The organism is Paraburkholderia lebeckiae, from assembly GCF_050436225.1.
GTDB lineage: Bacteria > Pseudomonadota > Gammaproteobacteria > Burkholderiales > Burkholderiaceae > Paraburkholderia > Paraburkholderia tuberum.
Window position 1 is genome coordinate 804817 of sequence record NZ_JBNDLU010000003.1, and the last position, 56863, is coordinate 861679.

The 56863-nt window shown below is 60.8% G+C and carries 52 protein-coding genes and 5 pseudogenes (2 of these 57 running past the window's edge); 28 read left to right on the forward strand and 29 right to left on the reverse strand.

The window, feature by feature from the left end; translation table 11 throughout:
• Window positions 1–271, forward strand: the end of a protein-coding gene (locus tag OKW45_RS38410) for a hypothetical protein (RefSeq protein WP_162634018.1). 629 nt of this gene lie to the left of the window's left edge; only the last 271 of its 900 coding nucleotides appear in the window; its start codon lies beyond the left edge, outside the window; the stop codon is at window positions 269–271.
• Window positions 272–1152: 881 nt separating this feature from the next.
• Here OKW45_RS38410 and OKW45_RS38415 read toward each other — a convergent pair.
• The 4 genes from OKW45_RS38415 to OKW45_RS38430 form a co-directional block, all read right to left on the reverse strand.
• Entirely contained in the window at window positions 1153–1935 is a 783-nt protein-coding gene (locus OKW45_RS38415; protein ID WP_429473886.1) for a hypothetical protein, read from the reverse strand.
• Between the two features lie 392 nt (window positions 1936–2327).
• Window positions 2328–2777 carry an arsenic resistance N-acetyltransferase ArsN2 gene (gene arsN2 / locus OKW45_RS38420; RefSeq protein ID WP_429473887.1) on the reverse strand — a complete coding sequence of 150 codons (450 nt, stop codon included), beginning with the start codon at window positions 2775–2777 and terminating at the stop codon, window positions 2328–2330.
• Window positions 2778–2916: 139 nt separating this feature from the next.
• A complete protein-coding gene (locus tag OKW45_RS38425; RefSeq protein WP_429473888.1) occupies window positions 2917–3093 on the reverse strand; it encodes a hypothetical protein in 177 nt (58 codons plus the stop codon).
• Between the two features lie 10 nt (window positions 3094–3103).
• Window positions 3104–4387: an O-antigen ligase family protein gene (locus OKW45_RS38430; RefSeq protein WP_018423838.1), complete on the reverse strand. Its 1284-nt coding sequence runs from the start codon at window positions 4385–4387 to the stop codon at window positions 3104–3106.
• A 291-nt stretch (window positions 4388–4678) separates the two neighbouring features.
• Between OKW45_RS38430 and OKW45_RS38435 the strand changes: the two genes are divergently transcribed.
• The 3 genes from OKW45_RS38435 to OKW45_RS38445 all read left to right on the forward strand — a co-directional run bounded on the left by OKW45_RS38435 (window position 4679) and on the right by OKW45_RS38445 (window position 9280).
• Window positions 4679–6718, forward strand: a complete 2040-nt coding sequence (locus OKW45_RS38435) for an acyltransferase family protein (protein WP_429473889.1) — start codon at window positions 4679–4681, stop codon at window positions 6716–6718.
• A gap of 190 nt (window positions 6719–6908) precedes the next feature.
• On the forward strand, window positions 6909–7760 hold the full coding sequence (locus OKW45_RS38440; protein ID WP_084754371.1) for a glycosyltransferase family 2 protein: 852 nt from the start codon (window positions 6909–6911) through the stop codon (window positions 7758–7760).
• A gap of 1049 nt (window positions 7761–8809) precedes the next feature.
• A complete protein-coding gene (locus tag OKW45_RS38445; protein WP_018422176.1) occupies window positions 8810–9280 on the forward strand; it encodes a YbhB/YbcL family Raf kinase inhibitor-like protein in 471 nt (156 codons plus the stop codon).
• 189 nt (window positions 9281–9469) lie between these two features.
• Here OKW45_RS38445 and OKW45_RS38450 read toward each other — a convergent pair whose 3' ends face one another.
• A complete protein-coding gene (locus OKW45_RS38450; RefSeq protein ID WP_429473890.1) occupies window positions 9470–10018 on the reverse strand; it encodes a hypothetical protein in 549 nt (182 codons plus the stop codon).
• Between the two features lie 62 nt (window positions 10019–10080).
• Here OKW45_RS38450 and OKW45_RS38455 point away from each other — a divergent pair.
• The 7 genes and pseudogenes from OKW45_RS38455 to OKW45_RS38485 form a co-directional block, all read left to right on the forward strand.
• Window positions 10081–10326: pseudogene (locus OKW45_RS38455) on the forward strand (hypothetical protein); the annotation flags it as partial.
• Window positions 10327–10431: 105 nt separating this feature from the next.
• Window positions 10432–10971 (forward strand): annotated as a pseudogene (locus OKW45_RS38460) (class I SAM-dependent methyltransferase); the annotation flags it as partial.
• 451 nt (window positions 10972–11422) lie between these two features.
• Window positions 11423–12319 (forward strand): LysR substrate-binding domain-containing protein, encoded by an 897-nt coding sequence (locus OKW45_RS38465; protein ID WP_429473891.1) that lies wholly within the window; start codon window positions 11423–11425, stop codon window positions 12317–12319.
• A gap of 185 nt (window positions 12320–12504) precedes the next feature.
• Window positions 12505–13254 carry an SDR family NAD(P)-dependent oxidoreductase gene (locus tag OKW45_RS38470; protein WP_018422172.1) on the forward strand — a complete coding sequence of 250 codons (750 nt, stop codon included), beginning with the start codon at window positions 12505–12507 and terminating at the stop codon, window positions 13252–13254.
• Window positions 13255–13332: 78 nt separating this feature from the next.
• Window positions 13333–14661 carry an MFS transporter gene (locus OKW45_RS38475; RefSeq protein ID WP_018422171.1) on the forward strand — a complete coding sequence of 443 codons (1329 nt, stop codon included), beginning with the start codon at window positions 13333–13335 and terminating at the stop codon, window positions 14659–14661.
• Window positions 14662–14705: 44 nt separating this feature from the next.
• Window positions 14706–15548, forward strand: a complete 843-nt coding sequence (locus OKW45_RS38480; protein WP_018422170.1) for a transketolase — start codon at window positions 14706–14708, stop codon at window positions 15546–15548.
• The gene (locus OKW45_RS38485; RefSeq protein WP_429473892.1) at window positions 15545–16543 is read left to right on the forward strand and encodes a transketolase family protein; all 999 of its coding nucleotides are present in this window, start codon (window positions 15545–15547) and stop codon (window positions 16541–16543) included. Before OKW45_RS38480 ends, OKW45_RS38485 begins: the two co-directional genes overlap by 4 nt.
• A 272-nt stretch (window positions 16544–16815) precedes the next feature.
• Here the strand turns inward: OKW45_RS38485 and OKW45_RS38490 are convergent, their stop codons facing one another.
• From OKW45_RS38490 to OKW45_RS38515, 6 genes are all read right to left on the reverse strand, one after another.
• The gene (locus OKW45_RS38490; RefSeq protein ID WP_018422168.1) at window positions 16816–17019 is read right to left on the reverse strand and encodes a hypothetical protein; all 204 of its coding nucleotides are present in this window, start codon (window positions 17017–17019) and stop codon (window positions 16816–16818) included.
• A gap of 217 nt (window positions 17020–17236) precedes the next feature.
• Window positions 17237–17494, reverse strand: a complete 258-nt coding sequence (locus tag OKW45_RS38495) for a hypothetical protein (RefSeq protein WP_429473893.1) — start codon at window positions 17492–17494, stop codon at window positions 17237–17239.
• 118 nt (window positions 17495–17612) lie between these two features.
• Window positions 17613–18548, reverse strand: coding sequence for a PQQ-dependent sugar dehydrogenase (locus tag OKW45_RS38500; RefSeq protein WP_429473894.1), 936 nt, complete (start codon window positions 18546–18548; stop codon window positions 17613–17615).
• Window positions 18541–19002, reverse strand: coding sequence for a DUF2231 domain-containing protein (locus OKW45_RS38505; RefSeq protein ID WP_429473895.1), 462 nt, complete (start codon window positions 19000–19002; stop codon window positions 18541–18543). Before OKW45_RS38505 ends, OKW45_RS38500 begins: the two co-directional genes overlap by 8 nt.
• Window positions 19003–19816: 814 nt before the next feature.
• Window positions 19817–21142: an MFS transporter gene (locus OKW45_RS38510; protein WP_018422164.1), complete on the reverse strand. Its 1326-nt coding sequence runs from the start codon at window positions 21140–21142 to the stop codon at window positions 19817–19819.
• 124 nt (window positions 21143–21266) lie between these two features.
• Window positions 21267–22226 (reverse strand): MBL fold metallo-hydrolase, encoded by a 960-nt coding sequence (locus OKW45_RS38515; protein WP_018422163.1) that lies wholly within the window; start codon window positions 22224–22226, stop codon window positions 21267–21269.
• Between the two features lie 204 nt (window positions 22227–22430).
• On the opposite strand from OKW45_RS38515, the pseudogene OKW45_RS38520 reads away from it, so the two are divergent.
• Window positions 22431–23178 (forward strand): annotated as a pseudogene (locus OKW45_RS38520) (IclR family transcriptional regulator); the annotation flags it as partial.
• A gap of 61 nt (window positions 23179–23239) precedes the next feature.
• Complete coding sequence (locus tag OKW45_RS38525) at window positions 23240–24094, forward strand: IclR family transcriptional regulator (protein WP_429473896.1); 855 nt, start codon at window positions 23240–23242, stop codon at window positions 24092–24094.
• Window positions 24095–24104: 10 nt separating this feature from the next.
• On the opposite strand, the gene OKW45_RS38530 is transcribed toward OKW45_RS38525, so the two are convergent.
• Window positions 24105–24296 carry a DUF2783 domain-containing protein gene (locus OKW45_RS38530; protein ID WP_018422160.1) on the reverse strand — a complete coding sequence of 64 codons (192 nt, stop codon included), beginning with the start codon at window positions 24294–24296 and terminating at the stop codon, window positions 24105–24107.
• Complete coding sequence (locus OKW45_RS38535; RefSeq protein WP_429473897.1) at window positions 24293–25987, reverse strand: FAD-dependent oxidoreductase; 1695 nt, start codon at window positions 25985–25987, stop codon at window positions 24293–24295. The genes OKW45_RS38530 and OKW45_RS38535 overlap by 4 nt, the downstream gene beginning before the upstream one ends.
• Before the next feature lie 350 nt (window positions 25988–26337).
• On the opposite strand from OKW45_RS38535, the gene OKW45_RS38540 reads away from it, so the two are divergent.
• Complete coding sequence (locus OKW45_RS38540; protein ID WP_429473898.1) at window positions 26338–27492, forward strand: Vgb family protein; 1155 nt, start codon at window positions 26338–26340, stop codon at window positions 27490–27492.
• 72 nt (window positions 27493–27564) lie between these two features.
• On the opposite strand, the gene OKW45_RS38545 is transcribed toward OKW45_RS38540, so the two are convergent.
• Together OKW45_RS38545 and OKW45_RS38550 are read right to left on the reverse strand one after the other, a co-directional pair.
• On the reverse strand, window positions 27565–27984 hold the full coding sequence (locus OKW45_RS38545) for a DUF1810 domain-containing protein (RefSeq protein WP_018422157.1): 420 nt from the start codon (window positions 27982–27984) through the stop codon (window positions 27565–27567).
• Between the two features lie 385 nt (window positions 27985–28369).
• Entirely contained in the window at window positions 28370–28615 is a 246-nt protein-coding gene (locus OKW45_RS38550; RefSeq protein WP_018422156.1) for an NnrS family protein, read from the reverse strand.
• A 204-nt stretch (window positions 28616–28819) separates the two neighbouring features.
• Here OKW45_RS38550 and OKW45_RS38555 point away from each other — a divergent pair, with 204 nt between their 5' ends.
• The gene (locus OKW45_RS38555; protein WP_429473899.1) at window positions 28820–29290 is read left to right on the forward strand and encodes a ribonuclease; all 471 of its coding nucleotides are present in this window, start codon (window positions 28820–28822) and stop codon (window positions 29288–29290) included.
• 580 nt (window positions 29291–29870) lie between these two features.
• Window positions 29871–31220 (forward strand): NAD(P)/FAD-dependent oxidoreductase, encoded by a 1350-nt coding sequence (locus tag OKW45_RS38560; protein ID WP_429473900.1) that lies wholly within the window; start codon window positions 29871–29873, stop codon window positions 31218–31220.
• A 272-nt stretch (window positions 31221–31492) separates the two neighbouring features.
• Here the strand turns inward: OKW45_RS38560 and OKW45_RS38565 are convergent, their stop codons facing one another.
• Window positions 31493–31900, reverse strand: coding sequence for a cupin domain-containing protein (locus OKW45_RS38565; RefSeq protein WP_429474048.1), 408 nt, complete (start codon window positions 31898–31900; stop codon window positions 31493–31495).
• Window positions 31897–32487: a LysE family translocator gene (locus OKW45_RS38570; protein WP_429473901.1), complete on the reverse strand. Its 591-nt coding sequence runs from the start codon at window positions 32485–32487 to the stop codon at window positions 31897–31899. Before OKW45_RS38570 ends, OKW45_RS38565 begins: the two co-directional genes overlap by 4 nt.
• A gap of 100 nt (window positions 32488–32587) precedes the next feature.
• Between OKW45_RS38570 and OKW45_RS38575 the strand changes: the two genes are divergently transcribed.
• Window positions 32588–33478, forward strand: coding sequence for a LysR substrate-binding domain-containing protein (locus OKW45_RS38575; RefSeq protein ID WP_018422151.1), 891 nt, complete (start codon window positions 32588–32590; stop codon window positions 33476–33478).
• Window positions 33479–33567: 89 nt separating this feature from the next.
• On the opposite strand, the gene OKW45_RS38580 is transcribed toward OKW45_RS38575, so the two are convergent.
• Window positions 33568–34458, reverse strand: a complete 891-nt coding sequence (locus OKW45_RS38580) for a LysR family transcriptional regulator (RefSeq protein WP_018422150.1) — start codon at window positions 34456–34458, stop codon at window positions 33568–33570.
• 121 nt (window positions 34459–34579) lie between these two features.
• Between OKW45_RS38580 and OKW45_RS38585 the strand changes: the two genes are divergently transcribed.
• The gene (locus OKW45_RS38585) at window positions 34580–35320 is read left to right on the forward strand and encodes an SDR family NAD(P)-dependent oxidoreductase (RefSeq protein WP_026226103.1); all 741 of its coding nucleotides are present in this window, start codon (window positions 34580–34582) and stop codon (window positions 35318–35320) included.
• 37 nt (window positions 35321–35357) lie between these two features.
• Here the strand turns inward: OKW45_RS38585 and OKW45_RS38590 are convergent, their stop codons facing one another.
• Complete coding sequence (locus tag OKW45_RS38590; protein WP_018422148.1) at window positions 35358–36107, reverse strand: SDR family oxidoreductase; 750 nt, start codon at window positions 36105–36107, stop codon at window positions 35358–35360.
• 99 nt (window positions 36108–36206) lie between these two features.
• On the opposite strand from OKW45_RS38590, the gene OKW45_RS38595 reads away from it, so the two are divergent.
• Window positions 36207–37121, forward strand: coding sequence for an AraC family transcriptional regulator (locus tag OKW45_RS38595; protein WP_018422147.1), 915 nt, complete (start codon window positions 36207–36209; stop codon window positions 37119–37121).
• Between the two features lie 8 nt (window positions 37122–37129).
• A pseudogene (locus tag OKW45_RS38600) lies at window positions 37130–37387 on the forward strand (glycine cleavage T C-terminal barrel domain-containing protein); the annotation flags it as partial.
• A gap of 38 nt (window positions 37388–37425) precedes the next feature.
• Here OKW45_RS38600 and OKW45_RS38605 read toward each other — a convergent pair.
• The 6 genes from OKW45_RS38605 to OKW45_RS38630 all read right to left on the reverse strand — a co-directional run bounded on the left by OKW45_RS38605 (window position 37426) and on the right by OKW45_RS38630 (window position 46276).
• A complete protein-coding gene (locus OKW45_RS38605; protein ID WP_429473902.1) occupies window positions 37426–37836 on the reverse strand; it encodes a BON domain-containing protein in 411 nt (136 codons plus the stop codon).
• A complete protein-coding gene (locus OKW45_RS38610) occupies window positions 37833–39353 on the reverse strand; it encodes a pyridoxal phosphate-dependent decarboxylase family protein (RefSeq protein ID WP_429473903.1) in 1521 nt (506 codons plus the stop codon). The genes OKW45_RS38605 and OKW45_RS38610 overlap by 4 nt, the downstream gene beginning before the upstream one ends.
• Window positions 39354–39428: 75 nt before the next feature.
• Entirely contained in the window at window positions 39429–40874 is a 1446-nt protein-coding gene (locus tag OKW45_RS38615) for an adenylate/guanylate cyclase domain-containing protein (RefSeq protein WP_429473904.1), read from the reverse strand.
• A 118-nt stretch (window positions 40875–40992) separates the two neighbouring features.
• On the reverse strand, window positions 40993–44298 hold the full coding sequence (locus tag OKW45_RS38620; RefSeq protein WP_429473905.1) for an adenylate/guanylate cyclase domain-containing protein: 3306 nt from the start codon (window positions 44296–44298) through the stop codon (window positions 40993–40995).
• Between the two features lie 305 nt (window positions 44299–44603).
• Window positions 44604–45551, reverse strand: a complete 948-nt coding sequence (locus OKW45_RS38625) for a pseudouridine-5'-phosphate glycosidase (RefSeq protein WP_429474049.1) — start codon at window positions 45549–45551, stop codon at window positions 44604–44606.
• Window positions 45552–45613: 62 nt separating this feature from the next.
• Window positions 45614–46276, reverse strand: a complete 663-nt coding sequence (locus OKW45_RS38630; RefSeq protein WP_018422141.1) for a dihydrofolate reductase family protein — start codon at window positions 46274–46276, stop codon at window positions 45614–45616.
• A 264-nt stretch (window positions 46277–46540) separates the two neighbouring features.
• On the opposite strand from OKW45_RS38630, the gene OKW45_RS38635 reads away from it, so the two are divergent.
• On the forward strand, window positions 46541–47050 hold the full coding sequence (locus OKW45_RS38635) for a DUF1269 domain-containing protein (protein WP_429473906.1): 510 nt from the start codon (window positions 46541–46543) through the stop codon (window positions 47048–47050).
• A 146-nt stretch (window positions 47051–47196) separates the two neighbouring features.
• Window positions 47197–48324, forward strand: coding sequence for an aminotransferase class V-fold PLP-dependent enzyme (locus OKW45_RS38640; RefSeq protein WP_429473907.1), 1128 nt, complete (start codon window positions 47197–47199; stop codon window positions 48322–48324).
• Window positions 48325–48403: 79 nt separating this feature from the next.
• On the opposite strand, the gene OKW45_RS38645 is transcribed toward OKW45_RS38640, so the two are convergent.
• Window positions 48404–48799, reverse strand: a complete 396-nt coding sequence (locus OKW45_RS38645; protein WP_429473908.1) for a VOC family protein — start codon at window positions 48797–48799, stop codon at window positions 48404–48406.
• Window positions 48800–49247: 448 nt separating this feature from the next.
• Here OKW45_RS38645 and OKW45_RS38650 point away from each other — a divergent pair, with 448 nt between their 5' ends.
• A complete protein-coding gene (locus tag OKW45_RS38650) occupies window positions 49248–49586 on the forward strand; it encodes a P-II family nitrogen regulator (protein ID WP_026226100.1) in 339 nt (112 codons plus the stop codon).
• A gap of 27 nt (window positions 49587–49613) precedes the next feature.
• Window positions 49614–51038, forward strand: coding sequence for an ammonium transporter (locus OKW45_RS38655; protein WP_018422137.1), 1425 nt, complete (start codon window positions 49614–49616; stop codon window positions 51036–51038).
• Window positions 51039–51162: 124 nt separating this feature from the next.
• Here OKW45_RS38655 and OKW45_RS38660 read toward each other — a convergent pair whose 3' ends face one another.
• Window positions 51163–51336, reverse strand: coding sequence for a hypothetical protein (locus OKW45_RS38660; RefSeq protein WP_429473909.1), 174 nt, complete (start codon window positions 51334–51336; stop codon window positions 51163–51165).
• On the opposite strand from OKW45_RS38660, the gene OKW45_RS38665 reads away from it, so the two are divergent.
• Together OKW45_RS38665 and OKW45_RS38670 are read left to right on the forward strand one after the other, a co-directional pair.
• The gene (locus tag OKW45_RS38665) at window positions 51313–51603 is read left to right on the forward strand and encodes a hypothetical protein (RefSeq protein ID WP_429473910.1); all 291 of its coding nucleotides are present in this window, start codon (window positions 51313–51315) and stop codon (window positions 51601–51603) included. The genes OKW45_RS38660 and OKW45_RS38665 overlap by 24 nt on opposite strands.
• Before the next feature lie 134 nt (window positions 51604–51737).
• A complete protein-coding gene (locus tag OKW45_RS38670) occupies window positions 51738–52904 on the forward strand; it encodes a porin (protein ID WP_018422134.1) in 1167 nt (388 codons plus the stop codon).
• A gap of 217 nt (window positions 52905–53121) precedes the next feature.
• On the opposite strand, the gene OKW45_RS38675 is transcribed toward OKW45_RS38670, so the two are convergent.
• Both OKW45_RS38675 and OKW45_RS38680 read right to left on the reverse strand, forming a co-directional pair.
• Entirely contained in the window at window positions 53122–54909 is a 1788-nt protein-coding gene (locus tag OKW45_RS38675; protein ID WP_429473911.1) for a hypothetical protein, read from the reverse strand.
• Window positions 54910–55211: 302 nt separating this feature from the next.
• Window positions 55212–55385, reverse strand: a pseudogene (locus OKW45_RS38680) (helix-turn-helix domain-containing protein); the annotation flags it as partial.
• A gap of 207 nt (window positions 55386–55592) precedes the next feature.
• Here OKW45_RS38680 and OKW45_RS38685 point away from each other — a divergent pair.
• Both OKW45_RS38685 and OKW45_RS38690 read left to right on the forward strand, forming a co-directional pair.
• Complete coding sequence (locus tag OKW45_RS38685; RefSeq protein WP_429473912.1) at window positions 55593–56612, forward strand: LacI family DNA-binding transcriptional regulator; 1020 nt, start codon at window positions 55593–55595, stop codon at window positions 56610–56612.
• A 114-nt stretch (window positions 56613–56726) separates the two neighbouring features.
• Window positions 56727–56863: the start of an ABC transporter substrate-binding protein gene (locus OKW45_RS38690; protein WP_429473913.1), read on the forward strand. 1195 nt of this gene lie beyond the right edge of the window; 137 of the gene's 1332 nt are visible here — the first part of the coding sequence; it begins with the start codon at window positions 56727–56729; the stop codon falls past the right edge of the window.

Consider the following 56863-nt stretch of genomic DNA (forward strand, 5'->3'; position numbering starts at 1 on the left):
GCATTATTTTTACATTGATGGCAAGAAGGTACTCGCGCAAGAAGAAGTAGCAGATTTAAGTTTTCCGAAGAAAGGTGCACTGACCATTAATGAAAGTGCGTTGAAACTCTACCCGGTGTTGTCGAAGGGCGCGCCTGCATCAGGACCACAAACAAGTTTAGCCGCGGAGACAGGGCTGTCCGGCCCTGTCAGAAGGCATTTATATACGGCCGACGGGAGGGTAGATAGCTCCGGAAACATAAGCTCACTCGTCCACGTCTTCAGACTTTAGCTCATGGACCCAAACCACATGCCGCGCACGGACACGACTGCTGAGTCAGTTTTGGCCGAGGCCCACGTTGACCAGACGCCAGCCATTGAAAAGGCCAAACAAAAGGGCGGCGACAAACAGTCCCTGCGGCGCCTGGCGCATTGACTCAACTACGCACGGTGCGGGTCCAATACGCTGCGACTTGCTGCGTAAGGCGAGGTCGAAAGCGCATTCGCCGATTGGTCCATTGCGGGTGCTCTCACAACTTGCTTTCACGGTCACCACCGTCTAACGCAGAACGATTCGGAAACGGAGAATCGTGCACAATACCGCGCGTGACGAACGTTCTCATGTACCGAGAATTCGCCGGGCTAGACGGGTTGCTCGAATGACCGGTTCTGTTGGCAGGTTGCCACGGCGCTCGCTTCGGGTGGAAGGGCAGTTGTGGGTCGACTTGCGACGATCATCCGCTGCGGGCCGGCAAGCGGTTCTCAATTCAGCTATCGGTCCGGGTTCTGCCACAAGCGGTCGCTCATCGATGCGGTCATCTTGCCATTCGAACGTCGCTAGCGACATCGGGAACAGCCTTTGAGATCGACCGGCATGTGCACCGGGGAATCAGATGTTTGTCCGAGCCTTCGGTGAAAGCGTCCGATAGTCATTCTTTGAGCATGGCGGCCCCGGCTCCGAGACTGTTCGCGCCTTGGCGCGGCAGGCACACGGTTAACACGGCTTAAGTTGGATCCGAATCGCGTCGATAGCGCCGTGATGTGCCTGCCCTGCTGCAACGAAATTCAGCGCACAACAGAGCGATGATGCGCGCGACACGTTGAGACGGTTGCCGGCGAAATGGCACAATAAATTACTGGCGCCTAAGCGCGCGGAGCAGGCAAGCGGGGCGCTCAGTAATGAATTGTCAGCGGCTCGGGATAGTGTTGCGTGAGCGAATAGGAGCTTTCGGGAGACCAGGCTTCCAACGTCTCCTGACCGGGCGAGCATCGGCCGCTTATCAAGAAAGACATAAACGTCGTCTGGACTGAGTAAGTGTCGCCCGCAATATATACGGTCGCATCGACTCCTTGTCTGACGATTTGGGATGGCCGTACTTGCGAGGTCGCGGCAGCGGTCGGAGTGATCAGCGGGCTGCCACTGCAGTCTAATGTCGGATATGCAGAGAAGTCGCCCGCCCATTGAAATTGCGACGCCGAATGCTGACTACCGTTATTGATGCTTACCCGTTGAATCGGAGCAAAAATCACCGCGCCGTTCACGAGAAGAACAGTGCCAAGCGGCTCATAGCTAATCAGCGGCCCCACCACCTTGCCTTGGCTGTCAAAGACCTTCAGGGTGGGTTGCCCACCCCGTTCGCCGCTTTCCCTACCGCCTGACCCGCTTCCGTCGAAGCCGTAAGACAAAGTCGCCATACTTAGGGCGAGGAGAGCAGCCACCAGCACTTTGCGCACTTGAACCTCTATTGTCAGTGATGCGGCTAGGGTCGGGACTGAGCCGTTGCGGACCATCACGAACTGAAACATACTCCGTCTAAAGAATAGCTGCTGGCCTCGCGCAGGCATGCCGATGTCTCCGCGTTTCGCGCCATTTTGCTGTACGGTCGTGGACCACATGTCGCGGGCCCGCATTCCTGACGCTTCCTGCAGGTCAACGTGGGCCACGACAAACGGCATCCGCCGTGAGCCTGGGCGAGCTCGAACGGTTGCATTCGAACGGCTCGGAGGACCGCTAGCTGCTGCTAGTGATCGCCCGCCCGGCGGCGGGACAAGCCAGCGATTGCCTCCATCCACGGAGCTGGCCGGCGAGCAAACGAGGCGTGCTTCTGTTTTCGCCCAGCATCCGCTCTCCGATGTGACCAATCAAATGGCCGATGGACCTCGGAAACTGCCGTCTAGGTTGTGCAGGCTCTACGTCCGCTGCGGGTCGGCTCATGCCTTTTGCATAGCTCGCACGCCCGAGACGATCGTCGCGCTCGTTCGTCGGGCGCTGGTCGGCCAACAAGCGCCGTTGACAAGCTGCAGCCCAACCGCACAAATCAGTCCGGGAGCGGCCGCTCGACGACGGGCTAGGAGTGTATTGAGCGAAGCCGCTTTCTCATGCAGGTGGCCGTCGATGGACACAAAACGGCGAACTGCCTGCATTGTTGCACTTCACTTGGCACGTCGTTCCGGGTTACCCGCTCGTAACCGGCGCGTTCAAAAAAATGCTCTGCGGTCGTTGTCAGTAACCAGACATCCAGTTGGCCGTACGAGCGCACCTTGTCTTCGAGTCGCTGGACCAGTTCCCGTGCGATGCGCGTTCCGCGCACCTGCGACGCGACAGCGAGCGATCTCAACAGCACGCTGGACCCGAGCTGTTCAAGTCCGATGCTGCCAATGACAGATCCGCTCGCATCTTGTGCGACCAGAAATCCTTCGATGAGCGCCTTCGAAACGTCTTCCACCAGTAAGCCATTGGCAAGTAGAAGATTTTGGATTTCGCTCAGGTCAGCATCGTTGGCCGTTCTTATCTCCATAGCCGCATCCTCACTCGCCCTAGATTTTATGGTTATTGACCGGTTCGGCTTCAAGGGTTCTGAACGTTTCCCGTCCGGTATTTTAAGTCTTGTCTAAATGCTTCGCGCAGCATAGGGAGTTGCATCGACGGCGACCGTCTCACATCGATCTGAAACCGGACGGACGAAAAATCGCCTGAGTGACGGGAACGGGTCGGCTCATGCCTTTTGCATAGCTCGCACGCCCGAGACGATCGTCGCGCTCGTTCGTCGGGCGCTGGTCGGCCAAAAACGGGCGCTCGACAGCCGCCGCTAAATCGTCGTCAATTTGCGACACTGCAATTTCCTTAAAACCGTCTCCGTCCCAATAGCGCTCCGTCGCACGAGTCCATCGTTAGCTCGCGCTTCCTCGCGTCGATTACGGCTAGAAATGTGGCACTAAGCAATGCAATAAGCACCGCGACCATAGTCGGTACCAGTACGTCGATGGTGAGGCCAAATATGATGGTGCTGAACGAGACGGCCAGGCCAGAATAGGCTGCTGCCCGAATGGTGGGGTCGGCCGCGCGGCGGCTGCGCCAGAAATAAACTGACAGGCCGAAGTAAAAAAGCACAAGAGACAGGACGCCGATCAATCCCTGTTCAGCGAGCGTCGAGAAAAAGTCACTATGGGCGCGCTCGTTGACGATTCCGGCGTTTGCTACGCCCCGTTGTGCCAACTCGCCAAGTGCATCCTCCAAATGTCCCTTGCCCACTCCGTACACCGGGTGCTCCATGAACAATCGGTATGATGCCAGCCACAATTGAATACGTATCCCGACGGACGTGTGGTCTTTACCTTGATGCATCAGTACATAGTCGGTCGCGATATCCTTGATGCGATGCGCGACGCGCTCGTTTGACCAAAGCGCACCGGCGACCATCACGATCATGATGGCCGATACGAGCAGCCTCTTTCCGTTTGCGAACCATTGATATTGAGCACCGAGCAGCACGACGAAGACTGGGATGGCAAGCCATCCGCCACGGGTTCCGGAAAGGTACGACGCAAAGCCACCGCACAGAAACGCCAACAGCTTGACTATCAGCATGCGCCAGTTGCTCGGCCCATCCCAGCCGAGCGTAAACATCGACAGAAACGCGAGCAGCAGGGCCGTATCTCCGAACGGGATGGCATTCGTGTAGTAGTTGTCGAGCCGGCTGTCGTCGGTCCACCCGCCCTGCGAGCGCATGATCAACGCCCAGCCTCCGACGGCGATGGCGCCCGCCGCACAACCCCAGCCGATCGCACGCAAATTCCGCGAGGGCAATTGACGCAACAGCAGGAACACTGGCAGCGCTAGCGCGAAGCGCGAAATCGAATCGAATTCCCGCGGCATCCAATACCCAAGCAGCGGCTGCTGGACGATGACCGCTATAAGGACGGTCATCATCCCGACGGTGTACCAACGGTATCGATGCAAAGGCGAGAAGAAACCGTTGGCTCGGCGGGAGCGTACCGTGATGCAAAGCGCTAGCGCCAAAAGCACGAAGAAGCAGTATCCGCTACCACCACGCCACACGAGGTTGAGAGCAGGTGCAAAAAACAGAAGTGCGGAGACAAACCAAAGCAAACTGGGGGGAAAGACCATCGGGCGAGCATTCCTTGCTAATCGGCTACTGTTAGGCGCGGTATTGGTCGCGGAGCTCAGCGCTTGTTCGAAATAGTGTGCGGCGGGCGATTATAACCATGCCTGCTTCGTAGCGTCAGTTGAGTTCCCGTTGTGGGATAATGCGCCGCATAATGCTCAAGATACATCTGATGATTTCGCGATGGCGAGATGATCAGCCTCAAAATACTCAATGATTAAGCAAAAAATGCGCCGCTCAGGTGAGAGTCTTTTGGATTCAAACTTGAGTCAGCGTATCGGGGCCTCGAGATTGTGGAATTCAGAGAAGATATAAATGGCCTGCGAGCCATCGCTGTACTGTCAGTTGTCCTTTACCATTTCGGCGTGCCTGCATTTGGTGGCGGATTCATAGGGGTCGATGTATTTTTCGTTATCTCCGGCTACCTGTTAACCGGTATCGCGCGTCGGGATCTCGAAGTCGGTCGCTATTCAGTTATCAGATTTCTCTCGAACCGACTGCGCCGAATATTTCCAGCCCTATGTGCGGTTTTGGCAGCCTGCGTCCTCTGGGCGACGTATTCCTATCTGCCGGGGGACTATAAGCGGATCGTCCGCGATGCCACGTCGGCACTTGTGATCCGCTCAAATTATGCATTTGTCGACAATGCCGGCTATTTCGCACCGGACGCCAGACAGAACATCCTGCTGCATACATGGTCGCTGTCAGTCGAGTCCCAGTTTTATCTCGTCTTCGCACTGCTTTGCGGTGTCTTTTGGCCGAGATCGGGGCAGTTCGCGCGGAAGGTTGGATTCGCACTTTTCTCTGCTTTGGGTGTGGCGTCGCTGGGTTGGTGTTTTGTGCACACGCCTGGTAACCAGCCGGCCTCGTTCTACCTGCTCTGGAGTCGTGCGTGGGAATTCATGGCGGGCTCGATGGTGTCCATTTACGGGGCTCGAAACCTTCGCATCGCTCACGCGAACACGCTTGCCAGCATCGGAGCAATATCGCTGACGGCCAGTATTGTTGGCCTCGATTCCGCGATGCCCTACCCAGGGTGGCGGGCCTTGTTTCCCGTGATGGGGACGATGCTGATCATCTATGCAAAGCGAGGCTATATCGCGCAGATTCTGTCCACCACTCCATTCCAGTTCGTCGGCCGTATTTCGTATTCCGTGTACCTATGGCATTGGCCGTTGCTGGTAGCATTTCGCGAACGCACAGGTGTCGACCCGTCCCGGCTCCAGATCATTCTGCTCCTCGTCGCATCTCTTGCTGTTGGCTGGATGTCGTTTCAATTCGTAGAGCAGCCTACCCGTCGACGGGCGCGGAATTCGCACCTTGCGGGCGCGTTGGTGACAGCAATCGCTGCAGGCTTCATTTTCTCAGGCGTTCTCTCGTGGAACCAGGGTTGGCCGCAAAGGTTGCCTGCGTATCTTCAGCAAGCCGTTGCCGGCCGGGAAGAGCCGAACCCGCTCGCGGCCGAGTGCATGCGCCAAGCCGATGGAACAAAGCGATCGCCTGGCGACTTTTGCCGGCTTGGCGACCCGGGCGATACACGGCCGCCCGTAGTAATGCTTTGGGGTGACTCCTTTGCCAGCGGGTTGCAGCCCACCGTCTCGTCGATCGTGAGCGATTTGGGCGTTCCTGGAATTCTGGCCTCAGAGGGAGGATGCCCACCCTTCATAGGAGCGGCCTTCAAGGGATCTGGTGCAGAAATATTCCCAGGATGCGAGAATTATGCGAACTTCACGTTCAAATACTTCGAGCGTACGCCGTCCATTTCTCTCGTGGTCGTCGCCGGCGACTGGAAGCGCTACAACGCTGACTACGAAGGGCGTGTGCTCAAGAAGATCGCTGAGATTCTGGCAGCGCGGGGCGGGCGCATGGTCATCCTCGGCGCAGTCCCGGACCCTCAAGGAGATGTTCCACATCTATGGGCCCATGCACAGTTTCAAGCGGGGCACGCAATCGATGAACTGACCGTTCCGCGTGCTTCGCAAACCGAACTGCTCGATAAGGTCGAGCAGATTGTCGGTCCCGCATTGAAGGTCGGAAATGGGACCGTAGTCGAGCCGTTTAAATCGCTTTGTTCGGATGACTTCTGCTACAGCGTGAAGGGAAACCGCGCACTCTTTATGGACACTGACCATTTGAACACGGCCGGCCTGGCGTATGTGAAGCCCTTGATGAAAACCGCAATCACGCATGCGCGCAATGAAATAGAGGCGGAGGCCGATAGGCAGCAATCCGGAAATTCTGCGTCAGTCGCCTTCGTGAAGCATAATCAGCCAGGCAAACTTCGCGACCGCGGTGGTTCGCCTCTAGATCTTTCGATACCGGATCAAAACTAAGCGTTGGATCCCTGCCGCTCGTGACGCGCGTCTTGGAGTTGAACGGTTGAAGAACCGCCTTGGGGCTCAGCTGGCGTCGATGCGCAGTCGGTCAGCCACGACTCATCGCAGTAGTTCGTCGATACCAGCCAGTTCACAGTTCAGGGCACTGCAGAGGCCAAACGCGGCAACACGAACATTACATTGAGTCATGACAAGAATATCTATCGTTGTTCCATGCTTTAACCAGCAGGAACTCATCGCGGAAACACTCGAATCAGTGTTGCATCAGTCGTTTACCGATTGGGAATGTATCGTTGTAAACGATGGTTCGACGGACGACTCAGAGGCCGTCATTCAGCGATACGCAAAAAAGGATCATCGGTTCCTGTCGTTCACTAGGAAAAACGCAGGCGTTGCGGCGGCGCGAAATTTCGGTTTCGCCGAGGCAAGTGGCGATCTCTTTGTGCCGCTTGATGGCGACGACAAGATTCATCCTGATTTCCTGCGGCGGGCCTTGAAGTGTTTCACTGAACAACCCGACACCGATCTCGTTCACTGCAAGACGCAGCGCATCGGAGAATCCAGAAAAATCTGGCGCTTGCCTGAGTACAGCTATGAAAAACTTCTTTGGCAAAACATGATCGTCAATACGACCATGTACAGGCGCGACGCTTTTTTTCGTGTTGGCGGATATTCACCCGAAATGATTCACGGGTTCGAGGACTGGGAATTCTACGTGCGACTTCTCAGCCCCGCATCCAAGGTGCGGTTTATTGATGCGCCGATGTATCTTTACCGCGTGAAGAAAAGTTCACGGTCAACCGAACTGGTGTCGCTGGGAAAGGTTGAGGAATCGCAGCGCCTGATCTACATGCGTAACCGGGAAGTGTATGGACCGTTCATGGAAAACCCCATCAGCGCTTTCGGCGCACGCATGAAAGAATTTGCCCCATTTTTTTCTGCACGGTACAGGCGAACACTCCGGTACGTGCATGCGGGCTATGCAAGTGTGATCGCAGCGCTGCTGATCAACATTGCATGGCTGCTATCAAGGCACTAACACATGCTGATTCGTGATCGGGTTTGACCGGGCAGTGCGGGACAGTCAATATTGAACCGGAAGCCGGATTACTGTGGCACGTCACGTAGCGGGTGCCGATCGGTGCGCGCACACTTCTCCGCGTCCTCACGACGACGCTCTTACGGCAGCGCTCGCGCTATTGTCTTGGCATCTGGTCGAGCGCCCAGCACTATGCCTGAAACGATATCTGAAGCGTGTGCATAGATTCTCCACCCGGGGCAAATCTGTCAGCTGAGATGTTGGAGCCCGGTTTCCGAGAAGGATGAAAATTCGGCCTGATCCGGGTGTCAGGCGCCGATATTGTGGCTAAAACCGCATGGTCGGCGGATCTCGACAGTCCGCTAACGAGAAAGCTGAATGCCTCTTCGGGGTCGCGTGCTGCCGCTCGTGGCACGCACGGGTCGATCGCACGACGATCGGCCAGGTACGGCCATCTCCAGCCGTTCGCCTGATACCGTGCGCTTTGCTCGGAAACCCAAGAGGAATCAGTTGCGCACACGGAATCGCGTTGTTCATCCTGTTCGGCACGCAACCGGCCACGACCGATGACACCGGAAGTCCGACGTAGTCGTGCGGGAAATTCCCCGAGATATACTTCCCGCATGGAACTCGACCCCCGCGACCTCGATAAAATCAGTGCCGTCACGTTGCAGCACTACGACGCGCACGCGGAAGATTTCCGCAACGGTGCGTACGAAGCGACGGCGCACGGTTGAGCAACATAGTGGCCGTTCGTTGACGCAGCCGTTCGGGCTGTAACCCGTCTTCTCGAGTTGAGCCAGTCCGGCCGCCAATGACTACAATCTAGACATGGTCGCATTCCCTAAGGAGAGGCTGCCATGACTCAGTCAATGATCAGTGTTTGGGTTGGCATTGTGGTTATCGCTGTTGTTGCATCGGCCCTGTCGAGGCGCTACAGGCGCGACCACCCCGAAGAGAGCGTGAGCCATTGGCTCGACACGCATCATATGAGTTGGATGCATCGCAAGCACTAGCTGGCGACGCGGGCTGACGCCGAGGAGCGCACCATGGCCTTCACCCTCACCTCGCAGGCTTTCCAGGAAGGAAGCGAAATCCCCCAGCGCTACACCTGCACGGGCGCGGACCTCTCACCCCCGCTCTCGTGGTCCGGGGTACCCGCCAATGCGAAAAGTCTCGTGCTAATCGTCGACGACCCCGACGCGCCCGACCCGGCCGCGCCACAGATGACATGGGTCCACTGGGTGCTTTACAACATCCCGGCGACGGCTCCGGGCGTTCAGGAGGGCGTCACTGCGGGCGCGCTTCCGGCAGGCACACTCGAAGGCACCAACGACTTCCATCGCACCACGTATGGCGGCCCATGCCCGCCCGCTGGCCGTCATCGGTATTTCCATAAGCTGTATGCGCTCGACACCGTGCTGCCCGATCTTCACAAGCCCACAAAGGCGGCGTTGGAAAAGGCAATGGAAGGCCATGTCGTGGCACACACCGAACTGCTCGGCACATTCCAGAAGTAACAGGCGGACCTTGGACGCTACTTGCCCGGGACTGTCGATTCCGCGTCGATGCCTGGCGCAGATGTCATCGATTGGCGCGAGGCGTTTCAAGGCTACAAACTCGGCGAGGCAGCCGACAGGTGAACTTCAATCCCATACAGCGTTTGCGCACGGTTCGCCATCTCCAATGCGTCAGATGCGGCGTTGACATCACCCGCCGGGTTTCCACGGCCACGACGGATAAAGACGTTCGTTGCTTTCGACACTCTCGCGCTGTGCGTCGCCCGCTTCTCCGCCACGCTCCGCTTTGGCGGTCTCGATGTCGGAGGTGTCCGACGTGGGCGAATCGTCGTCGCCCGCTTCACGTGATTGCCCGGTCGTCTCCGAAGCAGCGGGTAGTGCATCGCCGAACCATTCCACCTCGCGCGTCAGTGCCCCGACATACGCGTGCCAGCCTGGGGGGTCGTTCGCGAACAGATTGCTCCGTACGGCAAATGCCAGTTGCCTGTAGTCCACCTGCGCTTCCAGCAACTGTGCGGGCCAGCCGGCAAACGACGCGCTAACGCGCTTCGCGAACTCCGCGACCTCCATATCGGGCGGTACGGCGGCTAGCCATGCATGGGCGGCGAGAGCCGCGTCAGCGTCCAATAGATCGCGCACTGTGTCGCGCGGGTTGTTGGTTGCGAGCGCGGCAGCGATTGCTTGCAACGCGTCGCCGAGATGCAGCAGCAACGCGCGTCGTTCAAAAGCGTCTTTCATCTAACGATATCCGTCGGTAATTCGATTTAGCCATTTTAAAGTGCGTGGGACGTGAGAGCGCAATGGCGTGCGAGCGGAAGCTAAAAACCTTGCCACGGCCAGGAATCGAAAAGACCTGCCGTCGCAACTCGCAAAAACGGCAGAACCGGCGTCATCCTGTCGCCACCGCTCGACGGGATATCGATATCAGAAAGCGTGTGGCGGGTGCGCGAAGAAGCGGCGACCACGCTCGGAATACGCCTGACGAAATTCGCAACGACGTCACGGCGCGCGCGCTCACGCTGCATTGGGCGGCTGGCCGAACGCAGCGCGTCGCCCATAGCCGCCTGCGCGAGGCGTGCCCATGCGCGTTCTGCAAGCGCATTCGCCTCGCGGGCCGCGTGCCCACGGCGGCACCCAGCCTCACGCTCACCAACCACGACGTCACGCAGAACATCGCGGCGCTGCTGCACCATATCGAAGTCGAGCCGCCTCTTACGATCCTGGATTTCGGCTGCGGGCCGGGGCGAGATCTCTAGGCCTTCACTACACTCGGCCATTGCGCGGTCGGCCTCGATGGCGCCGAGCGCTTCGTTGCAATGGCGCGTGACGCGACTGGCTGCGACGTCTGGCAGCAGGATTTCCTGCATCTCGATTTGCCGGCCGCGCACTTTGACGGCATTTTCGCCAACGCCGCGCTGTTCCATGTCCCGAGTCAGGCGTTGCCGCGCGTGTTGCGGCAATTGCACGCGACGCTGAAGCCCGGCGGCGTACTGTTCAGCTCCAACCCGCGCGGCACGAATCAGGAAGGCTGGAGCCACGGCCGCTACGGCGTCTTCCATGATCTCGAAACATGGCGCCGATATATGGCGGACGCAGGCTTCGTCGAAATTGAGCACTATTACCGGCCCGCCGGCTTGCCGCGTGAGCGGCAGCCGTGGCTAGCCAGCGTGTGGCGCAAGCCGGTTGCCTGAAACGCCAAGGAGCTGTTCCACGGTATGCCCGCGTTGGGCGTGGCAGATGCTTGCGTTCAAGCCGCTTTGATGCAGCGCAAAGCAGCCGATTTGCCACAGTGTCCATCGCGCAGAGAAACGGCCAGTCGCGGATCTCAGACAATCGGCAGAAGCGGGGACGCCTGTCGTCGGCCGCGACAGGCAGAGGGCGGCCACAAGCCGCCAGACGGTCAGAGGGTCTGAGCGTCGGCTGTCGGTCCGGAACCCGCCACGTCTCGACTGCCGGATGCGTTCGGTCGCCTGGCTCGGCCCTGGTATTCGCACAACGTCTCGCGCCTCTGTGAACCGATTGCCTATCGGCGGAACCCCGCCTTGCCTTTAGCTCCCGCATACGCGACATTTCTGCAATTGCCAGTAGCGAAGCAGTAGACCTTGACCCCAAGACGGTTCGCAAGCTCTGCATCCAGGAACAATGCGCATCCCACCACTAAAATCCATCATCGCGTTCGAGAGTGTCGCCCGCACAAAGAGCGTGAATCGGGCGGCTGATGAATTAGGGTTAACGCCATCGGCGGTCAGCCATCAGATTGCCAACCTCGAATCCATGGTCGGAAGGGCCCTGTTCACGAGACTGGGGCGGGGACTCGTGCTGACGCCGACGGGTCAGCAATATCTGGCCGATGTCACCGGATCGCTCGCCGATCTGAGCCGCGCAACGGAGCGCGCATCAAGTAAGTCGGGAGTGGAGATCCTTCGCATTCATTCGAGTCCCAGCTTCGGACTGATGTGGCTGCTGCCGCGCCTCGCTTCATTCCAGGAAGCGAACGGCGACATTCAGTTGAATCTGGCGTGCTCATATGAGGATGTTTCATTCACGTCCGGCTACTACGATGTCGACGTACGACACGGCTATGCACATTGGACCGACGGCGAGGTGAAAACGCTTCGCAATGAATTCATCGCGCCTCTTGCATCGGAGGAATACCTGAGAAAATTTCCGGTGCGCACGCCCGAGGACCTGCTCGAGCGCCGCCTGATCTTCTCGGAGACTCCGCTCGTGCAGTGGAAGCAATGGTTCGGAAAGTTCGGCGTCGCGGTGTCCCGCAAGGCATACGATTTCGCATTCGACCGTTCATACATGTCGCTCGAAGCCGCGGCGCTGGGACACGGCATCGCGCTCGAGAGCACGATGCTCGCATCGGTCCATCTCAAACGAGGTTCGCTGGTAACGGTCTTCGATCGCACGTATGCGGTCGAGGTCAGCGCCCATCACCTCGTTTATCCTTCCCGGAACGCGGACCTGCCGCGTGTCGCCAGGTTCCTCGCCTGGGCCGAGCACGAAGTCAGCCGGGACTCAACGGCGCGCTAGCCCATGCCGGTCGGGCCCTCGCGCCGAGGGTTCGATCCTAGGCGCTGACCTCCTTCCCACCAGCAACTCATCGCCGCCGCGACACCTGAAAATTCGTCAGCAATAGTTGAGCCGGACTGCATTGATCGAGATGGTTGAAGCGCTGAAACTGCGTCTACCAACTAACACGATCCATGGAGACAAATATGTTGCTCGACAGCAAAGTCGTAATCGTAACCGGTGCAGCCTCGCCGCGTGGCATCGGCAAGGCGACTGCAAAAGCGCTGGCCGCCCAGGGCGCACGCGTGGTGATTCTGGACCTCCGCAAGGAAGACGCCGAGAGCGCTGCGCGTGACCTCGGCGAAGGGCACCTTGGCCTCGCCTGCGATGTGACCGACAAGGCCGCATGCGTTGCTGCCGCCAGGGCGATCGTCGAGAAGTACGGCCGCGTTGATGGATTAATTAATAACGCAGGTATCACCCAACCTTTGAAGACGATGGACATCGGACCGGACAACTTCGATGCGATCATCGACGTAAACCTGCGTGGGACGCTCTACATGTCGCAAGCGGTCATTCCGCAAATGAGAGAGCAGAAAAGCGGCAGCATTGTCTGTATGTCATCCGTTTCCGCGCAACGCGGCGGCGGCATCTTCGGAGGTCCCCACTACAGCGCCGCCAAAGCAGGTGTGCTCGGTCTCGCTCGCGCGATGGCGCGTGAACTCGGCCCGGACAACGTTCGCGTCAATTCGATTACCCCCGGTCTCATACAGACCGACATCACGGGCGACAAGCTCACGACGGAGATGCGCGCCGACGTCATTAAGGGCATTCCGCTCGGCCGGCTTGGCGATGCGGCGGACGTAGCGAACGCCTGCCTGTTCCTCGCGAGCGACCTGTCGACCTACCTCACGGGCATCACGCTTGACGTCAACGGCGGCATGTTGATTCACTAAGAAAGACATTCGCCGCGATCGCGGCGGATGAGTCAACGCACCCGGGGAAAAGCCGGGGCGATATGGCAGGAGACAAGCATGAAAACGAAGTCCACTGCGCCGTCAATGACGGGCGATGTCACGTCGTTCGCCGATCCGGCGAGCTTCGAATCAAAAACGTATGCGAAAGTCGGACGGCGCCTGATACCGTTCCTGATGCTGTGCTATCTGGGCGCCTATCTCGATCGTGTCAACGTGGGCTTCGCGAAACTGCAGATGCTCAATGACCTGCGATTCAGCGAAACCGTGTATGGCTTCGGCGCTGGCATTTTCTTCCTCGGTTATTTCCTCTTCGAGGTACCGAGCAATCTCATGCTGCACAAAGTGGGCGCACGAAACTGGCTCGCCCGCATCATGCTGACGTGGGCTGTGATCTCGGCCTGCTTCGTCTTCGTCAAGTCGCCTACAACCTTTTATGTTCTCCGCTTTCTATTGGGGGTGGCCGAAGCCGGGTTCGCCCCAGGCGTGATCCTGTACCTGACTTACTGGTTTCCTTCCGCTCGGCGCGCAAAGGCGCTCTCCCTCTTCTTCATGGCGATTCCGCTTGCAGGGATTGTAGGTGGGCCTCTGTCCGGTTACATCCTGCATGCGTTCCACGGCGTCAATGGCCTGGCAGGCTGGAAGTGGCTGTTCATCCTCGAAGCACTGCCGTCGTTGTTTCTTGGCTGCGCCATCCTGATGTACCTCGACAACGGGATCGCTGCCGCTAAATGGCTCAATGATGCGGAGAAGGCGCTTCTCGCACGCAACGTGGCGAACGACAACGCCCACAAGGTCGCCCATGTCTCGATCAGGTCTTTCATCGGCGACCGTCGCCTGTGGTTGATGGCTACCATCTACTTCTGCGTGGTGCTCGGGCAGTACGGCCTGACGTTCTGGCTTCCGACGATCATCCGCAAGTCGGGCGTCGCTGACCCGCTGTGGGTAGGCATCTTCACGGCCATTCCGTACCTCTGCGCGATCATTGCACTGCCGCTGGTGGGCGCAAGTGCCGACCGCCATCGCGAACGGCGTCTGCATCTTGCAATCCCGATGCTGGTGTCGGCGGCAGGCTTTGCCACGCTTCCGATGCTGGGCGGTGTAGGTGCGTCGCTGGTCTGTGTCAGTGTGGCCGCCGCCGGCATCCTCGCTTCATCGTCGCAGTTCTGGTCACTGCCGACCGCGCTCCTTGGCGGCATGTCCGCTGCAGCGGGGATCGCCGCGGTGAACTGTTTCGCCAATCTCGCAGGCTTCTTCTCGCCGGCCATCGTCGGCTGGTTGAACGACCTGACCGGTAAATCGACAGCTGGGCTCATTTTTATCTCGGTCGCTATCGTCATCGGTGCCGGGCTTGTTTTCCTCGTGCCAGCCAAAACCGTCAATCGCTGACACCGTCTGCTGCAAAGGCTTACTTTTTAATTCAAGGAGACACCATGAACAGTCTGTCATCAGACGCGGTGACGCTCGCTGAGCGCGCCTACCGAATTCGTAGAAACGCCTTGTTGATGGGCGAAGTACAGGGCCAAGGCTATATCGGCCAGGCACTCGACATCGCCGATGTACTTGCGGTTTCCTACTTCGGCGCGATGCGCTACCGGGTCACCGATCCCGAATGGGAAGGCCGCGACCGCTTTCTGCTGTCCAATGGACACTATGCGATTGCACTCTATGCCGCACTGTTCGAAGCTGGCTTCCTGCCGCCCGAAGAACTCGAAACGTACGGCAGCGACGACAGCCGGTTGCCGATGTCTGGCATGGCGAGCTACACGCCGGGCATGGAGATGTCCGGCGGCTCGCTCGGCCACGGTCTCACGATCGCAGTGGGTCGCTGTTTGGGACTGAAGCGTAAGGGCTCGGACGCCTTCGTCTACACGCTGTTCTCCGACGGCGAACTCGATGAAGGCGCCATCTGGGAAGGCCTCATGTCTGCCGCCCACTGGAAGCTGGATAACCTGATCGCCATGGTCGACGTCAACAACCAGCAAGCCGACGGTCCTTCCTCGAAGATCATGGCGTTCGAGCCGCTCGTCGAGAAGCTCGAAGCATTTGGCTGGTTCACCCAGCGCGTGGATGGCAATGACATTGACGCAGTGAAAACGGCCTTCGATGCTGCGCGCAATCATCCGAAGGAGCAGCCGCGGATTATCGTGTGCGATACCCGCATGGGCTGCGGCGTGCCGTTTCTCGAAGAACGGGAAAAAAACCATTTCATCCGCGTCGATGCCCATGAGTGGCAACTGGCGCTTGCAGCACTCGAAGCGGGGAGACAAGCATGAGCGATACCACCACTAAGCCGCGCCTGAAGACCTCGGCGATGATCGCCTCGATTGCCGGCGAAGGGCAGGTCACGCGTTCCGCTCCGTTCGGCCATGCGTTGGCTCAATTGGCTCGCGAGAAGAAGAACGTAGTCGGTATGACCGCCGACCTCGGCAAGTACACCGACCTGCACATCTTCGGGAGGGAGTTCCCCGAACGCTACTACCAGATGGGCATGGCCGAGCAGTTGCTGATGGGGGCGGCCGCCGGTATGGCGCATGAAGGTGCCCAGCCGTTCGTGACGACCTATGCGGTGTTCGCGACGCGCCGTGCGTACGACTTCATGCACCAGGCTATCGCCGAGGACAACCTCGACGTGAAGATCATCTGCGCCCTGCCAGGTCTCACGACCGGCTACGGCCCGAGCCACCAGGCGGCCGAGGATCTTGCACTCATGCGCGCGATGCCGAACATGACGGTCATCGATCCGTGCGATGCGCTCGATACCGAGCAGATGGTCCCCGCCATCGCCGCGCATAACGGCCCGGTGTATGCGCGTCTCCTGCGTGGCAATGTTCCGGCCGTGCTCGATGAATACGACTATCAGTTCGAGCTGGGCAAGGCGAAGCTACTTCGCGACGGCGCCGAGGTGCTGATCGTCTCGTCGGGCATCATGACCATGCGCTCGCTGGAGGTGGCAAAGCTGCTGGCAGCAGACAAGGTGGGCGTTGGCGTGTTGCACGTGCCAACGATCAAGCCGCTCGACACCGAGACGATCTTGCGCGAGGCCCGACGGACGGACCGGATGGTTGTGGTTGCCGAGAATCATTCCGTGATCGGCGGCCTTGGCGAAGCGGTCGCAACCACGCTGCTCACCGCTGGCGTCACGCCGATGTACCGTCAAATCGCCCTGCCGGATGAATTTCTTGGTGCGGGCGCGCTGCCAACCTTGCACGATCGCTATGGCATCTCGACCAACGTCATGGCAGATACCATCAAGGGCTGGCTTGGATGAGCCCACGGTGTCATCCAGACTCTGCAGCACGGCGGACATCGCTCCGCTGCGCGTGAAATGGGTCGTCCGCTAGCTTGAGCGGGAACGGTGCGTCAGTTCCGTCGACGCACCGCTACCGAAACAAGCAGAACGCCGACATTTGTTAAGCAAAGCCTGCACGACTGAACAAGAGGTTTGACCGGCCGCTTGCTGCCTGTCTTCGACCCCTCAGAATGAGCGAGTGACTGACAGCAACGGGTCGACTTGCGGCGGTGGTCGTCGGCCCGGGGCTACTAGCACGACGCGGTTGTCTTGGCGTCGATGTAGGCGAGCTTCACCCATGCGAACGCTTGCGGGCCGATCAGTTCCTCGGAGCAGCCTGTGTAGGCGCAGAAGTGCTCAAAGTCATCCATCGCGGTATGGCCGCGCTCATGCGGTTCGAGCGGTACGGCTTCCAGCAGGTTTTCTAGCAGCTGGACGGGTTTCTGATAACACACGGCGGCCTCCGATCTCGTTGACCATACGGCCGAGCATGAACGATTCCCGCGCACGCCGTAAACATCAGGCGCATGAGGCACAAGTCGGCCAACTTGAGGCGTTCGATTCCGTCGCGCGAAAGGCCGCTCCTGATGAGGTCGCCGCTAGAAACCGCAGCCTCCGCTGCCCGCGTCAACCGCTCCTGCGGACCGGTTGACGCGCCATTCGCTATCGGTGCTAGAGCACCAGGCAGTCGTCTATCAGCCTCTGTGCAGCGCTGTATCCCGCCGTAAACGCCTCGGCCTCCGTCGCGAACGGCCGTTGGCCATCTGCCATCAAGCTGATCGGCTTAAACGCGTCGCCGATCGCGTCGGCGATTCGGATGCGCACGACAGATACGAAACCACGAGGCCGTAGCAACCAGACGTCTTCATTGCCACTTGGCTCCAGACCCACGGTCACTTCGAAGCCTTTGTAGGCGTAAATTCTGTTCATAGACGGCCTAACTTCTGGAACGGCTAACAAACACGCCATCGGATAGCGCACTGACTAGCAGTGTACGCTTTCAGAATTCGCTGAAAGCCTTGGCTGGCGCGGCTTTGCGTCGATCCGGTCAAATTGCATATCGCGTGCTTTTGGACCAGCCGTAGAAGGCATTCTCCTTCACCGACGTCAGATAGTCGGGCACCAGATCGGGGCCGATCTCGTCGCGCTCGTTTGCGATGGCCCAGAGTCGGCCCGTCGCCGGTTCCCATTGCAGGCCGGTCGGATTGCGAATGCCCGCCGCGTAAATGCGGCTTGCGCCCGTCGCCGTATCGACTTCGAGTATGTCCGCGCGCCGGTACTCGACTTCGAGGCCGTTCTCGCCGACATTGCTGTTGGAGCCGACGCCCACATACAGCTTCTTGCCGTCACGACTGGCGAGCAGGGCTTTGGTCCAGTGATGGTTGACCGTATCGGGGAGATCGGCGAGCTCGACGCCGCGCTCGCTGATGGTGGTTTCGCCCGTCTTGTATGGAAACTTCAGGATCGCATCGGTATCGGCGACATAGAGTGTGTCGCCGACGAGCTGCATGCCGAACGGGGAGTGCAGATGGTCGATGAACACATACCGCTCCCATTCGCCACTGCCATTGGCGGGCTTTCTGAGCAGCGTAATGCGATTCGCGCCGTCGGCCTTCTTCCCCGATCTGGCTTCGATCAGCCCGGCGATGACCTGCTTCGGCGTGGTGACGGCCTCCTCGTTCGGGCTATTGGCTTCCGCGACGAGAACGTCACCATTGGGAAGCGTATAGATCTGGCGAGGGTGCACGAGTCCCGAGGCGATCTTCTCGATCTTCAGGCCGTCGGCCACCTTGGGCGTCGCGCCATTTTTCCATCCCACGTATTTCGGCACCTGCATCGGCGGTGCGAAGAAGTTGCGTGCCCGCGGTATCGACGGATTCGCTCCGGCCTGCTGCGAGGGGTCGTACTCTGCCCGTACGTGGCAGCCGCTCATCAGCACGGAGATGGTGATTACGAACGCGCTGCCGGCGATCAGCTTAGCCATGAGTCACCTCGGGGAGATCGAGTCTGCTCATTGCCATCGCGACGTGGGCGATGCTCAGCAGCACGACGGTGATGACCGACAGAATCACGTTGTCCGGGACCATCGCATAAGCGTCGCGGCTGTGCACGAATGCATTGACGATCGCCGCGATGATGGCGAGCAGATTGAGCCAGAAGTCGATTCTTTCGATACGCGTGACGCGGCGACGTCGCTGCAACCAGACGTGACCGAAATTGAGCAGGCGCGGAATGATGGCAATGATCAGGCCCACCGTAATGAGCCACGCGGCGCCCTTGCCCCAGAACACGTTACGCGTGCTCATGTAGGTCAGGTCAATGATCAACGCGCCGACGAACATTCCATACGGGATGGGGTTCAACAGGCCGAAGATCGCGGGCGCGAGTTTCGATGGATGTGTGGCGGGATGTCTGATAGCGGACGGCGTGGTGGACATGGCTTTTCCTTTCGATGTAGGAGCCCGGTATCGTCGCGCGCATTAGACGTGCCTGAACGTTTCGCTTTGCTGTCGGTCTTCGTGGCCTGCGTGGTTGCGTTGGGCATGCCCGGTGCTGCGATCACAGATTATCCGTTGGCAGCGTCACGAAGCACAGACGCGAGGAGCAGAGATGAAACGATTGATATTGGCGGTTTTACTGCTTACGCCGTTAATCTCCGGCGTAGCGAGTTGTCAGAAAGCGCATCGGGCCGGCAACGATAGCATGAGGGCGCGTGGTGCAAAGATGGATGTTTCGGCATCGGCGCCGGAGGAGGGCGGGGCTGCGACGGCGCGGCAGTAGCAAAGTATTGGGTTTCAGGGGCTGCGGCTGAAAGCGGGATGTCGGCTATTCAGCGGATGCGAGATGCAGCTCGGTGGCGGCCCGTCGCTAGGCAGTTGTCCGTGACGACGAGAGCAAACGACTCGAGCGTCGCAAGTTTGTGCAGTCGGACCGTGCGGTACTTCGAGTAGTCGGACACGAGCAGATTACCCGAAGCCGCAGCCATAGCAGCCCGCTTCACGTCGACTTTTGGCGCCGAAGGTTACCACGTAATGCCGGGGCAAAGTGGAAAACGGAACATGATGGATCGATGTTTTCAGCTTTGCGAGAGGAGTGCATCTACAATCTTCGCAAAGCGCAAAATCAATTTTTAAAGGATTTGCTTGATATGGCAAATTGGTAGAGCGTGAAATCGCAGCCCCGCTTCGGCGTGGTCATTTAAAGGCAGATTACGCGGGCAAGCGGCGCCACCACGACTCGGCATAGGCGACATCACCGTCGCATCACGCCCCCCTTAACGCCGACCATCAAAGCAATCCCACTAACTACAAGCAGCCCCGCAAGGAGATAAACGGCAAGATCCATACTCCCCGTCGTCGTGCGAATCTGACCGATCACCCACGGACTGACGATCCCGCTCGTAATCCCAATGCTGCTAATAAACGCGATCCCCGATGCAGCCGCTTTCCCGGACAGATAGCTGGTAGGCACCGCCCAGAAGATCGGCAGCGCCGCGAAAATCAACACGGCAGCGAGCGACAGGATAGCCAGCATCGCAGGAAAGCTGCTCAGATGCAGCGTAAGCGCCGCGAGCGCGAGACCTCCGCCCACCGTGCAGAAAGCAAAATGCCTACGCCGTTCCCCAGTTCGATCCGAGCGGCGCGCAATCAGAATCAGGCCCACCGCACCGATCGCATTCGGCACCACGGTATAAAGACTCACCGCCACGACATCCTGAACCCCAAAATCGCGGATCATCAACGGCATCCAGAAATTGAGCGTCAGCGACGCACAGGTCAGCGAAAAATAGATGAACGCGAACAGATAGACGCGCGGATTGAGCAACGCGGCGGCGAAGCTGCCACTGTCATGCCGGTGGTCTTTCGACTGGCCTTGCGCGCACAGCGCGACGAGTCGCTCTTTTTCGTCCTGCGTGAGCCAGCTTGCCTCGTGCGGCTTGTCGACCAGATAGCGCCACGAGAGCAATCCGAGAATCACAGCGGGTGCGCCTTCGATCGCAAACATCCACTGCCATCCGAACAGGTTCAGCACGCCGCTCATGTCGCGCATGATCCAACCGGAGAAAAGTCCGCCGAGCACGCCCGCGACCGCCACGCCCGCGAAAAACACCGAGATCACGGCGGCGCGCCGGCTGGCGGGAAACCAATACGTCAGATACAGCACGATGCCCGGGAAAAAGCCCGCCTCGAAAACGCCCAGCATAAAGCGCAGAACGTAAAAGTGCGCGGGCTTCGACACGAACATCATGCACATCGACGCGATGCCCCACAGCAGCATGATCCGCATGAAGGTTTTACGCGCGCCGTATTTGGCCAACAGGATGTTGCTCGGCACTTCGCACAGCACGTAGCCGACGTAGAACACGGCTGCGCCGAGTCCGTACATCGCGTCGCTGAAGCCGAGATCATGCTTCATCTGCAATTGCGCGAAGCCGATATTGATCCGGTCCAGAAACGACACGACATAGCAAAGAAACAGAAACGGCACGATGCGCCACGCGACCTTCCTGAACATCGAATCGTCGCTCGCGATGGGCGCGGCGTGGCCAATGGCGTTGCCATCGAGGGAATGCTGCATGTCTCGCTCCAGGTGCGGAGCGCGCCTGTGCGAAGACGAGCGCGCCCGAGGCGTCTAGCGCGCCTTCATGGTTTGAACGGGAAAGAGGAAAGACCGGACGGCCTTTCCCGAGTGCGTGGCGCGATCAGTTCTGCAGCGCGTCCCACATTTCCTTGTCGCGCTGCGCGGTCCAGATGCGCGGATGGCTGATGCCGCTTGCTTCGTCGTAGGCTCGCGACACGTCGAACGGCAGGCAATGCTCGTAGATGAATACGTTGCCGAACTTCGGGTCCATGGCCTTGCGCGTGAGCGCCATCGCGCCCTTCAGGTCGAGCTGGTCCCTGAATGCGTCACGGCCCGCCTGCAACAGCGTGGTGACGAAGTCTTTCGTGTAGTCGAGGCCCTTGTTCACTTCCGCCGGCGACAGCAGCGCGGGGCCGCGACCCGGCACCAGCTTCTCCGCGTTCAGCGCGCGCAATGCTTCGAGCGTTGCCGGCCATTGTTCGAGTTGCGCGTCGCCGCAGTAGCAGGCCGCGTCGTACTCGACCAGGTCGCCGGAGAACAATACCTTCTGCGACGGCAGCCAGACGACCGTGTCGCCCTTCGTGTGGCCCGAGCCGAGATGCGCGATGCGCACTTCGAGCTTGCCGAGAAAGAGCGTCACTTCCTTTTCGAACACCAGCGTCGGCCACGTCAGGCCGGGCACCGTTTCGACGCCTGCAAAAAGCCGCGGGAAGCGTTCGATCTCCGATTTCATATCGGCTTCGCCGCGCTCGACGATCATTTCGTAGGTGCCGCGGCTGGCGATCACCTGCTGCGCGCCTTCCTTGAAGTACGCCGACGCACCCAGCACCCGCACCGCGTGATAGTGCGACAGCACGACGTATTTGATCGGCTTGTCGGTGACGCTGCGGATCTTCGCGATTAGGTCTTGCGCCATGGCCGGCGTGGCGGTGGTGTCGACGATCAGCACGCCGTCGTCGCCGATGATCACGCCCGAGTTAGGGTCGCCTTCGGCCGTGTAGGCATACGCGTTTTCCGACAATTGGGTCCACGTGATCTTCTTCTCTTCCAGGTCGGCCTGGGATGCGAAAGCCTTCGCCATATCTGTCTCCTCTCACGACTCGTTGGGGGATGACTAATAGTCGTCGTCACGCTTGTATTTGTCAATGACAAAATACCTTGTCATTCACTAAGCTAGGGTAAACTCCGTTGGTTGGTCGGCACGGTCCGATCGGATACCATCTAGGCCTTCCACGGGCGACACCGGACGGGCCGAATCTCCTTCGGGTCAAGGGCGGACAACACGATGGCTGATACGACAAGCGAAAAGAAACAGCGCGGGATTCAGAGCGTCGAGGTCGGCGGACGTCTGCTGCAGGCGCTGGCGCGACAGCGCGAACCGCTCGGGCTGACCGAACTGGCCGGCGAGGCGCAACTGTCGTCGGCGCAGGCGCATACCTATCTCGTGAGCCTGACGCGCCTCGGCCTCGTCAAGCGCGATGCCCTGACCGGCAACTACGAGCCGGGGCCGCTGTCGTTGCGGCTTGGCCTCTTGCATATCGAACAGCAGCCGGTCTATCGCATCGCGGCTGCCCACGCGGCTTCGCTCGCGGAGCGGATCGGTCTTAGCGTGGCGATCTGCGTGGCGGGCGTGCAGGGCCCGACCATCGTCCGATACGAGCGCAGCGGTGCGCCGCTGCATGTCAATCTGCACATCGGCACGGTGATGTCGCTCGAAGCGACATCGACGGGCCGCGTATTCTGCGCGTTCTGCGCGCCCGAGCAGGTCGCGCGAATGGCACGAAGCCAGGCGCATTCGGCCGACCCGACGCCGGCGCGCGGCCGCGCCGCCAAAGGGCCGACTAGCACGGAGTGGCGCAAACGCTTCGATGAGATCCGCGCGCGCGGCATCGAGCGAGGAATCGATGCGCCGAGTCCGGGCATCAGCAGTTTGAGCGTGCCGGTGTTCGATGGCGATCAACGGATGCAACTCGCGTTGACGGCGATCGGCTCGTCGGGCTCGATCGAAGTCGGGTGGGATGGTGTGGTCGCGCGTCAGATGCTCGAAACTTCCCGACGTATCACCGAAGCGCTGGTCACACCCAGCTGAGAATCATGCAGATCGAAACCCCGGACGCGTCCGACGCGAACACGCCCCAACTCAACGACACGAAAGCTCAACGCGGAATCAGCGCGCTCGACAACACAGGCGAACTCCTGCTGGCACTCGTTGCCGCCGGCCGTCCGCTGTCGTTGCGCGATCTGGCCGCGGCCGCCGATATGCCCGCCGCCAAGGCGTTTCCGCATCTGGTGAGTCTGCTCAAGGTCGGCTTGCTGAGCCGTGACGACGCCGGTCTTTTCAGTGCGGGACCGCTCGGCATGGAGCTCGGCCTGATCGCGTTGCAGCGCATGTCGCCGATTCGCGATGCCGAACCGGAGATCGTCACGCTTGCGGCGGAGTCCGGCATGAGCGTCGCGGTGGCAATTCTTGGACCTTTGGGTCCTACGGTGATCCGCTTCGAAGAATCGGCGAGACCACAACACGTGAGCCTGCGCGTGGGCACCGTGATGTCGCTCGTCAACACGGCGATAGGGCGCGTGTTCGCCGCGCATCTTGCGGACGACGTACTGGTCGGGCTGTTGTCGCAGGAATCGATCAGACTCGCGGGCGCGCCGGTTGCGGAAGTGCTCGTGGCGCCGAAAAAGGGCCCGCCGTCGTTGGCCTCGGCCTATCTGGCACGTCGCGCGAAGGTCGTGAGCGACGGCATCGATGACGCACTCGATGCGCCGGTGCCGGGCATCGGCGCGTTGGCCGCGCCCGTGTTCGATCATACGGGCAGCGTCAGTCTGGTGGTCGCGGTGATCGGTCCGTCGGGCGGCTTTGACTTCAGCACGCACGGCGCGACCGCGCAGAGGCTGCTCGCCACGACACGACGGCTGTCGTGGCGGTTCGGCTGGATCGGGCGCTGAGCCTGGGTCGTCAATCCGCGCGCGCCAGCGCCAGCGCTTCGAGCAGCACGTCGGCATCGCCGATGTGGTTCGCGAGCAGCAGCACGAGCTTTGCGTTCATGAAATGGCTTTGCTCGTCGGTTAGTCCATTGTGCGCGTCGATGAGCTTTTCATAGAACGCATCGGGATCGGTCATATTCGTTTCGATGTTCAGCTTGGTCATGATGGTGATCCGTTGCAGGTTGCGCGATCCACGGCCTTGGCGACCGAGGCGGTGTCGAGGGCGCGCCAGCGCGCGCAGACGTGCTGGTCCGGTCGCAGCAGATAAAAGGTGCCGGGCCGCGCATCGAAGCGGTGCGTGACGATGCCTTCGACGTCCTCGATCACCGTGACGTGAGGCATCTCCGGCAGCGCGGTCACGGCCGCGCCACGCGGCACGACGATCAACGAGTGAACCGGTACCGCGAGGCATGCGAGCGCGCGAAGCTGTTCGGCGCATTTCGTCAGGTCGTCTCCCTGGCCGCAGAATTGCACACCCGTGAAGCCGCCATGTCCGGTTTGATTCAGGAACCAGGCGTCTTCGCCAGCGAGCTTGACCGGCGCATCGGTGCTGGCCGCGCCGGGCACCATCGCACTGGTGAACGCGTCGGCGTCGGGCGTGTTCAGGGGCGAGTCGCGCAGAACCGCCGGTACCGACAGACGGCCGCTGTTGACGATGCGCCGCGCGAACGGACACTCTTTCGCGAGCTTAAGCGTGGCATCGCGGAACATCCGCGAAACCGCGCTTTTCGGCGTGATGAAGTCGGTGGCGCGCGATGAGTTCAGGATGTTTTCGTCCGCCGCATACTCGCGCTCGGATGCATAGGTATCGAGCAGCGCCGGCGGCGCGTCGCCGTTGACGACGAGCCGCAGCTTCCAGGCGAGATTGTCGGCATCCTGCACGCCGCTATTCGCGCCGCGCGCGCCGAACGGCGACACGCCATGCGCCGAATCGCCCGCGAACAGCACGCGGCCATGCCGGAAACTGTCCATCCGCAAACACGAAAACGTGTAGACGCTGACCCATTCGAGCTCGAACCCGGCATCGTCGCCGAGCAGCGCTTTCACGCGCGGAATCACTTTTTCAGGCTGTTTTTCGGCGACCGGATCGGCGTCCCAGCCGAGCTGGAAATCGATGCGCCAGACGTTGTCGGGCTGCCTGTGCAGCAGTACGGATTGATTGCGATGGAAGGGCGGATCGAACCAGAACCAGCGTTCGGTCGGAAACGGCGCCTTCATTTTCACATCCGCGATCAGGAAGCGGTCCTTGAAGGTGCGACCATGACTGTCGAGACCGAGCGCCTTGCGCACCGCGCTGCGCGCGCCGTCGGCGGCGACCACGTATTGCGCGCGCATCGGATAAATGCCGTCGGGCGTTTCGACCCGCAACTCGACATGGTCGTCTTGCTGGGTCACACCGATCACATTGCTTTTCCAGCGCATCTGCAGATTCGCGGTTCGCTTCGCCTCGTCTACCAGATAGCCCTCGACGTAGTACTGCTGCAGATTGATGAATGCTGGGCGCGCGTGGCCTGTCTCGGGCAGCAGGTTGAACGTATAGATCAGTTCATCTTGCAGGAACACCTTGCCGACGTTCCAGCTCACGCCTTTGTCGACCATCTGCTTGCCGCAGCCGAGCCGATCGAAAATTTCCAGCGTCCGCTTCGCAAAACAGATTGCGCGCGAACCGCTCGACAGCGTGTCGTCATTGTCGAGCAGTACAGTGCGAACGCCCTGCTGGGCCAGATCGATGGCCGCTGACAACCCGACCGGGCCAGCGCCGATCACCACGACCGGATAGGTGAGCGGTGCACCGGCATCGTGGTCGGCGGCTCGCTTGTAGTCGAACCGCATCGTTTGGTAGTCGATCTGCATGGCGTCTCCGGGTTCTGCGGGATGTCTTTTATTAATCTATAGCAAGCAGTATTGCTCCTTGCTAATATTAGCCATTCTATAAAGCTTTTTGAGCGATCGAATCTGTATTTACCCTGGTGCGGTTCCATTGCACGCAAACCCGGCAACGAATATCCCGGCGAATCGCACTTTCGACAACGTCGAGGAAGCGCACGCCGCGCTAGAGGAGCGTCGGCAGGCAGGGAAGACGGGGGTCGAGATCGGCTGATGACAGACGCGTAGCGCGCCGCGAAGCATTGAAACGTCGGGTTGACCTTGGCAAGTGGCATTCGTGATACGTTAGCTGGCACAAGCAGCGATGGAGACCGCCCATGCTGATTCCTCTGCTGTTACTTGTGGGGCTTCTTTGGTGGATGTTCGCGATCCATCCGGGGCATGCGGCGCTCGAGCGACTTCGTGCGATGACGGAATTTACCCGCTTGGACTTCAAACATCTTCCGAAGCTTGCCCCGCATTCGACTGCCCGGTCTGCGATTGCCGTGGCTCTTTACGCCATCACTTGCGCAATCATCATAGACAACCTTGGCCTCGCGCAGGCTCAAGCACAGCCGCCGTCGTTCGAGAGCTTCACCGTCCCGGCCGGCAGCGCACCGCATGACGTCGCACCGGCGCATGACGGCACCGTGTGGTACACCGCGCAAGCGCGGGGAGCGGTCGGGCGGCTGGACCCGCGCAGCGGCAAAACCGACACGATCGCGCTCGGCGCCGGATCGGCGCCACATGGCGTGATCGTCGGCCCCGATCGTGCGGCGTGGGTCACTGACGGCGGCCAGAACGCGATCGTGCGTATCGATTCGAAGACGCTCGCCGTCACGCGTTTTCCGCTACCCAAGGACCGGTCGGACGCCAATCTGAATACCGCCGTGTTCGACAAACAGGGGCATCTGTGGTTTACGGGGCAAAGTGGTATCTACGGCGAACTCGATCCGCAGCGATCGCGCATGCGCGTCTTTGATGCCCCACGCGGCGCCGGGCCCTACGGTATCTGCGTGACCCGCTCCGGGGATCTGTATTTCGCTTCGCTGGCGGGAAATTACGTTGGCCGCATCGACCCGACGACGGGCGCGGCACAAGTCATCGAGCCACCAACGCCGAATCAGGGCGCGCGCCGCGTCTGGGCCGATTCCAGGGGGCGCATCTGGGTCAGCGAGTGGAACGCCGGAAAAGTCGGCGTGTACGATCCTGGCACGCATCACTGGCGCGAATGGCGACTGCCCGGCAACGATCCGCACGTGTATGCAATATTCGTCGACGACCAGGACATCGTCTGGCTCAGCGAATGGAGCGCTAATGCGCTAGTGCGCTTTGATCCGCGTGCCGAGCGGTTCGACACGTTGCCGCTGCCGCGTGACCACGCGAACGTGCGTCAGATGATGGGTCGTCCGGGCGAGGTCTGGCTGTCCGAATCCGGCACGGATCACCTGCTGCTCTTTCGATCCCGTGCAGCCGATGTGAGCGGGCAGTGACCCCGCGCTGCACCGGGAGCGGAATTGCGCAGTCCGCCGCGCCCCGCGTGCGCAGGACGCTACCAAAATGGTCTAGAGGAGCTGGAGGGTCCGCGGATCGGCTTCTCCGCCGAAATACTTGCGCAAAGCTTCGATAAATACGTCGTTGTCGTTCGTGGCGCGCGCGAACAAGGTGACCGACGAGCGAAACTTCAGGTCATCCGGGTACCCGAAGATTTCCTCGATGGACCGGTCGCTGACGAGGTTGACCAGGTGCGTCGTTTCGCGCAGCCGTGGGCCGAGTATCGGGTGGCGCAGATAGGCTTGCGCTTCGGCCAGCGAGGAAAGCGCGAATCGCCGAGCCATTGCGCTGGTTCCGAGCCCCTCGATTTGAGGAAACACGAACCACATCCAGTGGCTTCGCTTGCGTCCGTGCCTCAGTTCATCGCATACCTGGTCGTAGACTGGCTCTTGTGCATCGAGGAAACGCTGAAGATCATAGGGATCGTCCATTTCGTACTCCGTTGCAGGCGTGGAAACCCATCGTTAAACCACGATTCTCGCGCGCGTGCAGGCGCGGGTCTACGATGGATTCGAACCGCCGTATCTTGCAAGCACGCGGTCGCCAATTCAGGTATTGGGCCGGACTCGCCCTCGGTTATCGATTGGAGTTCAACCATGTTGCCACTTCTTTCGCCTCACGCGCTCGCGGCCCAACGCAGCGACGGACTACGCGATGAACAATAACGCCTGGTGCAATCGGCTATGCCGGATGCATCGCGGCCATGCGTCATGGACATGCCACATATCGTGAAGGTCGGTCGTGGGGCGAAGTGGAGGCGTTCGAAGCGGCTAAGACGGATGTCGTTTGCTGGCCGCTTCAAGGAAGATGAGGACTTCAACCCGGCTTGCCATCGGCTCGGGCGAGGAAAAGCCACGTGGCGTATCGGACGTAGTAGAGAACCAGCGCGGCCGCCCAGCATAGACCGGATGCGTATCTCCAGGGCATCGTGAACTGTGGCGCGAGCCACGGGCCGAGTACCCGGATCAAGGTCGCCAGAATGAAGAGGCCGTAGCAAGCGATCTCGACCCTACCGGCCACGAGTTGGCGTCCGGTATATTCGATCCTGATGGTCCGCTTCATGACCGCTCCAATCGGCAACTAGCTGCTGATTTATCGTATACGCAGGCCCTTTCGCCGCATGCGACGAAGGTTCGCGATAGGGGAAACGGCTGGATTCCGATAAAGTGCCTATTTCCGATCGAACGTTGATTCGCTCCGTCATTAGCGATACCTTTACGTCTATCCAGGTCGTCGGGTGCTGGTCAACGAAGGGAGAACCGTTTCGTGAAGAGAGCGTGGGTTGTCTCCTGCATCGTCGCATTGAGCGCGATCTTCGGCGGATGCGGCAAGCAGGGACCGCAAAACGCGACTGAGGCATCGGGCGCGTCCGCGAGCTCGGCGCCGGTTCAGCCAGCGCCGGGTGCGAGCGATGCAACCGCTGCATCAGGCGCCCAAGGAACGGGCGCGCTTGTCACCGTCACCAAGGCGCAGTTGCCCGCGGAGGCGGCCGAAACTCTGCGACTGATCAAAGCGGGCGGCCCCTTCCCGTTTAGCGATGACGGCGTCTTGTTTCGTAACAGTGCGGCTTTGCTGCCGAAGCATCCGCGCGGTTACTACCACACCTATACGGTTCGCACACCAGGCGCGACGGATCGCGGGCAGCGTCGGATCGTATGTGGTGGGCCGCGCAAGCAAACCGGCGAGTGCTATTACACCGACGATTACTACGCCAGCTTCAAGCGCATTGGAGAATAAAGACGGAATGAACCGCATCAGCGACGCTATCTGCGAACTGGCGGCGGCGTCGCAAGTCATCTTTTCGCTAGCTGCGATGCCGCCTGTTTCAGCGAGTTCGGCGACGCAGCCATCGTGCCATCGAGGCCCACAACGATGAGATACCTGCCGACAGCATCAATCCATCGACCAAAAGTCTGAACGTTGATGGCTTCATCCTGATCACCACAGATCTGGCGAAGAACGACCCCCAGCCATCAGCGCGGCACCTACGATCACCCCTTTGACGACCACGCCGAGTGGAAAGGCGCCGAACTGCGTTCAGCAGTACGTTCGAGCGCCTGGCCATCGCGGCGAGGCCGACTGCGCCGAAGTGAAGTCGCGCGTCGGGTCTCGGGCATCGTGCGTGTGAACCTGGAGGGGTTTCCAGACAGTGCGAGCCCACTATTGAGGGCGGGTCAGTAGGAGATCTCTCAATCAGAAAACCTGAGGGCAGCCATCAGAACTATGAGATTTTCCTGGCATCAGGCTTCTGCGATAGTTGTTCTCAACCGTTGGGTTGGATTTCCGTACCGCGCGTCGTCGTCCTGGGAGAATCTGCATGCATCGTTTTGTGATCGTGGGAGGAGGGGCGGGTGGCATCGAACTCGCAACGAGGCTAGGCGATCGTTATGGTGGTCGGCGAAGAAGCGGGGCGCAACGTGCCTCGATTACGTTGATCGACCGCAACCCGACGCATATCTGGAAGCCCCTGTTGCACGAGGTCGCAGCGGGAAGTCTGGACCCATTCGCACAGGAACTGGCGTACGCCGCGCAAGCCCAGTGGCACGGCTTCCAGTTCATCCATGGCGAACTTGTCGGACTGGATCGTGGCTCGAGGCAGGTCCTGCTTTCGCCACTGCTCGATGACGACGGAACCGAACTGGTACCGCCGCGCCGAATCGGGTACGACTCGTTGATTCTTGCCATCGGCAGTACAACGCACTACTTCGGCGTGCCGGGCGCGGCGGAAAATTCGCTCGCGCTTGACAACGTCGCTCAAGCGGAACGCTTCAGAAAGCGCCTGATTTCAGCTTGCATTCGCGCCGAACAACAACGAGACGCCGGTGAGCGGAGTGCATGTGGAATGCCCGTCGATCACGCGCCTCGTGTCCAGGTCGCGATCGTTGGCGGGGGCGCTACGGGCGTGGAATTGTCCGCCGAATTGCGCAATACGGCGAAGGTACTTTCATCATACGGCCTGCATCGGCTCGACCCCACACACGACGTCGGGATCGTGCTCATTGAAGCTGGGCCGCGGATTCTGCCAGCGTTGAAAGAACGCGTGTCCACCGCAGCTACGGGACTGCTGGGTAAACTCAATGTCAAGTTGATGGTCGGCGAGCGGGTCGCGGAGGTCGCGCCCGGACTCATCCGCACGAAAAACGGCAAGACGATACGTGCGGATCTCACGGTGTGGGCCGCGGGCATCAAGGCACCCGCGGTGCTTTCAACGCTCGATGGGCTGACAGTCAATCATCTGGGGCAACTCAGTGTGCGTCGCACGCTTCAAACGGATCTTGACGACCATATATTCGCATTCGGCGATTGTGCGGCCTGTCCATGGTTGGGTTTCGAGCGCAATGTTCCACCGCGCGCCCAAGCGGCTCATCAGCAGGCATCGTTTTTAGTCAAGGCACTTGCGCGACGCATCGAGGGGCAAAAGCTTCCGGAGTTTGCCTATCGCGATCTCGGCTCGCTAGTGTCGCTCGGGCACGCGAATGCGGTAGGGAGTCTGATGGGAGGTCTTATCGGCGGCAGCATGCTCGTGGACGGACTGCTTGCTCGCTTCATGTATTTGTCGCTGTATCGGATGCACGTTGCAGCGCTGCATGGCTATGCACGCATGATCGTCAATACCCTCGCGCATCGGCTCCGTCGAAGCACCGCCCCGCACGTCAAACTGCACTGAGCATCATTTCGCTTTAGATGGCGAAAGGGTCTGGCCGCCACAAGTCAATCAACCAGTTCTAAACCCAGGAAGACGGAGGGAACACTATGAACAGCTCCGATCTATCGCCCTTCAGCGTCGACTCGGGCGGAGGCGCCATGCACGCACGAAACGGCACCTCGGCCAGACGATGCCGACGTCTGCGGCGTCTCCAATGGATTCATTCAGCATGGTCGCGATATCGGGGTGCTCGTGTTCTTCGGCAAGCGAGAGCTTTACGAATAGCCCAACTGCTACCCTCGCGAGCGTGATCCGCGCAACTGCTCTTCGATCGTCCTCTGCAACGGTGATTGCACGTTCCCCGTATGCTTTGTCTGCACGGGCTCGATCAGCACGATCCAGCATTCGTGGTCTGCGACTGGATTGTGCAGCGTGCCGCGCGGCACTACGTGCATCGAACCCGCGGGCAAATCGACGACGTGTCCGCCCTCGTATTCGATCTTCAGATGTCCGCGCACCACGAAGAACAGTTCGTCCTCGTGCTCATGGTCGTGCCACACGAGCTGCCCACGCACTTTCGCGACCTTCACGTACTGATCGTTGACCCGTGCGACAACTTTCGGCGACCAATGATCCGACACATCGGCGAACGCGGCTTCAAGGTCGAACGATTCGGCGAACGGATGGGAAGACGTGCTTATCTCCAGGTCGGAATGAGGGATGCGGCGAGCAGCACACCCATCGCGAGATTGAGAATGCGCCAGTGGCGCGGCGTCCGAAACAGCCGCGCGAGTAGCACGCCAAGCGCACACCACAGCGCGAGCGACGCGCACGTAGCCACCCCGAACGCTGCACCGAGCAGCATCGCGAGGCGGTTCGGATTGTTTGCGAGCAGCGCGAAAGACGCCGCCGCGCCAACCGTCATCGCCCAGCCTTTCGGGTTGAGCCAGAGCAGCAGGAAACCGTTGACGAGCGAAACCGGCCGCACGGGGCCATTGCTCGCGTTTGGCGGCCCGCTGCGCGCGATGCGCCACGCGAGCCATAGCAGATACGCGGAGCCGAGCGTCCTGACCGCCGTTTGCAGCGACGGCAGCGTGAGAAGCAGACCGCCAAGCCCGAGTGCGGCGAGCGCAGCGAGCAAGGCGAGGCCCATAGCGATGCCGAGCATCAGCGGTATCGAGCGTACGAAGCCGAAGCGTGCGCCTGAGGCGGTGGCGAGCGTGGTCGCGCCGCCGGGCGTCACGGTTGCGACGGCGACGAAGAGCAGAAGCGGCAGAATCGAGGTCATCGGTGCACATTCGGATCAGTGAATTTGCACTGTACGGATCGTCAAAGCATCGTGAAAGCTAATAATATTGATGCGGTACATTACGCCGCATAATGCATAGATGAGCCGAAATCTCGACCTCGATCTGATCCGCACCTTCGTTGCCGTCGCCGATAGCGGCAGCATGACGGTCGCCGCGAATCTGCTGCACATGACGCAAGGCGCCGTGAGCCAACAGGTGAAGCGCCTCGAAGATGTGCTGGATTGCCTTCTGTTCGTTCGTAAGACGCGCCGGCTGGAACTCTCGCACCAAGGCGAGCAGTTTCTCGTGAAGGCGCGCAAGCTGCTGCGGCTGAACGATGAAATCTGGGCCGACATGACCGGCCAGCCGCTGCGCGGCGCCTTGCGTGTGGGCGTGCCTTACGATCTCGTGACGCGGCTCGCGCCCGCGATGAAGGCATTCGCCGAGGCGCATCCGCACGTCGAAATTTCGTTGGTGTGCGCGGCGTCGCCAGAGCTGAGCGAAGCGGTGAATAGCGGTCGCGTTGACGTGTCGTTGGTCGAATATGTCGCAAGCGAAGCCGAAGGTGAAGTGGTCTGCATCGAGCCGTTGGTGTGGGTCAAGGGGCGCGGCAGTGATGCATGGCAGAAGCGGCCGTTGCCGCTGTCGATGGTAGACGAGCGTTGTGCTTTCCGTTCGGTGGTGCTCGGCGCGCTCGCGGACGAGGGCATTGCGTGGCGCACGGTGTTCGAGAGCGGAAACATCGAGGCAACCGCCGCAACGGTGCGCGCGGGCCTCGCGATCACGGCCTGGCTCGCCTCCACGGTGCCGGCCGATCTGGAGACGCTCACGTTGCGAGTAAGCGGCTTGCCTGCACTGCCTCCGTTCGCGATCTGTCTGCGATTGCCCGCGACGGTTCAGCCCGCGGCACAGGAATTCGCGCGCCATGTGCGGGATTCGATGTCGAGCGACGCAGGCACTCGACGCGCGCCGCTCGCGAACATTGCGTGACGTACGGCGTTTGAAGTGCGCGCCGGAATCGACTGATTCAGACGCACGCAGTGCCGCCAGCCATCTTTTAGTTCACGGACGTCGCGATCCTACAGGCGCTGCGGAAGCGCAGCCGCAAAAAAGTCAGTCACTCTACGCACGCGCGCCGGCACGAAACGACGCCTCGGCCAGATGATGCTGACATCACGGGCGTCGCGAATGAAGTCGTCCAGCACGGTCACAATGTCGGGATGCTTGAGTTCGTCGGCGAGCGAGAGCTTCGCGAAGAGGCCGATTCCCACGCCCGCGAGCACGGCCGATCGTATTGTCTCGACGCTATTCGACGACAGGTTGCCTCGCACCGGTACGCTGAATCGGCCTCGTGGCCCGTAAAACGGCCAGTTTGCCGACTCCATCAGACCGCCGTAGAGCAGGCAATTGTGATTGGCGAGTTCGGTAGGATCCTTCGGTACACCGTATTGCTCGAAATAGCGACGCGATCCGACGCAGACCAGCGGGGTGCTGGCAATCCGCTTCACGACCGAATCCGGGTCGTTGACGGAGCCCACTCGAATCGCGAGATCGATTCGATCCTCGACCATATCGCGTACGAAATCCGACAACACGAGATCGACCCGAAGACCAGGATAGCGCGACAGCAGCTCGGGAATGAGCGGAACAACGTGCAGGCGACCGAACGTAGAGGCAGAGGCGATCCGGACAATCCCCGAGACATCCAGCGTGCTGCTGGTCAGTTCGCTGTCGGCCACCTCAATCTCGTCCAGCAACGGCTTGGTGCGTTCGTAGTATTTCTGCCCCTGATCCGTCAGGGTCACGCTGCGTGTGCTTCGGTTGAATAGCAGCACGCCCAGGCGCTTTTCCAGCGCGCCGATCGACTTACTGATCGCGGACTGTGACTCGCCGGTTCTGCGCGCCGCGGCGGAAAAGCCACCCGCTTCGACAACGGCGAAGAAGGCGTTCAATTCGTGAAACCGATCCATTGTATTTCTCTCGTGCGATCTATTCTCTCGGTGAATGGACCTTATGATAAATCCGCCGATTATCATTCGCACGAGCCGCAATTACGATGTCACTTCCATTCACCAACAGGCAGAAGCTTCAATGTCTACTCTCACAGGGAAGATCGCCGTGATTAGCGGCGGAACGACCGGTATCGGCCTGGCGATCGCCAGGCGATTCGTCACCGAAGGCGCTCACGTCTTTATCTTCGGTCGGCGCCAAGGCCAGCTCGACGAGGCCGTCAAACTGCTCGGACGCAACGTTACCGCTATTCAGGCCGACGCCGCGAGCCTCGATGACCTCGACCGTGTCGCTGCGGCAGTCAGGGACGAAAAAGGTGTCGTTGACATCATCGTGTCGAACGCGGGCTTTACCGAGCAGGCTTCTATCGACACCCTCACGCCTGAGCATTTCGACAAGGCATTCAACCTCATGGCGCGCGGCCCGGTATTTCTGGTGCAGAAGCTGCTGCCGATGATGACAGGTGGCGGGTCGATCATCCTGGTTTCGTCGGCCATGCACGTCATGGGCATCCCTGGTCATACCGCCTACGCGGCGACCAAGGCCGCGTTGCGTTCTTATGCTCGCACGTGGGCCGCCGAATTCAAGGATCGCGGCATTCGCGTCAACATGCTTAGCCCTGGTGTCACCGACACCCCGATTCTCGACTCCCAGTCGGCGACACGCGAGGATCTGGTGAGCATGTACAAGAGCATGGTCCCGATCGGTCGACTCGCCCGCGCCGAGGAGATGGCCAGCGCGGCGCTCTTTCTCGCCTCCGAACAGAGTTCCTATATGACGGGCGCGGATTTGATGAATGACGGCGGCATCGGCCAGGTCTGAGGCCCGCGGCTCTCACCGTCCGCGATTTTTACTCGTGCTATTTAGCGCCCGCGTTGTACCACTCGACAGCGTCCTCGCCGGCGGGGATGTTGAACGGGCTCGATGGATCGGTCGCTGCGAGCCAAACCGCTTCGGCGACATCCGATGCGTGCGTGACGGCCGTTTCTTTCTGCCAGTTCGCGAAAATCTGCTCCACGAGCGCGCCGTACGGCTCGGGGAATCCGTCTTTCATACGTGCCTGCGCGTTCTCGCCGAAGCGGGTGGAAGGCGCGCGTCCCGGCAGCACGATACGCACGCGCACATTGAACTGCTCCAGTTCGAGCGCGAGCGATTCGCTGAATGCGTTGACCGCGGACTTGCTCGCGGTGTAGACCGACAGCAAATGCAGCGGTCTGCAGGTGACGCTCGACGTCACATTGATGATCACACCTTCGCGGCGCTCGCGGAACTGCGGCAAGACGGCCTGCGCCATCGCGATGGTACCGAGCGTATTGGTCTCGAAGATATCGCGCACGGTGTCCATCGGCGTTCCTTCGAGCGCGTTCAGAAAACCGATACCCGCATTGTTGACGAGCACGTCGATCCGACCGGCGGCCTCGATGACGGCGCGAATGCTTTGCGGGTCCTTCACGTCGAGGGCGAGAATCGAAAGACGATCGGAGCGCGGCAAGACGTCTTCGCGTGGCGTGCGCATCGTGGCGATAACGCGCCAGTCGCGATCCAGAAAATAACGCGCGATTTCCAGGCCAAAGCCGGACGAGCAACCGGTAATCAAGACGGTCTTCATGTCGAATCCTGTGGTTGGTGACAGTCCCAACACAATAAGTCCTGACCGCCCGGACTCGCTACAATTGAGCGTCCAGGTTTCATTCGAAATCGTCCGATCATGATCGACCCGCTCGCCGAAATCGTCACATTGCTGAAGCCGACGCCCACGTTCTCGAAAGTGCTGAGCGGCGCCGGGCGCTGGCGCGCGAGCCGCACGGAAGTCGGCCAGCCGTTCTATTGCGTGGTGCTCGAAGGTTTCCTTCGTCTATCCGTCAATGGTTGCGAGCCGCTCATTCTTCAGGCCGATGACTTCGTGCTCGTGCCCGAAGTTTTTAGCTTCACGATGACGAGCATCAATCCGCCCGACGATGACGACGTTTCCGATATCGCGCCCGCGGCACTGCCCGACGGCAGCTTTCGTTTCGGCGATGCATCAGTCGCGCCGGAAGCCCAATGGCTTGCGGGCCTCTGCGCGTTCGGTTCACCGGATGCGGCCTTGCTTGTCTCGCTCTTGCCCAAGCTCGCGCACGTGCGTGGTGAACCCAGGCTGGCGACGCTCGTCAAGCTCGTGAGGGAAGAATCGCGCGCGCAGCGGCCCGCGCGCGAGGTCGTGCTGGCGCGACTGCTCGAGGTGCTCTTCATTGAAGCGTTGCGAGCCACGGGGACGGGGGCATCGCCCGGACTCGTCCGCGGCCTCGCCGACGCCCGTCTCGCGCTTGCCATCCGTCATATGCACGAGAGTCCGCACAAGCCCTGGACGATCGCACAACTCGCAAAAACCGCCGCGCTTTCACGGTCCTCTTTCTTCGATCGATTCAGCCGCGCAGTCGGCGTGGCACCGATGGAGTATCTGTTGTCGTGGCGCATGGCCGTCGCCAGGAGCCTGCTGCGCCGGAACGAAGTCAGCATCGCGGTGATCGCGGAACGTGTCGGCTACGGCTCGGCGAGCGCATTCAGCGTCGCGTTCACGCGTCATGTCGGACTGCCGCCCACGCAGTATGCTCGAGACGCAGCGAATGTCGTCGCTCGATAGCGTCGTAAAAAGGATATCGGGCCTGGGCCCGCGAGCTTTCGCCGGATTGCAATCCGTTCGAGGCAGACCTGGCGTTCGCCTGCAAGCTCGACCAGGACATCGCCTTCCGAGGTCGCGACGCCCTTCTGCGTCTGCGCGAGGCGCCGCTGCGCCGGCGTCTCGCGATCCTGACGGTCGACGGCGCCGAACATCTGATGCTGTGGGGTGGCGAAGCTATCTTGCGCGACGGCAAGCCGGTAGGGGCGGTAACCTCAGCCGCGTTTGGAGCATCGTCTACGCCGAAGCGATGAAAATAACATCGAGCCTATCCGGCCGATGCCGCGAGACGTTGCTCAATGCTTGCTGCATCGCTCTCTCGCTCTGTCAATCTGTTCGTCACCGACTTGACTCCGAGCACTGATCTTGCTGCATTGCCAGCGCGCGAGATCTGCCAGCTTTCCGGCACCGACCCGGTGAGCGTGACGATGCCGTGGCTCGCCCTGATGTGAATCTCTGAATCATCCATATCCGGTACACGCCTGAGGGCACGGCGAACGTCGCGAACTATCGAAGTATCCGGCCTGGGTCGAGGCGGCGAGCCCGAGGCCGCCACCCGTTGTGCGACCGCGCCGGCCGTCGCGCTCACACCTGGTTGCGCGTTCGCATAGTCCGCGCCACTCGCGATGGCCGCAATTAACATTGCGCCGATTATTCTGCTCGCATTGCTTATGTTCATGCTGGCTCCTTTGGGCCCTGTGAACCTTGCAAAATCCGCTGTCCGTGTCGAACGATTTCTTTGACCAGCAGATCCAGGTCGTCCTTGCGGGTTCGGTGGTTGCATATCGCGACCCTGAGGCAATGCACGCCGTTCACCGTTGTGTCGGACAACGCCGCGATGCCTGCTTCCTGAAGCTGCAACATGATCTCGATGTTGAGCGCCTTCAATGCCGCCTCTTCCATCTGCTCCGGGCGATATCTGAAGCATACGATGTTGATGCTGGTTGGCACGACTAACTCGAGGTGTCGCTCGGAGTCGATGAGATCACTGAGGTAGCGACCCTGCGCGATATTCTGGTCGATCAGACGGCCGAACTTCTCGACTCCATGCTCTTTTAGAGCCATCCAGACTTTTAGCGCACGGAAACCTCTGGACGTCTGCAATCCATACTCGTATAGCCAGGGGGCCGAAGCAATTCCGCGCGCTGTTGGTTGCAGATATTCCGGTGTCACCGAGAATGCGCCTCGATGCGCGGCAGCGTCGCGAACGAGGGCGCAGCCGACCTCGAACGGAGCGTGCAGCCACTTGTGAGGATCGAGGGCGATCGAATCAGCGCGTGCAATGCCCGCAACGCGATATGAATTGTCGGGTGCGATCGCAATCAGCGCGCCTATGCATCCGTCTACGTGTAACCACACGTCCTCTTCAGCGGCCAGATCCGCCAGCGCCATCAGATCGTCGATCGCACCCGTGTTGACTGTGCCCGCCGTTGCGATCACGCAAGCAGGCTGAAATCCCGCTGACCGGTCCTCTGCGATCGCAATCCGCAGAGCGGCGACGTCGATTCTCAGCGCCGTGTCTGTCGGGATCCTCCGCAACGCCGTGTTTCCCAGGCCTAGCGACTCCATCGCCTTACGATGGCAGCTATGCATCTGATCCGAGCCATAAAATCGCAACGGTCGGTCGATGGCGGCTACACCATGCTCGCGCACGTCGATTCCAGCCTTCGCGTTGCGTGCCACTGTCAAGGCAATGATATTTGCCATTGAGCCGCCGCTGACCAATGTGCCGCTGGCCGAAACTGGAAAGCCAACCATCTCCTTGCACCAGTTGACGACCTGCTGATCCATCAAAGCCGCCGCGTGATTGCCGCCACCCAGATTAGAACCCTGAATTGCCGCCAGGAAGTCTCCCAGTGCCCCGGTGAAGTTGCTTGCACCCATATACCAGGACCAGAAGCGAGGATGTACGTTGCCCAGTGGATAGGGCATCAAATTCTCGCCAAGCTCGTGATAAATACTTTCCACTGGTGACGCGGAGCGTGGCAGCGCCTGCTCGAATAAGGCCTTGGCCTCCTCGGGCATGCTTCGCCACACTGGCCGGCTGCGCACGTCGCGCAGGTAGTCGACCGCATCGTCGACGATGCAGTGCGAGAGTGTTCGCAGCGCAGTCCAATCGTCCGGATCGAGTGTTTCCTCGGAACGCGGCTGAACGCCGTGCATAGGGAGCAAACCGGCTGCGTCGTTCTTCTCCATCACGGCACCTGTCGGGTTCAAGGTTGAGCAAACAAGCATAGCCCCAGGAGGAGGCAAGATCGGCGCCGTAAGCCGTCACCACTCGGACACGATGCGATACACGCTTGCCCTGCCGTGGAGGCCGCGAAGCGGAGCCTCAAATTCGACGACCGTGCGGCCACCAAGGAGGTCGCGGACCCCAGGCGCACTATAGAGCGCTTCCGAAATGCAAATCTCCCCGGCGTCAGCGAGAGACTGCACGCGCGCGGCGACGTTGACGGCCTGACCGAAATAATCGAGATTGTCGTTCAGTGTCACCGCAATCGACGGCCCGCAATGTGCCCCGATCTTCAGGATGATCGCCGGCTCTCCACGTTCGCGATTGAAGCGCCCGATTTCCTCCACGATACTCAACGACGCGGAAACTGCGTCCGTTGGTCGACAAAAGACGGCCATCACAGCGTCGCCAATCGTCTTTACGATAGCGCCGGAATATCGTTGCGCGATCATCTCAAGCAAGGCGAAATGCTGTCTGACGAGGCCGTACGCATTCAGATCACCGATGCGTTCATACATGGCCGTCGAACCCTTGAGATCCGTGAAAACGAACGTCACTTGCCGAATCCCAAGGCCTTCCTTCTCGTCAACGTTCTCCGAGCGGAACAGGCGCCGGAAGGTTTGTCGCGCCACCAGCGCCCCTCCGGAGAGATACGGTTCGAATTCGAGCGGCGGCTTGATGGCCTGAGCGACGACTTCTGGAGGCCAATTGATCAAGAGCAGCGACCCGCGCGTGCTCCCGGTATTCCTTACTTGGATGACGACAGGACCAGGCGGCACAACGGAGAGCGCCGGGACAAACCGTTGACCGTCATAACCGATCTGCAACAGTGTCGGCGAGGTGGCGGGCTCACCAGCGATCGGAACAATGAGAGCGGCTTGTGTCTCGACATTCACACCCGTCAAGGCACCGGGGCCAAGAACAGCCTGCAGGGTCGTCGTCGAACCTGGAGGCAGGAACGTGAGGCCGCGCACAAGCCCCCGCAAGAAGTCGAGAAACCGGACTTGCTGGCCGGCGAACCGACCGTCACCGTTAAATCGCAGTTTCCAGTGGAAATCTTCAACGGAAAGCGACTCGGGATCGTGGAACGTCAGCCTCCGAAGTTCGGGCGATATTGAAAACGTGACCTGGATGAAATCGTCGAGGTCGGTTTCGCCCGTAACGTCGCATAGCCCACAGACGTAATGGGTCTTGAGAGTGCGCAATGATCCGAAGCTGTGGAGGACCATTCCTGACTGCGGACAAAGAACGTCCCAGTTCATCTCGAACAATCCGTATCGCGCCGCATGAAGAAAGAGGTCAATGCATTCAGCCTCGCTTATGCCGCGATCTCGCGCAAACGCCAGCGGATTGACCCGGTAAACCGACAGCTCGTCGTCGCTCCTGATCAGAGTCTCGAGCTTGGAAATGACGCGCGGACTCCATGATCTCGCCTGTTCGATCGCGATCATTTTGCTCTCGAGAAGCCGATCGTCAATGTTCATCGTCGTGGCCAGGTCAACGGAAAACAGTCAGACACAACTGCCGTGTCATGTCGCTTTACCTTGGATTGCAAGATACGGTGACGGTTGGACGGCGTCAACAGGAGTGAGCGCGGCGACCTTATCCTCCTCTGTCGGCCTCGCCCGAAAGCGCGGCCTCGATCGCCTGGAGCGCATAAATGAAACCCAGGCTGCTGCCCTCCTGCCGTAGCCGCTGGAGTTCCTTCAGCGATGCCGGATCGCGATTGCCGGTTCCATACGAGACAAGCGCCCGTGCGCGCGCCACGAAAAATCCGGAAAAGGGCGATGGCTCGCGGCGTGCGTAATCTTCAAGGGCCGCAGCATGATGCGCGGCCGCATCCCAGCGTTTGCGGTCGATGCATGCATCTATCGCATCACGTCGAAACAGAAAGTGGTTGTGGCTCACCGCTCCGGCCGCGAGCAAAGCTTCGCCTTCCGCGAGCGCCTGTGCGAAGACAACGGGGTCGTCCGTCGTGCGCGCGAGCACGCCCAGATAAGCGGGGCCCAGGTAGTTCATACCGGTCTCCCGGCTGATCGACAGCGCCGCTTCGATATCGGCGCGCGCTTCGCGCGAACGGCCGGCGACACGATGCAATTCCGCGCGAAACGCGAGCGCTTCACCTTCGAAGCGCCTTGATTTCAGCTCGCGCGCGCACTGTAGCGCAGGAGCGACATGCTCCCACGCACGATCCCACTCCGCGCGATCGTGCAGGCAGTGCCAGGCAGCGTGATGGGCGACGGCGAGTGCGCGGGGATGCCCCACCTTCTGCGCTGCGGCGACGCTGGCAAGCGCGGCGTCGAGTGCGCTCGCGGCTTCGCCGGTAAACCACGTCGTGATCGCCCGCATCGGAAGGTTGGCCACCTCGATCCGTCCGAAGCCATGGCTTTGGCAGAGTTCGATGCAGCGGCTGAAGGCCGCGTGGGCACTGATCATCCGGCCGCGCATGTACTCGCCATCGCCAAGGCCGCCGAGTGCGGCCGCCTCCTGTTCGGGATCGCACGCGTCGCGCGCGAGGGCAAGGCTGCGCCCGTGCTCACGCACGCAGCCGTCGATATCGCCGCGGGGAAAACACAGGTTGCCGCGCAGGAAGTGAATGCGCGCCTCTTCGCGCAACAGGCCTTGGGAGGCTTCAGCGGCGGAGTCGAGGTCGGCCCATGCACCGTCGAGATCGTCAATGATCCGCTTCACAGTGGCCCGCCCGATCCATGCGCGGCAACGCTCCGCGTCCGTCGTCGCATATTCGAGGGCGCTTTCGAATGCATGAAGTGCCGACTTCATGTCGCCGAGGTCATGCAGGACGCTGCCATGTAGACACTCGAGTGCGGCGCGCTCGCTACGTTGATCCGCGAGATCGAGCCCTCGTTCGACAAGCCGGAGCGCGGCTTCATGGCGGTGCCCCGACGCCTGCGAGCGCGCTGCTTCGCAATAGGCGAGCGCTGCCCCGGGTTCTCCCGCGCGATCGAGATGTTCGGCTCGCAGGACGAGGTCGCGCTCGCCGTACCATTGTGCGGCGCGACGATGCAAATCGCGGCGCCGGCTTTTCAGCAGCCCGTCATAAATGGCGTCGCGAATCAGTGCGTGATGGAAGATGAATCCGGCGCCCTGACGTCGTAACAGCAGACCGATCACAAGCGGTTCCAGCACAACGCCGGCATCCGCATCGGCGCCAGCGCCATCGACGAGAAAATCGACCGCCTCCTTCTCGAACAACTGGCCGAGCACCGAGGCAGCCTGCAGCACTGTCTTATTGGCGGGATCAAGCCGATCCAGCCGCGCCTGTACGAGGCTTCGCACCGACCCCGGCACGCCGGTCCCTTCGCCGTCCTGCGCATCGTTCAGCAACTGCTCGAGAAACAGCGGATTGCCCGCCGCCCGTTCGATGCAGCGTCCCGCCAGACCTGCCTGCGCCCCGGGAAACGATCTGGCCATCGCATGCGCGTCGCCGGCGCTCAGCGGACCCAGATCGATCAGCGAATACGGTCCGCCGGTCGCCACGCGCCACGGCTCTTCAGTCGAATCGCCGTGCGTCCGCACTGTCAGCACGAGTACGGCCGGACATCCCGCCGTGGTTTCCGATAGTCCGGCGAGGTCGCGAAGCGTCGATTCGTCCGACCAGTGAATATCCTCGACGACCAGTACCCGAGGTTGCTGGCGGCTCGCGCGTTGGACTAGCCGGGTCAGGGCGTTGCGTCGGCCGCGAACGCGCATTTCATTGTCCATGGCCTCGTAGACTGCCCGGTCCTCGAACCCCATCGGCAAATCGAGCAGATCTTCGAGAAAGAGTGCGTCGCCAGCGTCGATCAAACCGCTGGCGAGCGCGTGCTCGACGTCAGTGGCACTCGCAGCTTGGTCAGTTGAGCCGTCGGCTGCCAACAGGCCGCGCACGAGAGACTGGATTGCGCCGCGTCCGGTTGACGCACCGAAGTCGAGCACGAGGCCAGTATGAGAAAGGAATCCTGACTCCCGTGCCTCGCGTACGAATTCCTCGACCAAGCGTGTTTTGCCGATTCCGGCCTCACCGCGCAGCAGAACGGTGCGTCCGCCTCCGGTGTCGCGGCACGAATGGAGCACGGATCGAAACTGCCGCATCTCATGATGCCGGCCGACGAACGGCCGGCCCGGGCGTGAGCGCCGAAGGCCGGCAACACACCACGCCGTGACCGCTTCCGCGAAGCCTTTGACCGACAGCGCGCCGCCTTCGACACAGTCCAGGCGGTCAGCCAGCGGGCGTCGCACGCTTTCCGAGATCAGGATCTTTCCCGGCTCAGCCGCATCGGTGAGACGCGAGGCGAGGTTGACCGTGTCGCCGGTGACGGTGTATTCCCTGTGAGTCGCGCTACCGGTGCCGCTTGCGACGACTTCGCCACCGGCTATGCCGATATGCACGGAGACCGGGCGGCCGAGCGCACGCGACAGGTCGGGCATCCCATCCCTGATGGCGAGTGCCGACCGCACGGCGCGTTCGACATCATTGCCATGCGAGACCGGCGCGCCGAATACTGCCATGACGCAGTCGCCGACGTGCTTGTCGACGTGCCCGCCATGCTGCTCGATGGTGCGGTCAACCTGCTCGAAGTAGCGATCGAGCACGGCGAGTACTTCCTCCGCGTCGACTTCACGGCTCATCCGCGTGAAGCCACACAGATCGGCGAACAGGACGGCGACTTGCCGTCGTTCGCCTTTCGCCTCGCCAGGGCTCGCGGCGCTATGCCGGGGCCCGGCTCGCGCCCGCAATTCAGTCAAGGCATCGAGCAGTTTGCGGCGATGACCGACCGACGCAATACCCAGTTCTTTCAGATCGTCCGCGGTGAGATCGCGAAGCACGTCGGCGTCGATGGCGTTCTCGCGAAACACCGGTTCATACCGCTCCATTCCGAGGCTGTGCAGCCACACGGCGACGTCCACGAGCCCTCCTGAGAGGAAGGTGTCGAATCCGTCAAAGATAGCACGGGGCTGGTTTCGTGGAGCTCGGCGCCCCGGGCGGTGGCCGACGCATCGCCGCCGCCCATCGGCGCGGTTGTCGACCGGTGGGAAACAGCGGAGAAGGGGGTGTCTCGCGCGTTGCCGATTGGACGCCTGGGACTTCCGCGAGGCAGATATCGACGAGCCAGCGCCTCGTATAGCGGCGGGGCGAACAGCTTTGGCACTGGCTCGAAATCAGCGCGGTGGTCGTCAAGGAAATCACCAGCCCGCGCGAAACGGCAGTGAGGCTACGCCGCGCCCGTCCTGGGCTTTGAGCGTGCCAACGCTAGCGCCAGCCTTGCTCCGACCTCGGCGTTGTGTTTCACGAGCGCGATGTTTGTCGCCAGGCTGCGCCCGCCTGTCAACGCCTTGATGCGTGCCAGCAGGAAGGGGGTGACGGCCTTGCCGGCGATTCCTTGTGCAGCGGCTTCGTCGAGCGCCTGCCGAGTCAGCGCGTCGATCTCTTCGAACGACATCGCTGCCGCTTCCGGCACGGGAGTGCTCAACACCACACCGCCGTCGAGGCCCAGGTCCCACTTGGTGCGAATGAACCGTGCCTGTTCCTCCGCGTCGTCCAGCCTGAAGTCCGCGCGAAAGCCGCTGTCACGCGTGTAGAACGCCGCAAAATTGTCCTGTTCGCAACTGAGCACCGGCACGCCGTGGGTTTCCAGGTATTCCAATGTGAGCCCAATGTCCAGGATGGACTTCGCACCGGCACAGATCACCGCCACCGAGGTCTTCGCCAGTTCCTGCAGGTCGGCCGAGATGTCAAAGGTTTCCTGCGCGCCTCGATGCACGCCGCCAATGCCTCCGGTGACGAAGACCTCGATGCCGGCCAACGCCGCGCATATCATCGTGCCAGCCACGGTCGTGGCGCCCAGCCCGCCGCCGGCCAGCACGGCCGGCAGGTCGCGGCGGCTGACCTTGTGTACGTGGTCGGATCGGCCGATCGTTTCCAGTTCGTCATCCGAAAGGCCGATGTGGATTCGCCCATCGATCAGCGCAATAGTCGCCGGCTCGGCACCCGCGTCACGGATCATGGCTTCCACTTCGCGCGCAGTGCGAACGTTCTCCGGGTAGGGCATGCCGTGGGCGATGATGGTCGATTCCAGCGCCACGAGCGGGCGACCGGAGGCCTGCGCAGCGGCTGCAGGCGCGCTCCAGGTCAACCAGGAGCGTGCAAGGTCAGCAACCATGTCGATCCTTTCGGTGGTGTGATTCACTGAAGTATGCGGTACAAGAGGCCGTCAGCGAGTGCTTAGGCGTCCGTGTGCCCTTGTCGCCTTAGGACGACATGCGTGGCCTTCTCCGACGCTACGAATTCAACGCATTCGTATCCCAGAGCCCGCAAGTCGACCCCTTCGAACAGCGATTCTCCCCGGCCGAGCAGGACCGGCGCGACGGCAATGTGGAGATCATCGATGAGGCCCTCGCGAAGATACTGCTGAATCGTGTCCGGCCCACCGCCGATCCGCACGTCCATTCCGGCAGCGGCCTCGCGTGCACGGTCGAGCGCCTCGCGGATGCCTCCTGTTATGAAGTGGAACGTCGTGCCGCCTGCCATCTCGATGGGGGGACGAGCGTGATGGGTCAAGATGAAGACTGGAACGTGATACGGTGGATTGTCTCCCCACCAGCCTTTCCAGTTCGTGTCCGGCCAGTCCCCACGAATGGGTCCGAACATGTTGCGCCCAAGAATCCAGGCCCCGACATTCTGAAAGCCACGGGCGGCGAAATCATCGTCAACCCCGGTCGTACCGTCGTCCTTGCCGAACAAGGCTTGCTGGAACGTGTGTGTTGGGACTAGCCACTGATGCAGTTCCGTCCCGCCAACGCCGAGCGGATTGTTGATGTCTTGATTCGGGCCTGCGCCATATCCGTCGAGCGAGATGGTGAAGCCCGCAACGCGAACGCGTGTCATCGTTTGCCTCCGTTTAGACGCCTAACGTAATGTGAACCGCAAAGCTGCATGGTTTACCGGAACTACGCGAAATAGTCTGGCAGCAGATTTTTGCTCAACCATATGTCTCCAGGAGAAGTTTTCCGAATATGTAAGCTGGCATACAGCGGCGACCATCCATCCAAACACGGCACGCACCTGCCCAGAGCCAACTTTTGCCTGCCACAGGCGTACGATGAACGTCATCGTCCCGTTTGAGGACGGCTTGATTGATGGAGGGTCGAGATGAGACGTCTTTATTTCCTCGCATCTGACACGTCGACGACGAAGGCGATCGTAGACGACTTGCTGCGGGCGCGGATCACGTGGCGACATCTCCATGTTCTCGCGAATCACAGCGTCGCACTCGAACCGTTACCTGAGGCAACTTTGCTGCAGAGCAGCGACGTCGTGCACTCGCTCGAACGAGGCGTGGCGCTCGGCGGTGCGACCGGAGCGCTTGTCGGCCTCGTGGCGCTGGCGTTTCCTCCCGCGGAGCTCGCTATTGCGGGCGGAGCCGTCATTGCATTGACGTTGGCGGGTGCCGGCTTCGGGGCCTGGACGGCCGCGATGATCGGCGTCGCCGAACCGAATGCACGACTCGAGCGCTTTCGGGACGCCATCCGTGACGGCCAGCTCCTGATCATGGCCGACGTGCCTGGATCGCGCGAACAGGAGATCGAGCAGATGGTCGCGCAGCATTTTCCGAAGGCCGATATCGAGGGCGCGGAGCCCACGACACCGATCTTCCCCTGAGAAGCAGTCGGGACGAGGCGAGCGGCGCCACCTTTGGCGCGACCGCGATCGAAGAAGGGCGGGGACGTCTCGGCCGATACCGTTGCAGGCGGCTTTCGTTAGAATCTGTTTTCGATTCTTTTACCCGTCAATTGCCGGAGGCGAACGTGCCAGGTTTACTTCCCGATGTCGACCGCGAGGGACTCCTCGAATATTCGGTCGTCTACACCGACCGATCAATCAATCACATGTCGCAGCTCTTTCAAGGAGTCGTACGCGATATTTCCTGTGCCCTGAAAAAAGTCTACAACGCGAAGTCGGTCGTGATCGTCCCGGGCAGCGGGACTTTCGGCATGGAAGCCGTCGCCCGGCAGTTCGCGACGAACAGGAAGTGTCTGGTCATCCGCAATGGCTGGTTCAGTTTCCGCTGGTCGCAGATTTTCGACATGGGCGACATTCCGTCTGAATCGATGGTGCTGAAGGCGCGTCCGGTCGAACGAGGTAGGCAGGCCGCATATGCACCGGCTCCGATCGAAGAAGTCGTCGCTGCGATCAAGGAAAACAAGCCGGATCTGGTCTTTGCGCCGCATGTCGAAACCGCATCCGGGTTGATGCTGCCTGATGCCTACTTGCGCGCGGTGTCCGACGCGGTGCATGCCGTCGGCGGCATGTTTGTACTGGATTGCATCGCCTCCGGTACGATCTGGGTGGACATGCAGGCCAGCGGCATCGATGTCCTGATCAGCGCACCGCAAAAAGGATGGAGCGCGTCACCCTGCTGCGCAATGGTCATGCTCAGCCCTCTCGCCCGCGAAAGAATCGACGCAACGACCAGCACCAGTTTCGCGTGTGATCTTGGGAAATGGCTGCAGATCATGGAAGCCTACGAGAACGGCGGGTTTGCGTATCACGCCACGATGCCCACGGACAGTCTCGCGACGCTGCGCGACGTCATGAAGGAAACCGAGGCATATGGCTTCGAGAAAGTCAGAGCTGAGCAGCTGGAACTCGGCAAGCGCATTCGCTCACTCCTGAGTGACAAAGGTTTCAAAAGCGTGGCGGCTGAAGGTTTTCAGGCTCCTGGCGTCGTGGTTTGCTATACGGACGATGACGGCATACGATCCGGCAAGAAATTCGCCGATGCCGGCTTGCAGATCGCGGCCGGTGTTCCCCTTCAATGCGACGAGCCAGAAGACTTCAAAACCTTCCGCGTCGGACTATTTGGCCTGGACAAATTGCATGACCTCGAAGGCGTGGTCGCCAGGCTCGCCAAGGCGTTGGACAGTATTCTTTAGAGCGTTTTTCCAAAGCACGTGCGCGAGGCTCGCTCTCGCGACCGCATCGGCGGGAGCATTCCGGAAGCTGCCGGAATAGTTACGCCGCAGGATCGTGACAACAAACGCAAATCTTGTTCCCCTCCGGGTCGCGGAAGTACGCCCCGTAATAGTCCGGGTGATAGTGTGCTCGCAAGCCGGGAGGACCTTCGCAAGAACCTGAGTTTGCCAGCGCGCTGGCGTATGCGTTGTCGACTGAACGACGATCAGGCGCAAGCAATCCCACCATTTGACCGTTTCCGTGTTCTGCTGCGTTGCCATCATATGGTCTGCCGATAAGGAAAAGCGGACGCGGCATACCCTCAGCCATCCAACCAGCCCATGGTTTATCTGGCTCGCAAAACTTCAGTCGATGTCCCAACTCGCTCATGACGGCCGAATAGAACTTCAAGGCTCGGTCAAAGTCATTCACCCCAACGAAAACATGCGAAATCATCCTGATCTGTTCCTGTTCGAGTCGCGATGTCTTTGCACGTTATCACGGCGGAGTTGCGCTCGACCCGTTAGACACTCGCGAGCGTCGGGCATGCGAGGGCACCCTGAAAGCCTGGTTTAATGAATGTGTAATCGCAAGCGACAGAACCGTGCACATATGCCCCCGATTGGGCGGACGACGGGAAAGCGCGCTCGCACATGGTGCCTGGGTACATCCAGTCCGTACGCCGAATTCCGCTAAGAAGCCTTCTGAGAGGTCAGCTGCCCAATCCCGCTCCGTTCCTCACAACATCCATCCGAGCGACATAGGACCCGAAGCGCGGCTCCTTCGATAACTCCCCGCTCCAGTACTGCCGTGCGAATGGCATGACAGTTGCTTTGAACGTCTCCGCGCTGAGCCACGGTCATTCGCGGCCAACATCGGGATCGACGATCAACGGAGAGGCAAATTGAAACTAATCAGTGCGGTCATCAAGCCATTCAAGCTTGATGAGGCTCGAGAAGCCTTGTCATCGCTTGGCGTCTCTGGAATCACGGTTACGGAGGTCAAGGGTTTTGGGCGTCAGAAAGGGCACACCGAACTGTATCGGGGCGCGGAGTACGTCGTCGATTTCCTGCCGAAAGTGAAGATCGAGGTCGCCGTCCCGGACGACATCGTCGATCAGGCTATCGAGGCGATCGAGCGTGCGGCGCGTACCGGAAAGATCGGTGACGGGAAGATCTTCGTGACGCCGATCGAACAGGTGATCCGGATCCGCACCGGCGAGACCGGCGCCGACGCCCTATAAAAAACACTGGGATAAGAGGAAAGAGATATGCGCAAACTGTTGATGACGTTGTTGATGGCCGGCTCATTGCTCGCCGGCGGGCTGGGCTCCGCATTCGCGCAAGACGCCTCGGCGCCCGCGGCCGCCTCCGTGCCGGTCGCGCAAGCGTCCGCGGCTCCAGCGGCACCGGCCGCGGCGGATGCCGCTGCATCGGCACCGGCCACCCCGACCGCACCGTTCTCGGTCGATTCATCGAAGATCAACTCCGGCGACACCGCGTGGATGCTGACCTCCACCGCGCTGGTGCTGTTCATGACGATCCCGGGTCTCGCGCTGTTTTACGGCGGCATGGTCCGCAAGAAGAACGTGCTCGCGACGCTGATGCAAAGCTTCGCGATCACCTGTGTCGTGACGATCGTCTGGACCGTGGTGGGCTACAGCCTCGCGTTCACGCCTGGCGGCTCGTTCATCGGCGGCTTCTCGCGCGTATTCATGACGGGCATGAACTACATCAAGGGCGACAAGGCCACGACGCTGACCGTCAGCCACCTCGCGCCGACGATCCCCGAGACGGTCTACTTCGTCTATCAGATGACCTTCGCGATCATCACGCCGGCGCTGATCACCGGTGCGTTCGCGGACCGCATGAAGTTCTCGGCGATGCTGGTGTTCATGACGCTGTGGTCGATCATCGTCTACTCGCCGATCGCGCACATGGTGTGGGAGCCGAGCGGCTGGCTGGCTAGCGCGGGCATCCTCGACTTCGCGGGCGGCACGGTGGTGCACATCAACGCCGGTATCGCGGGTCTGGTCTGCTGTCTGGTGCTCGGCAAGCGCGTCGGCTATGGCAAGGAAGCGATGGCGCCGCACAACCTGACGCTCACGCTGATCGGTGGCGCGATGCTGTGGGTCGGCTGGTTCGGCTTCAACGCGGGTTCGGCCGTGGCAGCGGACGGCCGTGCCGGCTTCGCGATGTTCGCGACGCAGGTGGCGACCGCCGCGGCGGCGCTCGCGTGGATGTTCGCCGAATGGGCGGCCAAGGGCAAGCCGTCGGTGCTCGGTATCGTGTCGGGCGCGGTCGCGGGTCTGGTGGCGATTACGCCGGCGTCGGGCTTCGTCGGCACGCTCGGGGCGCTCGTGATCGGTATCGTCGCGGGTGTGGTCTGCTTCTGGTCGGCCACGTGGCTCAAGCACAAGCTCGGTTACGACGATTCGCTCGACGCGTTCGGCGTGCACTGCGTGGGCGGGATCGTCGGCGCGCTGCTGACCGGCGTGTTCGCGGTCAAGGACATCGGCGGCGCGGACGGTGACGTGATGCTGCAACTCAAGGGTGTCGCGACGACGCTGATCTACAGCGGGGTGGTCTCGTTTGTTCTGCTCAAGGCAATCGACGCAGTGATGGGGTTGCGTGTCGCCGAGGAAGAAGAGCGCGAAGGACTGGACCTGGTCCTGCATGGCGAGGCGGTCGAATAACGGTTGCGCCGCGGATGGAGCGGGTACGACGGTCACCGCCCCTCCTTTGGGGTGCCGCGTGCCTGCCGGCATCGCTGCCGTGCGAGGCAGGGCGCCCGCGTGTCTTGGGTTGGGGGCCTGGCGCTTACAGCGGCCAGGCCGCGACAGAAGTCGGAGCATCCTTCGTACTTGAGAGCATGCGGGTGTCTGCCAGGTACGCGCCCGTACTGCCGAAGTTCGGCCAGACGGGCGAGGAGGTCGTGCCGGGTTCGAGCAACCGGATTTCCGCCAGCCGATGAAAAAGAATAATCAGCAGCATGTTGTCGTACTGGTTGTTCTCATATCGCAAATCGCCTTTTTGGCAATGTTCGCATTCGCCGAACATGTCGTCAGGCATAACAGATGGCTCGCCGCAGGATTCGGATTCGACTTTTTATTCGGGCTGATTCTGTCGGTCGGCTTTGTCGGGATGTGGCGCACGCGCGCCGCCGATTCAGATTTTCTCGGATTTCTTCTGGCCAATCCGGTTGATCTGGCGATCGTGATTGCGACCGCGGGTCAGCTAGTGGCCATTCTGCTTGTTTGATGCGATTGGAAAGCGCATTTCGATTTGGAAGCAGATCGGTGCGAGTTGACCATCCCACGTGGAATGTGCCGGATGGAACTCCAATCAAAAAGAGCTGTTCTATTTTTCTGCAATCGCAAATGGGACATAAAGGCATGAAAAAAACCTTGGTGGCAATTGGGGTCCTCGGCGCATTTTCGGTTTCCGCGTATGCGCAAAACAGCGTGACCCTGTACGGTCTTATCGACACGGGACTCATCTATACCAACAACCAGGCCGGTCATAGCAATTGGCAAATGGCGACCAGCTCCACGCAGAATACGGTGTTCGGCCTCAAGGGTACTGAAGATCTGGGAGGTGGTGTTCGTACGATCTTCAAACTCGAGCAGGGCTTCAATCTAAATAACGGTAGCCAGGCTTTTCCGGGTGACGCCTTCGGTTCTCAGGCCTGGGTTGGGCTGCAAAGCGACAATCTCGGCACCGTGACGTTGGGCCGCCAGTTCGATGTGCTGAACGACCAGCTCGGACCGATCTCCGCGGGGAGCAACACGTGGGGCGGCAACCTCGCCGCACACCCGTTCGAGAACGACAACCTGGCGGCTGATTCGGTGGTCGTCAACAACGCGGTCAAGTATGTGAGCCCGACTTATGCCGGCGTGACGTTCGAAGGCATGTATTCGTTCAGCAACAAGGCGGCAGGATTCGCTGACAATCGCGCGTACGGCTTTAGCGTAGGTTATGCGCAGGGCCCAGTGAATCTTGCTGGCGGATACCTGCAGTTCAATAACGCAGGCGGCGGCGTATCGGGCACGAATCCGAATGGGGCAATCGCGCAGGGCGACGGCAGCGCGAACTTCATCGCGGAGCGCCAGCGTATCTGGGGCGCCGGCGGCAATTACACGTTCGGCCCCGCAACTGTCGGATTCGTGTGGAGCCATACTCAGATCGACAACATGGCGGGCGTCATCTCGCTGGGCCTCGGCAGCTATCTGCCGCTTGGCGGCAATCTGCGATTGGACAATTACGAGGTGAACGCACACTACTCGGTGACGTCTGCGTGGAGCGTATCCGGTGCCTATACGTTCACTGACGGTGCTTACAACCAGGGGGCCACGAAAGCCTCTCCAAAATGGAATTCGGTCATGCTGCAGACCGACTATTCGTTGAGCAAGCGTACCGACGTGTACCTGGAAGGCGTCTATCAGCATGTTCATGGCGCGCCGGCGGATTCCGTGCTCGCAGATGCGATGATCAATACCCTCTCGCCATCGTCGACGGGCACGCAGGTCGCGGTCACCGTGGGACTGCGACACCAGTTCTGATCTTCTGATTGCACGAATCGTGCGCTGTAGCGATGCGGCTGTGGGCGTAACGTGATGCACGGACACAGCCGCGTTGCAACAGAGGCCGCCTGACTCGCAACTCGTCGCCCCGGGCTACGAGACCTATCGCGGTCTCGGCCGGGACGGGTTATCCGTCAACGTCTCACGCAGGTCGGATCGACCGTAGGCAGCGCGCGGACTCAGCGAGTGCGGACGCTCAGCTATCGGGATGGCTCGCGACAAAACTGGCGAACGCATTGTACGGAAGCGCAAGTGCCGTGCCGTTGATCATCAGACCGTAGGTTGCGTCCCCGCTATCGAGCTCGTAATACATGGCCGATTGAATGTTCTTCGTCTTTCTCGCCTGATAGTAAGTGAGCAGGCGCGACGTGATGTAGTTGGCCCGGTACGCCTCGGTCTTCTCCGGTCCTGTGTTCCATTCCGAGATCACGAAGGGGACGCCATATCGGGCCTTGCAATAGGTGGGCAAATCGAAGCCCGGGCCGGACCCGTCGGAGCCGATATCGAAGATGTCGCCGTACACCTCGTAGTTGTGCCACGTAGTCAAGTCCCACCTGACGGTCGGATGGCCGCTCGTGCCATCGGGCTGCTTGCCATCCCACAGAGCGTCGGATGCGCCGGTGTCCGCGACGCAAAAGTTGACGCCGCATTTAGCATCCGTTTGCACCGACTTGACCCCGTCGATCATGCCGCGCATCGCGCCGCGCATCAGCGGCCAGTTTGCATTGTTGAAGTCGACGACGCTCGTTCCTGCGTTGGTGGAGTCGAGAATGATCCCGTTCGCGCGCGTCAGTTCGTTGCCGCATTCATACAGGCTCACGCCGTGGGGTTGCAATGCCGTCGCGACAGTTACCGCGCAATTGAAGCCGCGCGTGTAGGCGGCCGATTCGCTCGTGAACAGGTTGCCGTTACCGTCGTAGATGCCGACATCGATCAGCACGAAAAGGGTCAAGCCCGCTGGCTGGAATGCTTGTGCCAACGCCACGACCGCGGCGAGTTGCGGTGCGTAGTCGGTACAACTGAGCCGGTACGTCGAGCAGCCCAGGGCTTGCATGATCGACACGAGCTGCGACGTCGAGTACAAATAGTCGTAATGCCCGTTGATACCGTGAAAGGAGCCGGCCGGCGCCGCGGTCGCGATGCGCGGATCGTTGCACGGCAACCATTCATCCGCATCGGCGCACACGTAGAACTGGCCGCCGGTCGATTGTGCCCAGAACTTGCCGCCGTACCACAGCAGAAGCGCCGCATTCGACATCGTGCCGACGGCACTCCGATCGCGGTACACGACACCGTTCACGACGGTCCATATCGTGCCGACCTTGTCGATCAGATACGACGCCGGCGGGATCATGGTGCCGTCGGCGGAGGTGCCGCCCAAACGTGGGTCATTGCACGACTGCCATCCCGAACCATTCCATCCGTAAAATTGGCCGCCGGTTCCCTCATGATAGATCGTACCCCCGTACCAGAGTATCAACGAGACGTTGTAAGTGTTGCCCGCCGCGACACCGTTCCTGTAGACAGATCCGCCGACCAGGGTCCACGACGCGTTCTGACTGTCGATAATCACCGTCGCCGGCGGGATGGTCGTGTTCTGTGGCGAAGCGTTCGAAGCGTTGCCGGGTGACCCCGAGTTCGGGTCCGATGAAGAGCCAGAACTGTCGCCCGAGGTCGAGCCGGACGTACCGGTGGACGCTGTTCCAGTCGAGGCGGTCGGCGACGAGCCGTTCGCCACCGTCGTCGTGCCGCTAGTCGAAGTCGTAATACCGGAACTGGTCGTGCCCGTCGAGGTCGCGATACCGGAGGTTGCGGTGCCCGTAGAGGGTGCCGTCGTGCTCGACGGGTTCGTGGAATTGCCCGTGGAAGAGCCGCCGGCATCCGCAGTACCGCTATCACCACCACCACCACCGCCGCACGCGCTCAATACGACGCTTCCGCCGAGCGCAGTGAGACAACCAAGAAATTGACGTCGCGCAATCATGACAATAGCGCGAGCTGCCGCGAGGCGGCCCGCAAGGAATCCGGAGAGAAGTTGGGGAGTCCTTCGGGTCGCGAGTGCGTCGCGTGAGCCGTTCAGGACATTCGATGCGCGGTCGTGGGTGGTCTCGCATTGCGACCGATCACTGAGTCCGGCAAGTCATGCCTGTCTGTCGGCACAAACTGCGCATGGGAGCAGGGTTGTGCCGAAATAAAATCTTTTCGCTCGCAATGGACGAACTGCGAAAAGATCTCACTCTGCGGGTGAGGGCGTGGGAATCGGACGCTGTCTGCACAGCGGCGGACTCAGACGGGCGATCGCAATGCCGCTTCTGTGCGATGCGGCCCGACGATGCCCAGCCGCGCGATGCGCCGGTACAGCGTCGCGCGCGATATGCCTAATGCGAGCGCGGCGGCGTTTGGCCGCCACTGGCAACGCGTGAGTGCCACGACGATCCGTGCCCGCTCGTCGTCGGCGCTGGCCGGCGACGTGGAGTTCGCCGCGAGCGCCGGCAACGCACCGCCCTCTGATTTAGGCAATTCATGCATTCAGACATGCACGCTTAAACGCGATTCCCTATTGCCGTCAGGAATGATGCATTTATTGCCGCAAAAAAACTTGCATTTGTCGCGAAAAAAACTACCTTGATCTAACCAAAAGCTTCTGTTCGGCACCGGAGGAGACACATGCCGGCTACACGTATGATGATTGCGCGTCGCGCGGGCGTTAGCGTGGCCACGGTCGATCGTGTGTTGCGCGACGACCAGGCTGTGCGTCCGGAAACGGCAGATCGCGTCCATCTCGCGCTGGCGGCCCTGCGCGACGAACGCGCAAGTCGCGGTCGTCCTGCCAAGATCAATACGTATCGGGTGGCCTTCGTTCTGCCTCAGGTCAATTCGCGCTTCCTCGACCACGTCGAGCGCAATATCGCGCTGTCCGCCAGCTTCTTTCGCGAGCACCGCATCATTCCGTCGTTCTACCGCTGCGATTTCGCGGGTCATCGCGACACCATTGCTTTCGCTGAGCAGGTGATCGACTACGACGCACTCGTGCTTGTGCCGCTCGACTACCCCGCGGTCGAACGCCTCGTTGAGGATATGAGCGATGCGGGCGTGCCCGTTGTCACGGTGTTCTCCGATCTGCCCGCAAGTCGCCGCGCTGCGTATGTTGGCGTCGATAACCGGATTGCTGGCCGCACCGCAGGACTTTTGATGGGCCGCTTTCTCGGCGCGCGACTCGGCACGGTGGCGATTTTATCGGCCTCGTCGCGCCTGCACGATCAACTGGAACGACGCACCGGCTTTTCGCAGGTACTGGAAGAGGACTTTCGCAACCTGAGCTGGATCGCCGAACCGGACTTCGCCGAAGATGACGAGGGCGCAGGTCTTGCCGTGCAGGGGCTTCTTGCGCGTCACCCGGATCTGGTCGGGTTGTATGTGACAGGTGGCGGCATCTCAGGCATCGCCACGGCATTGCAGGAATCCGGCGACAAGGCACGCCTGGTACTGATCGGGCATGAACGCACCGCGGAGACTCGCGCGCAACTGTCCGAGCGCGCGATCGACGTGATCCTCGATCAGGATGTGCGCGGCATCGTTCACTGGGCAGGCCTCGCCGCCATCAATTTTCTTAACGACGTGCGTGGCGCGCTCGCCATCCCAACGCCGGAGACCCGGATTTATCTTCGTGAGAATGCGCATGCCTGAAGCTCGCGACACGTGGATTGCAGTCTGAGTCCGCTGGAGCCGAAACACAGCACCCGGCGCATGGGCGCTGTTCCATAGCAGGTTGGAGACCCGAGAAAGACAAGGAGAAGACAAATGTTACGTCTTACGTCAGCAAGGGTAGTAGCGGCGGCCATCATATCGTTGGGACTCGGCATGGCAACGGGCGCGCAAGCACAGGGCAAGCAGTTGACGTTATGTTGGGCGGCATGGGACCCGGCCAATGCACTCGT

Bases quoted from the DNA above. Each gene is read 5' to 3' on its own strand.
- OKW45_RS38590 (WP_018422148.1), bottom strand. From the start codon at position 36,107: ATGAAGACCGTCTTGATTACCGGTTGCTCGTCCGGCTTTGGCCTGGAA.
- OKW45_RS38610 (WP_429473903.1), bottom strand. From the start codon at position 39,353: ATGGAGAAGAACGACGCAGCCGGTTTGCTCCCTATGCACGGCGTTCAG.
- OKW45_RS38480 (WP_018422170.1), top strand. From the start codon at position 14,706: ATGAACAGTCTGTCATCAGACGCGGTGACGCTCGCTGAGCGCGCCTAC.
- OKW45_RS38540 (WP_429473898.1), top strand. From the start codon at position 26,338: ATGCTGATTCCTCTGCTGTTACTTGTGGGGCTTCTTTGGTGGATGTTC.
- OKW45_RS38615 (WP_429473904.1), bottom strand. From the start codon at position 40,874: ATGAACATTGACGATCGGCTTCTCGAGAGCAAAATGATCGCGATCGAA.
- OKW45_RS38645 (WP_429473908.1), bottom strand. From the start codon at position 48,799: ATGATTTCGCATGTTTTCGTTGGGGTGAATGACTTTGACCGAGCCTTG.
- OKW45_RS38570 (WP_429473901.1), bottom strand. From the start codon at position 32,487: ATGACCTCGATTCTGCCGCTTCTGCTCTTCGTCGCCGTCGCAACCGTG.
- OKW45_RS38580 (WP_018422150.1), bottom strand. From the start codon at position 34,458: ATGGATCGGTTTCACGAATTGAACGCCTTCTTCGCCGTTGTCGAAGCG.
- OKW45_RS38635 (WP_429473906.1), top strand. From the start codon at position 46,541: ATGAGACGTCTTTATTTCCTCGCATCTGACACGTCGACGACGAAGGCG.
- OKW45_RS38625 (WP_429474049.1), bottom strand. From the start codon at position 45,551: ATGGTTGCTGACCTTGCACGCTCCTGGTTGACCTGGAGCGCGCCTGCA.
- arsN2 (WP_429473887.1), bottom strand. From the start codon at position 2,777: ATGGAGATAAGAACGGCCAACGATGCTGACCTGAGCGAAATCCAAAAT.
- OKW45_RS38605 (WP_429473902.1), bottom strand. From the start codon at position 37,836: ATGAACATAAGCAATGCGAGCAGAATAATCGGCGCAATGTTAATTGCG.
- OKW45_RS38545 (WP_018422157.1), bottom strand. From the start codon at position 27,984: ATGGACGATCCCTATGATCTTCAGCGTTTCCTCGATGCACAAGAGCCA.
- OKW45_RS38505 (WP_429473895.1), bottom strand. From the start codon at position 19,002: ATGTCCACCACGCCGTCCGCTATCAGACATCCCGCCACACATCCATCG.
- OKW45_RS38515 (WP_018422163.1), bottom strand. From the start codon at position 22,226: ATGGCGAAGGCTTTCGCATCCCAGGCCGACCTGGAAGAGAAGAAGATC.
- OKW45_RS38525 (WP_429473896.1), top strand. From the start codon at position 23,240: ATGCAGATCGAAACCCCGGACGCGTCCGACGCGAACACGCCCCAACTC.
- OKW45_RS38475 (WP_018422171.1), top strand. From the start codon at position 13,333: ATGAAAACGAAGTCCACTGCGCCGTCAATGACGGGCGATGTCACGTCG.
- OKW45_RS38430 (WP_018423838.1), bottom strand. From the start codon at position 4,387: ATGGTCTTTCCCCCCAGTTTGCTTTGGTTTGTCTCCGCACTTCTGTTT.
- OKW45_RS38510 (WP_018422164.1), bottom strand. From the start codon at position 21,142: ATGCAGCATTCCCTCGATGGCAACGCCATTGGCCACGCCGCGCCCATC.
- OKW45_RS38445 (WP_018422176.1), top strand. From the start codon at position 8,810: ATGGCCTTCACCCTCACCTCGCAGGCTTTCCAGGAAGGAAGCGAAATC.
- OKW45_RS38530 (WP_018422160.1), bottom strand. From the start codon at position 24,296: ATGACCAAGCTGAACATCGAAACGAATATGACCGATCCCGATGCGTTC.
- OKW45_RS38595 (WP_018422147.1), top strand. From the start codon at position 36,207: ATGATCGACCCGCTCGCCGAAATCGTCACATTGCTGAAGCCGACGCCC.
- OKW45_RS38665 (WP_429473910.1), top strand. From the start codon at position 51,313: ATGAAAAAGAATAATCAGCAGCATGTTGTCGTACTGGTTGTTCTCATA.
- OKW45_RS38675 (WP_429473911.1), bottom strand. From the start codon at position 54,909: ATGATTGCGCGACGTCAATTTCTTGGTTGTCTCACTGCGCTCGGCGGA.
- OKW45_RS38660 (WP_429473909.1), bottom strand. From the start codon at position 51,336: ATGCTGCTGATTATTCTTTTTCATCGGCTGGCGGAAATCCGGTTGCTC.
- OKW45_RS38685 (WP_429473912.1), top strand. From the start codon at position 55,593: ATGCCGGCTACACGTATGATGATTGCGCGTCGCGCGGGCGTTAGCGTG.
- OKW45_RS38495 (WP_429473893.1), bottom strand. From the start codon at position 17,494: ATGAACAGAATTTACGCCTACAAAGGCTTCGAAGTGACCGTGGGTCTG.
- OKW45_RS38470 (WP_018422172.1), top strand. From the start codon at position 12,505: ATGTTGCTCGACAGCAAAGTCGTAATCGTAACCGGTGCAGCCTCGCCG.
- OKW45_RS38465 (WP_429473891.1), top strand. From the start codon at position 11,423: ATGCGCATCCCACCACTAAAATCCATCATCGCGTTCGAGAGTGTCGCC.
- OKW45_RS38535 (WP_429473897.1), bottom strand. From the start codon at position 25,987: ATGCAGATCGACTACCAAACGATGCGGTTCGACTACAAGCGAGCCGCC.
- OKW45_RS38630 (WP_018422141.1), bottom strand. From the start codon at position 46,276: ATGACACGCGTTCGCGTTGCGGGCTTCACCATCTCGCTCGACGGATAT.
- OKW45_RS38550 (WP_018422156.1), bottom strand. From the start codon at position 28,615: ATGAAGCGGACCATCAGGATCGAATATACCGGACGCCAACTCGTGGCC.
- OKW45_RS38415 (WP_429473886.1), bottom strand. From the start codon at position 1,935: ATGCCGTTTGTCGTGGCCCACGTTGACCTGCAGGAAGCGTCAGGAATG.
- OKW45_RS38585 (WP_026226103.1), top strand. From the start codon at position 34,580: ATGTCTACTCTCACAGGGAAGATCGCCGTGATTAGCGGCGGAACGACC.
- OKW45_RS38440 (WP_084754371.1), top strand. From the start codon at position 6,909: ATGACAAGAATATCTATCGTTGTTCCATGCTTTAACCAGCAGGAACTC.
- OKW45_RS38450 (WP_429473890.1), bottom strand. From the start codon at position 10,018: ATGAAAGACGCTTTTGAACGACGCGCGTTGCTGCTGCATCTCGGCGAC.
- OKW45_RS38485 (WP_429473892.1), top strand. From the start codon at position 15,545: ATGAGCGATACCACCACTAAGCCGCGCCTGAAGACCTCGGCGATGATC.
- OKW45_RS38560 (WP_429473900.1), top strand. From the start codon at position 29,871: ATGCATCGTTTTGTGATCGTGGGAGGAGGGGCGGGTGGCATCGAACTC.
- OKW45_RS38575 (WP_018422151.1), top strand. From the start codon at position 32,588: ATGAGCCGAAATCTCGACCTCGATCTGATCCGCACCTTCGTTGCCGTC.
- OKW45_RS38500 (WP_429473894.1), bottom strand. From the start codon at position 18,548: ATGGCTAAGCTGATCGCCGGCAGCGCGTTCGTAATCACCATCTCCGTG.
- OKW45_RS38655 (WP_018422137.1), top strand. From the start codon at position 49,614: ATGCGCAAACTGTTGATGACGTTGTTGATGGCCGGCTCATTGCTCGCC.
- OKW45_RS38670 (WP_018422134.1), top strand. From the start codon at position 51,738: ATGAAAAAAACCTTGGTGGCAATTGGGGTCCTCGGCGCATTTTCGGTT.